The 46,261-nt window shown below is 65.2% G+C and carries 34 protein-coding genes and 8 pseudogenes; 17 read left to right on the forward strand and 25 right to left on the reverse strand.

Features of this window, described 5'->3' with window-relative positions; translation table 11 throughout:
* Positions 1-52: 52 nt before the first annotated feature.
* Positions 53-250 carry a transposase gene (locus AC07CM_RS43405; protein WP_478882074.1) on the reverse strand — a complete coding sequence of 66 codons (198 nt, stop codon included), beginning with the start codon at positions 248-250 and terminating at the stop codon, positions 53-55.
* Here AC07CM_RS43405 and AC07CM_RS43410 point away from each other — a divergent pair.
* From AC07CM_RS43410 to AC07CM_RS43465, 12 genes are all read left to right on the forward strand, one after another.
* The gene (locus tag AC07CM_RS43410) at positions 156-374 is read left to right on the forward strand and encodes a zinc ribbon domain-containing protein (protein WP_478882075.1); all 219 of its coding nucleotides are present in this window, start codon (positions 156-158) and stop codon (positions 372-374) included. The genes AC07CM_RS43405 and AC07CM_RS43410 overlap by 95 nt on opposite strands.
* A gap of 949 nt (positions 375-1,323) precedes the next feature.
* A complete protein-coding gene (locus AC07CM_RS43415) occupies positions 1,324-2,778 on the forward strand; it encodes an APC family permease (RefSeq protein WP_478882076.1) in 1,455 nt (484 codons plus the stop codon).
* Positions 2,779-3,518: 740 nt separating this feature from the next.
* Positions 3,519-4,796 (forward strand): GNAT family N-acetyltransferase, encoded by a 1,278-nt coding sequence (locus AC07CM_RS43420; RefSeq protein ID WP_478882077.1) that lies wholly within the window; start codon positions 3,519-3,521, stop codon positions 4,794-4,796.
* Positions 4,797-5,782: 986 nt separating this feature from the next.
* Positions 5,783-7,351, forward strand: coding sequence for an ABC transporter substrate-binding protein (locus tag AC07CM_RS43425; RefSeq protein ID WP_478882078.1), 1,569 nt, complete (start codon positions 5,783-5,785; stop codon positions 7,349-7,351).
* A complete protein-coding gene (locus AC07CM_RS43430; RefSeq protein ID WP_478882079.1) occupies positions 7,348-8,292 on the forward strand; it encodes an ABC transporter permease in 945 nt (314 codons plus the stop codon). The genes AC07CM_RS43425 and AC07CM_RS43430 overlap by 4 nt, the downstream gene beginning before the upstream one ends.
* Positions 8,289-9,212, forward strand: coding sequence for an ABC transporter permease (locus AC07CM_RS43435; protein ID WP_478882080.1), 924 nt, complete (start codon positions 8,289-8,291; stop codon positions 9,210-9,212). The genes AC07CM_RS43430 and AC07CM_RS43435 overlap by 4 nt, the downstream gene beginning before the upstream one ends.
* A gap of 8 nt (positions 9,213-9,220) precedes the next feature.
* Entirely contained in the window at positions 9,221-10,021 is an 801-nt protein-coding gene (locus tag AC07CM_RS43440) for an ABC transporter ATP-binding protein (RefSeq protein WP_478882081.1), read from the forward strand.
* Positions 10,022-10,082: 61 nt separating this feature from the next.
* Positions 10,083-10,883: an ATP-binding cassette domain-containing protein gene (locus tag AC07CM_RS43445; RefSeq protein ID WP_478882082.1), complete on the forward strand. Its 801-nt coding sequence runs from the start codon at positions 10,083-10,085 to the stop codon at positions 10,881-10,883.
* A 778-nt stretch (positions 10,884-11,661) separates the two neighbouring features.
* Positions 11,662-13,110 carry an MFS transporter gene (locus tag AC07CM_RS43450; protein WP_478882083.1) on the forward strand — a complete coding sequence of 483 codons (1,449 nt, stop codon included), beginning with the start codon at positions 11,662-11,664 and terminating at the stop codon, positions 13,108-13,110.
* 1,105 nt (positions 13,111-14,215) lie between these two features.
* Complete coding sequence (locus AC07CM_RS43455; RefSeq protein ID WP_478882084.1) at positions 14,216-15,424, forward strand: dipeptidase; 1,209 nt, start codon at positions 14,216-14,218, stop codon at positions 15,422-15,424.
* Between the two features lie 143 nt (positions 15,425-15,567).
* Positions 15,568-16,329, forward strand: a complete 762-nt coding sequence (locus AC07CM_RS43460; protein ID WP_478882085.1) for an AroM family protein — start codon at positions 15,568-15,570, stop codon at positions 16,327-16,329.
* Positions 16,330-16,803: 474 nt separating this feature from the next.
* Positions 16,804-18,090, forward strand: coding sequence for a CapA family protein (locus AC07CM_RS43465; protein ID WP_478882086.1), 1,287 nt, complete (start codon positions 16,804-16,806; stop codon positions 18,088-18,090).
* Between the two features lie 190 nt (positions 18,091-18,280).
* Here the strand turns inward: AC07CM_RS43465 and AC07CM_RS43470 are convergent, their stop codons facing one another.
* The 6 genes and pseudogenes from AC07CM_RS43470 to AC07CM_RS43495 form a co-directional block, all read right to left on the reverse strand.
* A complete protein-coding gene (locus AC07CM_RS43470; RefSeq protein ID WP_478882087.1) occupies positions 18,281-19,495 on the reverse strand; it encodes an ISAs1 family transposase in 1,215 nt (404 codons plus the stop codon).
* A 191-nt stretch (positions 19,496-19,686) separates the two neighbouring features.
* Positions 19,687-19,845 (reverse strand): annotated as a pseudogene (locus AC07CM_RS43475) (IS3-like element ISRhosp1 family transposase); the annotation flags it as partial.
* 2 nt (positions 19,846-19,847) lie between these two features.
* Positions 19,848-20,072 (reverse strand): annotated as a pseudogene (locus AC07CM_RS43480) (FAD-dependent oxidoreductase); the annotation flags it as partial.
* A 22-nt stretch (positions 20,073-20,094) separates the two neighbouring features.
* Positions 20,095-20,445 (reverse strand): annotated as a pseudogene (locus AC07CM_RS43485) (bifunctional 3-phenylpropionate/cinnamic acid dioxygenase ferredoxin subunit); the annotation flags it as partial.
* Positions 20,446-20,579: 134 nt separating this feature from the next.
* A pseudogene (locus tag AC07CM_RS43490) lies at positions 20,580-21,238 on the reverse strand (chorismate-binding protein); the annotation flags it as partial.
* A 557-nt stretch (positions 21,239-21,795) separates the two neighbouring features.
* Complete coding sequence (locus AC07CM_RS43495; RefSeq protein ID WP_478882088.1) at positions 21,796-22,998, reverse strand: dipeptidase; 1,203 nt, start codon at positions 22,996-22,998, stop codon at positions 21,796-21,798.
* Between the two features lie 468 nt (positions 22,999-23,466).
* Between AC07CM_RS43495 and AC07CM_RS43500 the strand changes: the two genes are divergently transcribed.
* Both AC07CM_RS43500 and AC07CM_RS43505 read left to right on the forward strand, forming a co-directional pair.
* Positions 23,467-25,020: an amidohydrolase gene (locus AC07CM_RS43500; RefSeq protein ID WP_478882089.1), complete on the forward strand. Its 1,554-nt coding sequence runs from the start codon at positions 23,467-23,469 to the stop codon at positions 25,018-25,020.
* Positions 25,021-25,513: 493 nt separating this feature from the next.
* Positions 25,514-26,203, forward strand: coding sequence for an SDR family oxidoreductase (locus AC07CM_RS43505; RefSeq protein ID WP_478882090.1), 690 nt, complete (start codon positions 25,514-25,516; stop codon positions 26,201-26,203).
* 18 nt (positions 26,204-26,221) lie between these two features.
* Here the strand turns inward: AC07CM_RS43505 and AC07CM_RS43510 are convergent.
* Positions 26,222-26,523, reverse strand: a pseudogene (locus AC07CM_RS43510) (IS630 family transposase); the annotation flags it as partial.
* 96 nt (positions 26,524-26,619) lie between these two features.
* Between AC07CM_RS43510 and AC07CM_RS43515 the strand changes: the two are divergent.
* Positions 26,620-26,976 (forward strand): DDE-type integrase/transposase/recombinase, encoded by a 357-nt coding sequence (locus AC07CM_RS43515; RefSeq protein WP_478882106.1) that lies wholly within the window; start codon positions 26,620-26,622, stop codon positions 26,974-26,976.
* Here the strand turns inward: AC07CM_RS43515 and AC07CM_RS43520 are convergent.
* From AC07CM_RS43520 to AC07CM_RS43530, 3 genes and pseudogenes are all read right to left on the reverse strand, one after another.
* Positions 26,873-27,832: pseudogene (locus tag AC07CM_RS43520) on the reverse strand (IS30 family transposase); the annotation flags it as partial. The gene AC07CM_RS43515 and the pseudogene AC07CM_RS43520 overlap by 104 nt on opposite strands.
* A gap of 4 nt (positions 27,833-27,836) precedes the next feature.
* Positions 27,837-28,918, reverse strand: a protein-coding gene (locus tag AC07CM_RS43525; protein WP_478882091.1) for an IS630 family transposase whose coding sequence is annotated in 2 segments (ribosomal slippage) — positions 27,837-28,426 and positions 28,426-28,918 — 1,083 coding nt in all. Because the reading frame shifts where the segments join, the coding sequence is not laid out codon by codon here.
* Between the two features lie 51 nt (positions 28,919-28,969).
* A pseudogene (locus tag AC07CM_RS43530) lies at positions 28,970-29,401 on the reverse strand (helix-turn-helix domain-containing protein); the annotation flags it as partial.
* 222 nt (positions 29,402-29,623) lie between these two features.
* Here AC07CM_RS43530 and AC07CM_RS43535 point away from each other — a divergent pair.
* Positions 29,624-29,746, forward strand: coding sequence for a hypothetical protein (locus AC07CM_RS43535; protein ID WP_478882092.1), 123 nt, complete (start codon positions 29,624-29,626; stop codon positions 29,744-29,746).
* Between the two features lie 371 nt (positions 29,747-30,117).
* On the opposite strand, the gene AC07CM_RS43540 is transcribed toward AC07CM_RS43535, so the two are convergent.
* The 14 genes from AC07CM_RS43540 to tnpA all read right to left on the reverse strand — a co-directional run bounded on the left by AC07CM_RS43540 (position 30,118) and on the right by tnpA (position 45,891).
* A complete protein-coding gene (locus AC07CM_RS43540) occupies positions 30,118-31,125 on the reverse strand; it encodes an IS110 family RNA-guided transposase (protein WP_478882093.1) in 1,008 nt (335 codons plus the stop codon).
* A 147-nt stretch (positions 31,126-31,272) separates the two neighbouring features.
* Positions 31,273-31,932, reverse strand: a complete 660-nt coding sequence (locus AC07CM_RS43545) for a LutC/YkgG family protein (RefSeq protein WP_478882094.1) — start codon at positions 31,930-31,932, stop codon at positions 31,273-31,275.
* Positions 31,929-33,407 carry a lactate utilization protein B gene (locus AC07CM_RS43550; protein ID WP_478882095.1) on the reverse strand — a complete coding sequence of 493 codons (1,479 nt, stop codon included), beginning with the start codon at positions 33,405-33,407 and terminating at the stop codon, positions 31,929-31,931. The genes AC07CM_RS43545 and AC07CM_RS43550 overlap by 4 nt, the downstream gene beginning before the upstream one ends.
* On the reverse strand, positions 33,404-34,159 hold the full coding sequence (locus AC07CM_RS43555) for a (Fe-S)-binding protein (protein WP_478882096.1): 756 nt from the start codon (positions 34,157-34,159) through the stop codon (positions 33,404-33,406). The genes AC07CM_RS43550 and AC07CM_RS43555 overlap by 4 nt, the downstream gene beginning before the upstream one ends.
* A 273-nt stretch (positions 34,160-34,432) precedes the next feature.
* On the reverse strand, positions 34,433-35,710 hold the full coding sequence (locus tag AC07CM_RS43560; RefSeq protein WP_478882097.1) for a metal-dependent hydrolase family protein: 1,278 nt from the start codon (positions 35,708-35,710) through the stop codon (positions 34,433-34,435).
* Positions 35,711-35,771: 61 nt separating this feature from the next.
* Entirely contained in the window at positions 35,772-37,199 is a 1,428-nt protein-coding gene (locus AC07CM_RS43565; RefSeq protein ID WP_478882098.1) for an MFS transporter, read from the reverse strand.
* 576 nt (positions 37,200-37,775) lie between these two features.
* Entirely contained in the window at positions 37,776-38,147 is a 372-nt protein-coding gene (locus AC07CM_RS43570) for a hypothetical protein (RefSeq protein WP_478882107.1), read from the reverse strand.
* Between the two features lie 58 nt (positions 38,148-38,205).
* Complete coding sequence (locus tag AC07CM_RS43575; RefSeq protein WP_478882099.1) at positions 38,206-38,544, reverse strand: helix-turn-helix domain-containing protein; 339 nt, start codon at positions 38,542-38,544, stop codon at positions 38,206-38,208.
* Positions 38,545-39,046: 502 nt separating this feature from the next.
* On the reverse strand, positions 39,047-40,141 hold the full coding sequence (gene ald, locus AC07CM_RS43580) for an alanine dehydrogenase (RefSeq protein ID WP_478882100.1): 1,095 nt from the start codon (positions 40,139-40,141) through the stop codon (positions 39,047-39,049).
* 25 nt (positions 40,142-40,166) lie between these two features.
* Entirely contained in the window at positions 40,167-41,666 is a 1,500-nt protein-coding gene (locus AC07CM_RS43585; RefSeq protein WP_478882101.1) for an NAD-dependent succinate-semialdehyde dehydrogenase, read from the reverse strand.
* Positions 41,663-42,937, reverse strand: a complete 1,275-nt coding sequence (locus AC07CM_RS43590; protein ID WP_478882102.1) for an aminotransferase family protein — start codon at positions 42,935-42,937, stop codon at positions 41,663-41,665. The genes AC07CM_RS43585 and AC07CM_RS43590 overlap by 4 nt, the downstream gene beginning before the upstream one ends.
* Positions 42,938-42,963: 26 nt before the next feature.
* Positions 42,964-43,722 (reverse strand): SDR family NAD(P)-dependent oxidoreductase, encoded by a 759-nt coding sequence (locus AC07CM_RS43595; RefSeq protein ID WP_478882103.1) that lies wholly within the window; start codon positions 43,720-43,722, stop codon positions 42,964-42,966.
* Positions 43,719-44,921, reverse strand: coding sequence for an aminotransferase-like domain-containing protein (locus AC07CM_RS43600; RefSeq protein WP_478882104.1), 1,203 nt, complete (start codon positions 44,919-44,921; stop codon positions 43,719-43,721). The genes AC07CM_RS43595 and AC07CM_RS43600 overlap by 4 nt, the downstream gene beginning before the upstream one ends.
* Positions 44,922-45,462: 541 nt before the next feature.
* The gene (gene tnpA / locus AC07CM_RS43605) at positions 45,463-45,891 is read right to left on the reverse strand and encodes an IS200/IS605 family transposase (protein WP_478882105.1); all 429 of its coding nucleotides are present in this window, start codon (positions 45,889-45,891) and stop codon (positions 45,463-45,465) included.
* A gap of 26 nt (positions 45,892-45,917) precedes the next feature.
* On the opposite strand from tnpA, the pseudogene AC07CM_RS43610 reads away from it, so the two are divergent.
* A pseudogene (locus AC07CM_RS43610) lies at positions 45,918-46,173 on the forward strand (RNA-guided endonuclease TnpB family protein); the annotation flags it as partial.
* Between the last annotated feature and the right edge of the window lie 88 nt (positions 46,174-46,261).

A 46,261-nucleotide genomic window follows, 5' to 3' on the forward strand; every position in this document is an offset into this window, starting at 1 on the left:
CACTGCACTGGGCATCGACTGACACAACCCCATCAGCCAGGCAACCCTGACATCACGCCGCAACGGAACCGATCACGAGAACGACGCGACCCTGGCCCCAGGACGCGGCGAAGTAGGACGGGGACCAGAAGTGGTCACCCCGCAGGTACGTGCGGATGTGGTCGGGGAACTCCTGGCGGAGTCTTCGGGCCGATAAGGAGTGCGCGGAATGCGGCCACGCGGACCGGCTCAACCGAACCTCCCAAGCCACGTTCGTATGCCGGTCGTGCGGCGTCGTTGCGCACGCCGACCGGAACGCTTCCCGTGTCCTGGCCCGCAGAGGCCAGGACACGTGGACTGCGGGGCGTGAGTCACGCGTCCCTGCCACCCCATAGGGGTGTCTGAACGGAGGAGCCCACCCAACAGCCAGGGCACTACCTCCAAACCCGGTCCCTCGGGACGGGGCAAGTTGAGCTATTGAGCAAGTCCCGGCCGTGCCGGAGTGCTGCCGGTGCACCCTTCTGGAGGCGGCGCCCTTCTTCGCGAGTCCCGTGTCATCGACGATCAACACACCGTCCGGCATGCGGAATTGTTCGGCCACGTAGGCCGCGGGGCGTCGCGCAGGCTGTCGGTGTCCCAGCGGCTGTGGGGGGTGCAGGTGCAGCAGGCCGTGGGGGCGTGACTGGCATACTCGGCGAGCTGCCAGCTGTTTCTCTAGCCCACCGGACCGAGCAGTTCGCGGACGCAGTCCCCGCCGGGCCGTGGATCACGACAACGGACTGCTCGCGGCAGTGTCATCACGTGCGGCGCGAGCACTCGTTGGTGTGACGGCCGGCCCTAAACCGTCCAGCCCGTGTCGAGCCCTCGATGCACTCCCCTCTACCAGGTCGTTGACCAGGAGGAATACGGAAGTTCGGCTGGAGTGCTAGGACCGAGCGTGATGGGGGCGGGCCGCCACGCGGGACATGGTCGCATCGCACTGCCCGATGAGAGCACGGTGCCGGTACTGAAATAAACAAGTCATGCTCGGCTCCTTGACGGCTCTTTGTAACTGTCATTTCATAACTGATCGCGGACCTCGCTTCGGCGTGGCCGTCCCGGTTGGCTGAGCCATGGCAAGCAGCCACAGCGACGGCCAGGCAGGCCTGGGAGGTATCCGGTACCAAACCAGCGTCGGCGAGACCACCGACCGAGGAGCGCCCTGGGGGCAAGGCACGGGCACCTGCACGAGGACATAGGGGCTGGCGATGCCATCTTGACGCGCACCCTGAGCCAGGCTTCCAGGAGACAAGGTGGATTAGCCCCGCTAAGAACCGCGAACCGCTGACAGAGCTGGAGACGCTAATGATTGACGAGCCGACCGAACCAGCACCGACGCTAACACCGGGCAAGGCGACGGCCCGGCCGCCGGCCCCGCCCGCCAAGTATGCGCAGGATCTGTCTCGTTCCCTCTCCTTGAAGGAGACCATCTTCATCACACTGTCGGGGGTGACCCCCGCGTCAAGCGTGTTCATCATCATGCCTGCGGCGATCGGGGCCGTCGGGGGTGCCTCCGCGCTAGCGTGTATCGTTGCCGCGGTCATCGGGCTCTTCGCGGCCTTCTGCTACGCGGAACTGTCCAGCGCCATCCCGTTGACCGGTGGCGAGTACGCCTTTGCGGCCCGCACGATCGGCAAGCCGACAGGTTTCGCACTGCTGTTGATGTCCCTGGTCTGCGGTCTGCTGGGCACCGCCGTGATCGGACTCGGGATCGGTGACTACCTCGGCGTCGTGTGGACGTCGGTGTCCGGCCCAGGAGTGGGCATCGTGGCGCTGCTGCTCGCCACGGGGGCTGCGGTCCTTAACATCCGTACCAGCGCCTGGGTGACGGGGGTCTTTCTCGCTTTGGAGATGCTCACTCTGCTCGTGCTCTCCGTTCTCGGACTCGTCCATGTCAGCCAGCCGGTGACCATGCTGTGGACAGCGCAGTCGGCTGGCCACAGTGGAGGGTTGAGCGCCGTCGGCGCGGGGACGGTGCTGGCGGCCATTCCAACGGTGCTGTTCGCCTACCAAGGGTACGGGGCAGCGGTGTACTTTGCCGAGGAGACCCGACAGGCGGCTTCGACCATCGGCCGTGCCGTCGTGATTTCGTTCGCCGCTACCGTGGTGGCGGAGTTCGTCCCGGTCGTGTCGGTCATCCTCGGAACCTCCGACATGCACCGGCTCCTCTCGTCGCCTGCACCGCTCAACGAATTCCTGACTAGCCGCGGTGGACCCACTATCAACGCCCTGGTCAGCTTTGGCATCGCTATCGCCGTCTTCAACGCGCTGATCGCGATCATCCTAGTGATCAGCCGTCTGCTGTACAGCTCAGCGCGTGATGGCTCCTGGCCGGACCTAGTCGGTCGGCCACTCGCCACTGTGCACCCAAAGTGGAAGTCGCCGGTGGCCGCGACGCTCGTGACCGGTTTGGTAACGGTGATCGTCGCCTGGCTGGTTCCCATGGACACGCTCATCCTGGCGACGGGCGCCGGCACCGCACTGCTATACGTCCTGGTAGCGCTCTCGGCGCTGGTCGGACGGCGGCGCGGCACGACCGCTCATGGCCTGTACCGCATGCCGTTGGGCCCGCTGTCGCCGATCGTGATACTCGTCGTCATGGCCTACGTGCTCTACCAGTCCGTCGAGGCCGACTGGGTCCCAGTCGGCCTGTCCGTGGCGATGCTCGCGGCCGGGTACCTGTACTACTACATCTACCTCTACCCTCGCCGCGCAGAGCGGTGGACGCTTCCCGCCCCCGCCGACGAGGAGATCGTCTAGCTCCAGTTCGTGGGCTGCGGTCCCCGCATCACCGTCCATCCCAACGGCATCCTTAGACCCGTACCTTCAAGAAGGGGCACGCATGCTGAACCTGCCAATGGTCCAGCTCATCGGCGGGGACCGCTGCATCCCCGCCGAACTCTGACGACGAATTGCTGGAGCTGGCTCTGGTGGGTGAGGACGGGACGTTTACACCGAATGGTGAACGCGGAAAGGCATTCATGTGATTCCCGTCGATGTCCTCGTCTTCGTCAGGATCGGTGCCATGCCTTGCCAGCCGTACATGTTTCCTGGTGCGCCCCTCACCCGTAGGTAGCGGAGACCGCGAGCGGCTTGCGTTTGTCGGATCCGTCCGACAAGGGCTGGTGCCGGCCGTCTGTTGCTAGGGACAAGCCGGAGAGGACTTCAAGACCGAGATCGCTTGCCCGGGTCGTCATCTCCCCGATGAGCATCTATGTCATCTCGACAGGGTGCTGTAGTGGTGGGCGAACCACTTCCGCCACGGAGTGACCCAAGAACGCATATTCCCAGATCGACTAGCACCCGTGGCGTCAGACCTGGATACGCCGCCAAAGCGGTTCCTGACGCGAGGCTGGCACCGGTGCTGCGACCAGCGTTGGCATTCGCCAACAACCGGGCCCCCAACGTCCCGGTCACCCGCTACCGCTACGGGTGTAGCCCGGATACCAGCGTCCTGAACCACCCCACCCGGCCAACCACCGGGTGAATGAACGTCACACTTGGAGAGCCAGATGCCTGGACATAACCAAGCCCTGGAGCTTGTCAATCCGGTACCCATCGACGAGGTACGTGACTGGACGGCCGCGCTGGCCACGACTCTGCTCCGCAGCCCGCACGACGATGACTTCGCCAGCCGCGTCGAATACTGGAAACATGCCTGGCTGGCCGATCGCACATGGGGCTACCGCGACCACGGCCGATGGGTCGCGACTTTGTTGACCCAGCCCCGTACGGTGACCGTGCCCGGCCCAGACGGCACGACGCGGGACGTCGAAGCCGACGCACTGACCAACGTCACGGTTGCCGCCACCCATCGGCGCCGCGGCTTGCTGACCAGCATGATCACCGAGTCGCTGCAGGCAGCGAAAGACCGCGGCGATGCTCTAAGCATGCTGATCGCCACAGAGTGGCCCATCTACGGCCGGTTCGGCTACGCACCAGCGGTGGTGAACGCCCGATTCAACTATCATCTCCGGCGTCCACGCGCGACGTTGCCACCCGTATCGACCGGATCCCTTCGCCAGGTTGAGGCAACCGAGCTTAGCGGAACCGCCGCCGCCATCTTCGACGCTGCACGTCGGCTCCGTCCTGGACAGGTCGACCGGCGCGCTCCATGGTGGGACGCGCGCCTCGGGTTGAACGGCCACGAGCCAGTTGGCAAGCGTCCGAACTGGATCTTGCACGAAGGGCCGGACGGCCCGGACGGCCTGATCGCCTGGAAGGTCACGCGCAACTTCCACTTGGCTGGGCGCCTCGGCGCGATCGAGGTGGATGAGTTCGTCGCGGCCAACGACACCGCCTACCGCGACCTCTGGAGCTACCTCGGCGCGATCGACGTGGTCGAGGAGGCACACCTCGGCATTCGCCCGATCGACGAGCCGATCCGATGGCTGCTGCAGGACGCACGCTCGCTCGAACCGGCCGGCAGCTACGACTTCCTCTGGATCCGACTGCTCGATGTCCCTGCCGCGCTGTCAGCCCGCAGCTACGCGGTTCCCGGGCGTGTCGTACTCGAGGTTGTGGATGACGGCCTCGGCGGCCACGGGGCGGGCCGTTTCGTCCTTGACACCGATGGGAACAACGCCGAGTGCAAGCCGACTACTAAGTCGGCTGATCTGCGCATCTCGCAGCGAGCCCTGGCTGCGTGCTACCTAGGCGGCCACCGGCTGCGGCAGTTGGCGCTCAGCGGGGTCGAAGTACTGACGCCCGGCACACTCGAGCGTGCCGACCTCATGCTCTCCGTCCCGCTCGCCCCCTGGAATCCGACCGTTTTCTGACCCGCTGCGGGAGGAGGGAGAGCTGCTGCGGTGATCGTCGCGCCCCGGAGCCGGGTGGGCTCACATTGACCCGGCGGCTCGGGGCGGGGCGCTCAGGAGTGCTGTGTGGTGGCCTGGGCTTCGGTACGCCAGGCGGCGGATCCGTGTGTCCTCTCCCTCCTGGGTCCGCAGCCAGTCCGTATCTCTCTGACGCGAAGGTCTTTCGCGTCTGGCTGATCGACACCGCGGGCAGGTTCGAGTCGTACTGCCCGCGGTGTCGATCGACGTTTCGCCCATAGCCGTTGTGAGGTGCTCCGAGTTTCATGGAGTCCGTGATCGTGTGATCAAGTGGTCTGCGGGGCTTCCTCCAGACTCGCCCAGTACGCCTGCGTCGGCGACGCTTGAACGCAGCCGACGCCGACACGCGGCTGGACCATGTACCGGCTCGATCGCTTCGCCATCGTCGTCTGCTGGCCACGCCGATCGCCGTGAGCGGTCCTGTTGGCCGCGGCGCTGGGCCTGATGACGAGACGGCCTCCTCAGCGCCGGCCATGCGTGAGGGAGACCCGCCGCATGCTCGCCCGAACCCGGTGCGTTGCGGCCGACCATGGACGCCTATCGGCGTCCTCGCCCATGCCGCGGTCTAGGTATGGGCATGCGTAATGGTCCGTCAGAACCAAGTATCAAAACGGCCCGTTGCAACAGCGATGTGGCTGACAAGACCGCTCAGGCACCCCCTTGACCGCCACCGCCGGGCAGCACTCCTCCTCTCACAGAGGATTGTCGACCAGACCTCGATCCCGGTCGTCGGTTGCTGAGCCGGCAGCCCGGGCTGGGGAGCATCCGGGGAGCCTGGCGGATGGACTCCAGAGGCCAACCGATCTGAGATTGAGCAGTCGCCTCTCTTCCGCCGCAACCCATCCCCTGTTACCGTCATGACACTTTTTCGGCGTAGTTGATGAATCCGTAACACATGATTCAAAGACAGGATTCCGAAGCGAGGTATCGTGCCTGCTCACGCCATAGACCGCCGCACCGTGCTGAAGGGTGTTGGCGCGACGATCGTCTCCGCTACTGTAGGGGGCGGCACACTTACCGCCTGCTCGGGAGGCGGCCCCAGCACCTCCCCGACGGGAGGAAACGCTTCCGTACGCGCCGCCGGGAGCGGATCAGCGAACCTCGCGATCCAGGACATCCCCGTCAATATGGACCCGGCGCAAGGCCAGCTCTACGCGTCGCTTCAGGTGTACCAGAACATCTTCAGCCAGCTCCTCACAGTCGACGCGGACTACAACTATCATCCGAATCTCGCGGCCAAATGGTTGCAGGAGGACCACAGGACCTGGCTTTTTGAAATCGTCGACAACGCCGTCTTCCAGAATGACGAGCCGGTCACGTCGAAAGACATCGCATACTCCCTCCAGCGGATCAAAACCCAGGCCCTGGGGCCAAGTTTCGAATTCTTCGGGAAGACCGAAATACTGGGCACCCACAGGTTCCGGCTTCACCTGAGCAGACCGTTTGGCCCGCTGGAGGCTACTCTCGCGTACGCCTTCGGTATCACGAACGAAAAGGCCATCACCTCTCACGACCCGACGACCACGCCGTTCGGCTGCGGCCCCTACCGGCTCAAGGAGTGGGTACCCAACAGCCATGTGACGCTGGAACGGTGGGACAAGTACTTCAAGCAGGACCGTCCTTACCTGGAGGAGGTCACATTCACCTCGGTGGGCAATGACACCGCCCGCCTGGTTGGGTTGCAGACCGGCCAGTTCGACTGGATCCAGGCCGTTCCTCCGCACCGAACCTCCAGCCTGCTGAGATCCAGCGCCATCAATCACACGCCTGCGCTGCCGGCCTTTCCGTACCTCCTGCTTCTGAACTGCTCCAAGCCGCCACTCGATGACGTGCGGATTCGCCAGGCCATTGCCTGGGCTATCGACCGGGAAGAGATCGTCAAGCTCGCGTTCTTCGGCACAGCGGAAGCATCGGCCGAGCCGGTGGCCAGACGGCACCCGTTCTACAGCGGTGTGAACCCGTATAGTCACGGTCCGGACCTTGACAAGGCCAAATCCTTGATGAGGCAGGCAGGTGTCCGGCACTTGCAGGTCTCGTGCCTCACCCAGGCAGAGGTTCCGCTCTACACATCGATTGCGCAGGTCCTGCAGGCACAGCTGTCGAAAATCGATATCGGCTTGCGCATCGAGACGCGTTCCTCGGCGGAGTGGTTCAGCCAGATATCCAAGCTGAATTATGACTTGAGCGTGATCTACTGGTCGGCTACGCTGGACCCGGCGCACATCTATTATCCTACCGTGCTCTCCACGTCGCCGTTTAATTGGACCGGATGTAAGAGTCGGGCAATTGACTCCGCACTGGCAAAGTTCACCTTCCAGTCAGACCAGGAGCTGCGCAAAAAGTACTATCCGGAGCTGGTGCGAGCGGTGGCAGAAGAGGCGCCCCAGATACCTCTCGCAATCCAGAATCAGCAGTACTGGACAATGCCGGCGGTGCACGGTTCCACGCCGCTTCCGTCGCTCGAAATCCGATGCGAGGACCTGCGGAGATCGGCATGATCAAACGTCGGCTTTTGATGGCCATCCCTCTGTTGTTCGGTACCTCGCTCGTCGTCTTCCTGGTTCTCCGGCTCATCCCCGGCGACCCAGCGAACGCCATTCTCGGCCCCACCGCCACTCCGGCACTGGAGCGGCAGGTCCGGGAGGACCTCGGTCTCAGCAAGCCGATCTACGTCCAGTACATAGCCTGGTTGTCGCAGATCGTTTTCCACGGTGACTTCGGCCATGACTACATCACCAGCCATTCCATCAGCTCCGAGATGATGAGCCGACTGCCCGTGACGCTCGAACTAGCGGCCTTGGCCTTCGCGCTCTCTGTCCTCTTCGCAATCCCCGCGGGCGTGATCGCGGCAGTCCGTCGTGGCGGCTGGACCGACCGGATCATCCAGCTGGTCAGCGTGGCGACCATCGCGATACCGGATTTCGTCTTCGGCATCCTTGGGACCCTTCTGTTTGCCCTGGAACTCAGGCTGGTGCCCCCGTCGGGTTACGTCCCGCTCAGTGTCTCGCCGCTTCAGAACCTGCAGTCCCTGGCCGTTCCAGCGTGGGCGCTCGCCCTCGGCTTCACCGGCGTACTGTCCCGTGTCACCAGGGCCGCGATGATCAAGGCACTGCAGGCGGACAACATTGTCTTCGCCCGGGCTCTGGGCATCAGACAGCGCGCGATTGTCTTCCGGCGCGCGCTGCGCAGCGCTGCGATGCCGATCGTGACCGTGGCTGGCATGCAGGCCGGCTACCTCCTGGGCGCGACCGTAGTCATCGAAACGATGTTCGTCATACCAGGGCTGGGACAAGGAGTTGTGCAGGCTGTGCTGACCCGGAACTACCCGGTCATGCAAGCCTCCGTACTGGTCTTCGCCACCGGGTTCATCTTGATGAACCTGTTGACCGACTTGATCTACCTGGCGCTGAACCCAAAGCTGAGGAGGCAGACCGGATGAGTAACCTGGTGGGCCCGAGCGGCGGGACGGCCTCGCCGCTCACAGAACAACTGCCCGGCGCGGGGCCCGGTGTCAAGGTGCACAGCAGGTGGCGGGGCATCCGACACAACGGCTCGCTGCTGACTGGACTCAGTCTGCTCCTGCTGATCATAGTGATCGCGGTCATCGTGCCGATCCTGTCACCCGGCGCCGAAACGGTGATGCACTCGGACCGCATGCTCACTGGCCCCGGAAGCGGGCACCTGATCGGCACCGATCAGTTCGGCCGTGACCTGCTCGCCCGAGTGGCCACTGGATACCGCATCTCTGTGACCGTGGCGCTGGGCGCCGTGGCCGTCGGCCTCGGCGTCGGGGTGCCGCTCGGTCTGATCGCCGCGACCAGCACACGCTTCATCGACGGGCTGATAATGCGAGTGATCGACGTCTTCATGTCTTTCCCGATCATCCTCTTGGCCGTTGTCGTCGTTGCAATTGTCGGGACAGGAGCGCTGGCGCTGCCACTCGCGATCGGCGTCGGGTACATCCCGGTCATCACCCGGGTAATGCGCGCCCAGGCCATGGAGACGAGCAAGGAAGGCTTCGTGGAGGCAGCCCGCGCCCGGGGTGCCTCCCACTGGCGCCTGCTCGTACGGCACATTGCACCCAACAGCATGGGCCCGGTCATCGTCCAGGCCGGGGTACTGATGGCGGTTTCCATCGTCCTCGAAGCCGGGCTGAGCTTCGTCGGGCTCGGAGCACAGCCACCGACCCCCTCGCTCGGCCTCCTGCTGTCCTCGGGCAGAGACTTCATGGACGCGTCATCCGTACAGGTCATCGCCCCTGGCATCGCGATTTTGGTGGCGGTGCTGGCGTTTACGCTCATCAGCGACGACCTGCAGGACTGGATGGACCCGAAGCGCGGAAGGGGGATGCACCGATGAGCTGCCTCTTGGAAGTCAGGGACCTCACCGTCAGCTACCACAGCGCCGGCCCCCCGTCCGTCGACTCCGCATCCTTCCAGCTCTCATCGGGCGATGTCCTGGGCATCGTCGGCGAATCCGGGTCGGGGAAGACCACAGTCGGGCTCGCGATTCTGGGGCTGCTACCGCCGTCCGCCGCGGTCACGGGAAGCATCGCATTCCAAGGACGTGAGTTGATCGGCCTGCAGGAAGATCAAGTGCGAACGCTCCGCGGCCCCCAGATTTCTATGATCATGCAGAACGCCACGACGGCGCTCGACCCCTACTTCACCATCGGCAGTCAGTTCGTGGAGCTGCTCCGACAGCACCGGCAACTGACGCGCGCGGAAGCCCGCGACGAGGCGGAGCACTGGCTTCAGGCCGTGGGCCTCCCAATCGAGCACCGCCTCCTGCGTTCCTATCCCCATGAGTTCAGCGGCGGCATGAACCAACGCGTGGTGATCGCGATGAACCTTGCCCTCCGGCCCGCGCTGATTGTCGCCGACGAGCCAACCTCGGCACTGGATGTCACCGTCCAAAACGAGATCCTCGGCCTGCTCAGCGGCCTGCGGGACGACTCCGACAGCACGTTGATCCTCATCACGCATGACATGGGCGTCGTCGCCCGATTGTGCACCCAGGTGATGGTCATGAGGAGAGGCCAAGCCGTCGAGTACAACAGCGCCACCGGACTGCTCGGCAACCCCCAGCACCACTACACCAGGCAGCTGCTCGACTCGTTGCCTGGCCGCCGGCACGCCCGTCCACCCGACGACGCCCACGGGCGCTAACCGTGGGTAGCCCCCGACACTTCGTCAGCTGCCTGACTGCCACGAGGACGGTGTTGTACCAGTGAGCAAGACGATAGGCGGGCATCTGCTGGAGGTGCGCTCGCTATGCAAGGAATACCCCGGACGCAGCGAGACCCTGACCGCAGTCCGGGACATCTCGCTGAACCTCGACGCAGGCGAAATCCTCGGGGTCGTCGGCGCATCGGGCTCAGGAAAGTCCACCCTGGGCCGCATCATCCTCGGCCTCGTCCCGCCGAGCAGCGGTTCGATCGTCTTCCACGGCAGGGATGTCACGCACCGCAGCTCACAGGAGCGGCGCGCCCTGACCCGCGACATCCAGGTAGTCCTGCAGGACCCCTACAGCTCGCTGAACCCGCGGCAGCGCGTCGAAGACATCATCAGGGAACCGCTGGATATCCATAAGGTAGGTACTCCGGCAGAGCGACGCGCGCGGGTCCGCGAGGTATTCCGCCAGGTCGCGCTCGACGACCGGTACGCCCGCGCGTACCCGCATGAGCTCAGCGGCGGATTGCGTCAACGCGTCGGCATCGCGGCGGCCCTGGTCCTGAAGCCGAAGCTCATCGTTGCCGACGAGCCAGTTTCGGCGCTGGACGTGTCGGTCCAGGCCCAGATCATCGACTTGCTCGCCGCGCTACGGCGAGACATGTCCACGGCGATGCTTTTCATCTCGCACGATCTTGAGGCGGTTCGTGAAATCAGCGACCGCCTAGTGGTCATGCATCGTGGCGAAGTTGTCGAGCACGGGGACGTGGAGCGGGTCTACGCCTCGCCGCAGCACCCATATACCAAGGCACTACTGGCGGCCATCCTGTCGGTCGATCCGCCTGCGTCGGCCGACTGAGCCGGCACAAGCTGCCGTCTCGATTCAGGGAAAGAAGTAGTGTGATGCCCGCCGCAGAGAGGAAGACTGACTGGCCGGACAGCGATGCTGGGGGTGAAGAATCGCCCCCGTCGCACGGCCTTGACTGCGGCGGCCACGACCAGCCCTTCTGAGCACCTTGGAATGTCTTCCGATCTGCCGGGGCGGTATCACGGTGCACGCCCACCGGCTCGCGCACTGTGTGCTTGCCGTATCGGAGTGCTGCGGCTGCACGAGGCGCTGCTGGCGGCAAGCTGACCGCTATTGGCTGGCGCCCATACCCGGTTCCCGGCCGACGCATCAGGGGTCCACACCTGACTGGCTACTGACGGTCATGACAGACCGCTGGCGGTTCTCCGCGGTAGTCACCCACAACGATGTGCTCGTGTTCCTTCTCGTTGGAGCCAAGCGTCCTGGTGACCATCTGGGTCGGCTGTCCCGGCCGCAGGCCATCGGCTGCGATTACGTTGGTTGGTAGGCACCGATCCACGTCACGGAGTCCGTGGCAGCGCCGCGGTGCGTCGGAAGCGCAGGCCGTCAGTGGTACTAAAACTGGTGCGCGACACCTTCCGTCGCGCGCCCTTCCCTGTTATAAACATGACGCGTCATCCGTGGTGGCGCGAAAGTTGTAACGCTCTTAACCTCTCCCCTCGGGCACAGCGAGTGACCCGTAGCGAGGATGGTCCTAAGACGAGAGCGCGTTGGGCAGATTGTCTTTCCAAACCCCTCGTTGTCAAAGATGTCAAACAAAGGAGCGGCGATGATGCTTCTTCGCCCGCAGCCGGCAGCTGACCCGCTAGCCGGTAGACCGCTGAGCCTGCGATCCGTCGTCGGTTTCTTGTTCTTCGTCGAGTTCGTCAGCGGCCTGGCCCAGGGCTTCTACCCGCCGCTCCTGGCCAGCATTGGCGAGGTCTTGCATGTGAGTGCCGGACCGTTGAACTGGTATGAAACCGCCGGGCTGCTGTCCGCGGCAGTGTCGGTGCCGATCTTTTCGGCGTTTGGTGACCGGTACGGTCACCGCCGCTTGCTGAGCATCGCGATTTGGACTGTCGCCGTAGGGGCGGCACTGCAGTGCGTGGCTCCCTCGTACCCGGTGTTCCTCATTGGCAGTGCCCTGTTCGGACCCGCCTCTGTTTGGATCGCCCTTGAGATTGCCCTCGTGCGGAACAAGGTCACCGGCTCGGACGCGAATCGTGCGATCGGGTTGCTGGTGGGAGCACTCAACGGGGGCTATCTACTCGGCACACTGATCAGTGGTCCCCTCGAGTCAGCTTTCGGCAGCGTGCGGCTTGCGCTGGCCGTTCCGGTAGTGTTGATCATCCTGTGCGGGATCGGGACTCCGTTCTTTGTCCCCGAGTCCACGATACGAACCACCCGGGCGATCGACTGGGTCGGGATCATCGGACTTTCCGTCGCGATGACGTCGGTGCTGATGGGGCTGATGCGAGCCCATCGTGACGGGTGGACCGCCAGCACAACCTGGGCGGGCCTGGTGATAGGCCTGCTGGTCCTGGTCGCTTGGGTCGCGTGGGAGCGACACGCGAATGAGCCGCTATTGGATATGCGTCTTCTCGCTACGCGGACCATGTGGCCGGCTCTGGTGGCGACACTCCTGTACGGCGTGTTGCTCTTCGGTACCAAGGTGCCAATGGTTACCTTCCTCGCAGCGAAACCGGAGACCGTTGGCTATGGCTTCGGGTTGTCCTCCTCCTCGATCTCCATGGTGGTAGCTGCCTACGTTCTGGCCTCGGTCGTCGGAGCGGTGCTCTTCGCGCCCCTTGCCACCAGGATCGAGACGCGTGGCTCCCTGCTGCTAGGGATGGGACTCAGCGTTGTCGGGTACGGGAGCATGGCCCTGTTCCATAGTGCGCTGTGGATGATCGTGGCGGCGTCGCTGCTGACCGGGTTCGGGGTCGGTCTGCTACTGGCTTGCCTTCCAGCTCACATCTCTGGCGCCGCGCCGCACGACCAGGTCGGCATCGCCTCTGGGACTTACAGTACGCTGAGGGTTCTGGGCGGTTCCATCTCGACGGCGGTTTTCGGCACGCTGTTGTCCAGCTTCACACTGGCCCGCACTGGGGCCCCATCGGTGACCGGATACGCCATTGTGTGGCTTTCCTGTGCCGGGTGTGCCCTGGTGGCCCTACTCGTCCTAGCTTTCGCCTGGTCCGTCCGGCAGCCGCGCTCCGGAGCCGACCACTCCCGGTAAGGAAATACTGTGCCGAGCTCGATGCCCTGAGGGCCGGCACATCTTGCCCAGGGCCAGCCAGGCCATCCAGCATCCGTGCCGATGGCCTGGCTGAGGCTCGACTCCAGCCAGGCCGGACTTGCGCCGCGGGCACTGCACGGAGCCCACCAGAAACGAGGAGGTGCGACGCCTGGTCTTCCCTCCGACCCTATGGTCCTGTTACAGTCGTAACAAGTTTACCGGTGAGTGCCGAGCTTTGTAACGACTGCTTCGGTAGGGCTTGAAGCGAGGTGCGATGTCTGCATTTCCGGCAATCAGGTCCATTCATCGTGTGTGTCGACATCCTGGAGTGCGTGGATGGATAGCCCCGCGCCTCACGTCAGAGCATTGCGGCGTGTTGCTGCCGGTTGATGAGCTCGCGGGTATCGGTTGCTTCAGCGCGACGGTTTCAACGCGTTCGCGGCACCCGGCGGAAGCCGCAGCAGGGCTGGCCGGCGCCAGGCGCATCGACTGTTACCCAAGCCTGCCTGCAGGGTCTCAACCGACGCCCCAAGGGCTGCTTTCGGCGCCAGGTCGATGGGTATGTGAAAGGACCCAATACAAGCGGCGGGGCATCGCCAGCCTGCCCGATTGCCGCCTCGGCGAGCGAAGTGCAAGCTTCAGGCAGGGGCCCGAACCCCGCGCCGGGCCTGGGCGAGGTGACGTCGGACTTCCTTGATCCGGTCGCCGTGAGAGCAGGTCAGATGAAAACGGGTCACCAAGCAGCCCACCACCGAACAGGACCCGCGGGTACACGGCACCGCTTGTACGTTGTTCGAACAACCGGCGGATCGCGTCGACCAGCCCAACGCGCGGATGCGGTCGGTGGCAGTGCGACAAGCCGGTAGGTCTGTTGCCGCTTCCGCCCTCGCGTCTGGAGCCAGCCGTGATGCGCAGGGTGTCCCTTCGTCGTTGATCGCGCCATGAGAGGGTTTGGCGCCGCCTTTCTCTCTGATGAACACATCGAATGAGATTACTTAGCTCAAGGCCCCACAGACTTGCTCAACCCGGCTCGTTCAACTTGCCGCGGTCGGCATCCCCTGATGCGGGCCGAGAATTTCTACCGAATGAATAAGGAGGCCAGTCAATGCTGGAGCACGCGAAGCGCTACACCGGTTACACCGCTTACGAATTCCTTGAGGCAGGGAAGGACTACAAAGACTTCCCGCGCGTGAAGCAGATCGGCAGGGTGCCGTCATACCAGGGGCTCGATCTGTCGGACGAGCAAGCCGCCCGCACTAGTCGGCTCCTTCGCGACGAGATCGTGATCTCACTCCACGATCACGTGCAGGTTTCTCTTAGTGACTTGTCCAACCTGGGGGAGTCCATCCGTCAGGGGCGCGAGCTGACTGCCTATGAGGGCCTGTCACGTTCCGGCCTTACCGCGGTGTTCGACAACGGCATGGACGGCGCCTGCCTCATAAGTAGCGACGCCGGCTGGAAGTATCAGGACGTCTTGCAAGATATCGGGGTCCGGATGGCCGATATGGCGCATCAGGACTTCGTCATCAAGGCCGAGTCGCTAAAGGACATTCACTACGCGCACGAGACCGGCAGGATTGCGCATATATTCGGTCTCGAAGCCGCGACGATGATCGAGAACGAACTGAACCGGCTGGACATTTTGTACGGTATCGGCGTCCGACAGATCGGCATCGCCTATTCCGAAACGAACATGCTCGGCAGCGGTCTGAACGAACGCGGCGACGGAGGTCTCACCTACTTCGGTGAGCAGGCAGTCGAGCGGATGAACAAGCTCGGCTTTGCAATCGATATCTCGCATTGTGGCGACCGCACGGCGATTGATGTCATCGAAGCCTCCTCGAAGCCGGTGTTCATCACGCACACCGGCTCGCGCGAAGTATGGCCGATCCCCGGATTGAAGCCAGACTCGGTGATCAAGTCATGTGCAGAACGCGGTGGGGTGATCGGGGTTTACGCCGCCCCGCACATGACCATGTCGAAGGCTCATCCCGTGCACACCATCGAGTCGGTCATGGATCACTTCACGCACATTGTGGATCTAGTCGGCATCGATCACGTGACTTTCGGTCCCGATACCCTCTTCGGTGACCACGTCGGAATCCATAAGGCATTCGCCCATAACCTGGCGATGAACACGCTCACCGAGGGGCCATCGTTCCAGCGTGTGGACTATGTCGACGGGCTGGAGAACCCGGCTGAATGCTTCTACAACATCATCGGCTGGCTGGTCAAGAACAACTACTCCGATGACGAGATCCGCAAGGTCGTCGGCGGCAACACCCTGAGGGCCCTGGAAGAGGTATGGGTTTAACCAGAACCCCAGTTCGTCACGAAAGAGAAGGCGAGGATGAGAATCAGCGAGCCCTTTTAAGGCCTACGTCAGCAGCCCCTTCATGGGTGTGCTGAACTCCGCAGCGACATTCCGGATTCACCCGCCTCGATGGCTTCGCATCAATGCCGATGATCGCTGTTTCTAACAGTCCTCAGAAAGAGGTGAACGCGATGGCAACACTTGGCATCGTGTACGTCGGCCAAGCGCCGCAGGAAGACTTCGTACAACAGATGACATCTGTGCTGCCCGAGTGCCGGATCGTCCAGTACGGCGCGCTCGATGGCCTACCTCCTAACGAGCTCGAACGGCTTGCCCCGCGCGACGGCGAGGAACCAACCCTTGTGCGTCTCGCGGACGGGAACGACGTTGTGGTCAGCCATGACCGACTCGTCCCTTTCCTGGCGCGTGCGGTCGCACGGGCCGAGGACGACCAGGTCGAAGTCACCCTCGTCGCCTGCAGCGGGTCCTTCCCGCAGTTCCCCCACAAGCGCCCCCTGATGTTCCCCGAGGCTCTCGCCCACCACGGCGTCGCCGCACTCGGCGCTGAAGCACGGGTCGGCATCATCCGGCCGCTGGCTGAGCAAGTCAACAGCGGCTGCCCGGCATGGGAACAGTCGCTTGGTCGGCCAGTCTCGGCATTCGGCGTGGCTCATCCGAGCAACGACGACTTTTCTTCCATCGAGGCCGCCGCTGCGGGAATCGCCGACCGCTGTGACATCATCGTGCTTGACTGCATGGGATACGACGAGCCCATGCGCGCCGCCGCGGCGGCCGCCGCGAGCCGGCCGGTGCTTCTGGTGAGCACCCTCGCCGCCCGCCTCGTAGCCGAACTGCTTGCTGCAAGCCCCGTTCATGTAGCGCCGGTAGAGGTCCTACGAGGCTGAACCCATGAGCGCAAGTTCGGGCTCGACCGCCACGCACGACCGTAGTTCGTGGCGGCGAGGCGCGCCGCTCGTTCACAACGCAGTGAATCTCGCCGAATGGTTGGGGAAGACATACCTCGCCCGGTCGCTGAGAGGGACGCGTGCGAGGATTACCAACGACAGCAGGTGCGTGCTGTGAGGTGGTGCCATCGGTACATGACGTAACCCGGAAGGCGTCGTTCCGCGCCTCGTTCCCGATCATGGGTGCATGCACCGAGTCCTGCCTCTAAGGCTAAGTATGCATTCCTGATAACAGCTACATGGCTGGAATGGATCGTCGGCTGACCGGCATCGCAGCGGAAATATGGGTACCGTCTCACTCAATTTGAGACCGGGTTAACGCTCGAGCCGATGACGTTAACCGGATGGTCAGCGTTGGTCATGAATTGTTGCGGTGCCTGTCAAAGTGGGCCAAGCACTAGAATGGAAAAGGGCATGACTTTCACTCTCGCGCTTTCGGGTGACAGTATTATCACCCGCGGCAGTGTCATCGGCGATGACGAAAATGCGCGCCAACTGCAGACGCTGATACAAGGCGCGGACGTTGCCTTCACGAACCTCGAGGTCGTTGCAAGCGACCTGCGGAGCTACCACACCTCAGGGACCCTCACTCCTACCGTTGCTGCCCCCGCCTCGGTTCTCGACGAACTAGTTACGCTTGGCATCGACGTCGCCGCAATGGCTAACAACCACATGCTCAACCTTGGGGTTGAAGGCATGCTGGACACCGTCAAGGGTCTCCGCGAGCGGCGTGTGAAGTACGCAGGTGTCGGCATGACCCTCGCCGAAGCCTCCATGCCCACCTATATTGACAAGCCCAATGGCAGCGTGTCGGTGATCGCATACTCGTCCACCTTCACTTCGGGTGACGAGGCGACGCGTCCCTCGGACTCCATGGCTGGGCGCCCCGGGCTCAACCCGCTGCGCCACCGGTTGCGGATGGGCGTCACTGAGCATCAACTGGCTGAGCTGTCCAAGATCCACCGGGATTTGGGGCTAGAGCAGTTGGTGGACTATGCGCGGGAACTGCGCTTTCTGCCGCCTGCCGACGGGGTCAACCACCTGATGTTCGACTCCTCATTCTTCGTTGCCGAGGAGCCGTACGTCGAGACCACGTGCCTGCCGTCCGACCTGGAAAGGCTCAGGTACTGGGTGAGCGAAGCGAAGGCTAGGTCGGACATCGCGATCGTAAGCGTGCACTCTCACGAGGTCGGGACAACTCTGACCGCCCCAGCCGAGTTCCTCGTCGAATTCGCGCGAGCCGCCATCGACGCCGGCGCTGATCTTGTCGTCGGCCACGGTCCGCACCGCATCCGCGGCGTCGAAATTTACAGGGGCAAGCCGATCTTTTACAGCCTGGGCAACTTTGTCGGCCAGTTCGAGCTTATGAGCACGCTGTCCTCGCATACGTATGACGTGCTTTCCGCAGACCCAGATCTACCGCCCTACAGGGTCCTCGGCGGATCCTCCCTCGGATTTGCCGACAACGCGGAGTACTGGCGCGCCTTCGTGCCCGTTCTGACATATGAAAATCACGAGCTGACTGCTGTCGATATCCATCCGATCGCGCTTGGATATGATCGCCCGGCGCCAGAACGCGGGCGCCCAATGCTGGCCAAGGCTGACGAAGCAGAGGCGGTGCTCAGTGACCTTGCCCGCTTGTCGAAACCGTTTGGCACCGAGATTCTCTCCGACGGAGGCAGTATCCGCGTAAAGCTGTAGCTGATTGACATACCGTGCACGTCCGGCGACGGCACCCCGGAGACTCACCCAGCTTGAGGAGTGAAGCCAGCCGGCGTTCTGGGACTCGATCGCCGTGCTCAAGTCGGTTCCAGCTCACTCGCTTGGTTGGGGCACCTCGGTGGCTCCGGAGCGTCTGGCTCCCGTGAGCCGGTCTCGGGCCAGGGCTTGATCAAGTTCCCTTGGTTCCTGGGTTGTTGGTGATGCCCAGGAGTGGGAGTGCTCGTTCGGGTTGGTCGCGGATTGCGCGGGTGGTTTTGGCGATGTTGTCGGCTCCCAGGGTTCTGAGTAGGCCGATGGCAAGGTTGCGGAGGGTGGCCATGGCCCGGGGTGCGGTGCCGGTGTGGACGGTGGAGGCGTCTTCGGCGAAGGTCACGTCTCTCACGTGGTGCAGGGCTTCCACGGTCCAGTGGCCGCGGATTGCGGCGGCGAGCTCGGCGGGGCCGGCCTGGTGGGCGTCGAGGCTGGTGACGGCGTAGACCGTCTCGCGGGTCTCGCGTCGGCCGGTCTGCCTGCGGCGGCGATGGACGCGGACGGCCAGACGGGCGTGGGGGAAGGCGATCCCGCCGAGTTCGTCCGCGATGCCGCAGGCCTTGACGGAGCGGGACTCGCGGCGGCCGTGTCCGGTGGAGGTCGTGGTGTGCTGGAGCGGGATGTCCCGCCAGGGCAGGGCCGCGAGCTGGCGGTGTGCGGTCGGCTGGTTGGCTTTGATCACCGCGATGTAGTGGGCGTTCTTGGTCTCGACCAGCCAGGTGACGTTCGCCTGGACCGAGTGCAGCGCGTCAAAGGTGATGAGAGCTCCTTGAAGGTCCAGCGGCTCGAGCAAGGGCCGGAAGTGCGTGGTCTCGTTCGTCTTCGCTCCCACCTCCGCCTGGGCGAGGGTCAAGGTCCGGTGGTGGGTGACCGCGGAGAGCAGGTGCCGGCGGGTGGCGGTCAGGTGGGCCGATCCCTTCAGTGCCTTGCCGTCGACGGCGATCACGCGACGCGGTCCGGCCCCGGCCCCGGCGGCGTCGTGCCGGCCGGTGAGGTAGGCGCCGACCGCCCGGTCCAGGGCGTCACCGTCGACGGCCTGGAGGACACGCCCGATCGTGGTCCGTGAGGGAGTCCGGCGCCACTGGAACGGATGACGGCGCACGCCGACGGCCGTCAGCAGGGCGTCCGAGGCCCGCTCCGCCCACTCGGCGAGTTCGTCGACGCTCCTCGCTCCCGAGACGGCCGCACAGGCACAGATGAGGAGGATGGCGGTCAGCGAGTACCAACGGCCCCGCCGCGCACGCGGGTCGGGCACCAGGTCCAGGTAGGGGCGCAGGTCAGCGACCCGGCCGCCGTCCAGCGGACCCAGCTTCACCAGCACGGCGGGGATAGGGGAGGATACAGCGGCAGGCACGGGCCACCTCATGATCGTTGAGCTTCGACACCCCAATGATCACGAAGCCCGTGCCTGCTCCGCTATGCGCCCCAACCGGTCACGGCCCGACCCAGCCGCACGACTCCGGAACTTGATCAAGCCCTGGTCTCGGGCTGGGCGGCGGGTCGGAGTGGCCCAGTGCCACGTCTGGCTGGGCGTCAGGCATCACACCCGCGCGACCGGAGCTCGTCATGCACGCGCGGGGCGTCGAAGGCGCCGCGGTGTTCTGCGCAGATCTCCGCAACCACCCTCTCCTCGGCGGCTTGGCGCACGGCGAGGGCCGGTGCCGTCGCCCGGTGTCGGCAGAAGCCGGAGCGGGACACTCCGAGGCGCCCAGCAGCCACTGCGCGCCCGGTTCCTCGCCGTCCGCCTCGAGCCGGAGCTCGGACTCCGCCATCCGGCCGGAGAGGAACTCCTTGGACAGCGGCGGCCGGTCGTAGGGGTGGTGCGGCTCGTCACCGACGATGACGAGCTGTCCGTCGTAGCCCTGGGCGCGCAGGGCACGCACGGCCGACAGTCCGGCGAACGAGGCGCCGACGACCGCCATGGTCTTCACACGTCGGCTCCGGCAACCGGACGCCGCCGAGCCGGGCGGCGACGCAGGACGGCGGGAGGTTCGGCGGCGTCTCGGAGAGCCTGACGTCGATCATGCCGTCCTCGACGACGACCTGATGGGTGGGCACGGGCAGCCAGGCCGGCGGAGCCTCCACGTTGCCGGTGCGCAGGTCGAACTTCGAAGCGCACAGGGGGCATTCGACCTCGCACCCCTCCAGCCAGCCGTCGAACAGCGAGGCGTCCTGGCGCGTGCAGGTGTCGTCGATCGTGTACACGTCGCCGTCCTCGGTGTGGAAGACGGCGACGGGCGGGTCGTTCTCCAGCCGGAACGCCTTGGCGCGGGGCAGTTCGGCGAGCGGGCACACGGGAATCATCGGGCCACCTCGGTGCGCATTGCGTAACATGATGGGTTTAGCGCAACGTCGGTCTGAGGTTGACCCCCATCGTTGTCGAGAAGTCGTCCGCACGTCCACGGGAGTTCGGCTCCCTCTGCCGCTACCACGAGCAGCCGGGTGGCCCAGAACGTGCCGATCCCGACGACCAGCTCGCCCGCTTCCCGGTCGGCGTCCACCCAGCCGATGCCCCCGCAGTACGGACCCCGCGGGACCGTCTCCAGGGCCTCGATGATCCGCAGCGCACTCGACTTCGGCACGCCTGTGACCGATCCGGGCGGGACGGCGGCGGCCAGCAGCTCCGGCCAGCCGGCCTCGCCGTGCAGCTCGCCCCGGACTGTAGAGACCAGGTGAACCAGCCCCGGATGCTTCTCCGCCGCGCGCACAGGTCGGGGACGCTCACGCTACCCGTGGCGCAAACACGCCCGATGTCGTTGCGGGCCAGGTCCGCGATCATTATGTTCTCGGCGTAGTCCTTCTTCAGCAGGTCCGCCTCGGTGCGTCCGGTGCCCTTGATCGGCCCCGACTCCACCGTCCGCCCGCGCTGGCGCATGAACAGCTCCGGCGAGGCGGTGGCGATCTCCGCGCCGTGTCCCGGCAGCCGGACCGTCCCGGCGTACGGCGCCGGGTTGCCGCGCGCCAGGAGCGCGGTCAGCGCGTCCACGTTCGCCTCCGGCCCGATGGGCGCGGACAGCACCCGGCACAGATTGGCCTGGTACACCTCACCGGCCGCGATGCACGCTTGTATCCGGCGGACGGCCGCCGTGTACGAGGAGGCCGGTGGAACAAGGCTTCCGCAGCGGGCCAGGGGGCGACGTCGCGCACGGCTGCGAGCCTTTCCCGTGCTCTTCCTTCAAGCAGACGGTCGGGCGGGTGTGGAACGGCGGTGCCGGGCCGACTGTCCGCGTCGGTCCGGCACCGCCGGGTCATCAGTGCCGCCCTGTCGGGCCGCTCAATCGGTATTCGACGGCCGCGTCCAGCAGCCAGTCCGCCAGGTAGCCGGCGAAGGAGGTCACCCGGCCGTCCTGTTCCTCCTCGACGCCCATGGCTCCCCAGCACAGGTCGTTCCGGGGCTTGCCGCTTTGCTGACCCCGTGTCGGCGTACGACCTACGTTCAGGAGTACGCCGACAGTTCTTTCAGTCAGCCGGTGAAGCCGCCGCCAGGACTTTGACCTCAGGGGGCAGCCGCTCCGGGAGGACCATGGATGTGTTCGCTCACGGTGGCCAGCTTCGTCAGGTGATGTCCCGGCGGCAGGCACAGCCTGCCGCCGACGATGCGTGCACGATCGCGAGTTCGTTCAGCGATGGGCACGCATGCCGCGGTTGCAGCGGTTACACCCAGGCCTCTTCCAGGACCCGCAGGGTGTTGCCGCCGACGACTTTGCGGATCTCGTCATCGGAGTAGTCGTGCTTGACTAGCCAGCCGATAATGTTGTGAAAGCACTCGGCCGGGTTCTCCAGCCCGTCGACGTATTCCACCCTCTGGAACGAGGGGCCCTCGGTCAGAGCCTTCATGGAGATCGCGGCAGCGAACGCCTTGTGCAACCCGACGTGGTCGCCAAAGTAGGTGTCGGGGCCGAATGTCACGTGATCGATGCCGACCAGGTCCACGATGTAAGTGAAATGATCCATGACCGACTCGATGGTGTGCACGGGATGAGCCTGAGACAGGTTCATGTGTGGGGCGGCGTACACGCCGATCACGCCGCCGCGCTCCGCGCATGCCTTGATCACCGAGTCTGGCTTCAGCCCGGGGACCGGCCAGACCGCGCGCGCGCCGGTGTGAGTGATGAAGACAGGCTTCGTCGAGGTCTTGATGACGTCGATAGACGTACGGTCGCCGCAGTGTGAGATATCGATTGCGAAGCCGAGCTTGTTCATGCGCTCGACTGCCTGCTCACCGAAGTAGGTGAGCCCGCCATCACATCGTTCCTTCAGGCCGCCGCCGAGCATGTCGGATTCCGAGTAGGTGAGGCCGATCTGTCGGACGCCGATTCCGTACAGTACGTCCAGCCGGGTCAGTTCATTCTCGATCATTGTCGCGGCTTCGAGACCGAATATGTGCGCGACCCTGCCGGTCTCCTGTGCGTAGCGGATATCCTTCAGTGACTCGGCCTTGATGACGAAGTCCTGATGGGCTATGTCCGCCATCCGGACGCCGAGCTCCTGGATGACGTCTTGGTACTTCCAGCCGACATCGCTACTGATGCAGTTGAATCCGCCGTTGTCGAAGACCGCAGACAAGCCCGAGCGTGACAGGCCTTCGTAGCCGGTCGCCGCGCGTCCCTGGCGGGCGTACTCGAGAACGTGGGAATAGTCTTCGGGGTAGACCTGTACGTGATCGTGGAGTGAGATCACGATCTCGTCGCGAAGCAGTCGACGAGTGCGGGCAGCTTGCTCGTCCGACAGGTCCAGCCCCTGGTAGGGAGGGACCCTGCCGATTTGCTTCGCGTACGCGAATTCTTTGAAGTCCTTTCCCGCCTCGAGGTACTCGTACGCGGTGTAACCGGTGTATCGCTTGGCTTGCTCAAGCACTTCCTGCTCCCCTCTCAGTCGGTGGCATACGGTCGCATTCTTGGGACCTGCCCGTCCGGCCGGGTGTATGATAGAAACGTAACATGTGTACGTGAAGCACGGTAGCCCTGAAACAAACGTTCCAGGCTGGGGTTGGTCTCGCGGGTGATCGGGCGCTGACTCGGCGAGGTCGCGGAGCTGGCCGATCGGTCCGGTGTCTTGACAATCCTCAAGTGGTCGGCACGTGAGTCGCCGCCCGGCCGGTGCTGAAGCCGGCAGACACGGGCGTGAGTCACGGGTGCAGACGGTGCAGCACCTGAACTGCGAGCCAGTTGATGGGTCTGTACCTCATGCGTAGAGGCTCAGCCTCGACCCCGACTGCCGCTCGAGGGCTGCACTCCAGAATTGTAACGCTATAGCGATCTATCTACCGTTTCTCTAGCTCTGTATTGTTCGTTCGTGGTTGGTTCGTAGCGAGGTTGTCCAGTGATGCGCGTGTTCCGTAATGCCAAGGTCTATACGGGTGACCCCAACAAGCCGCTGGTCGAAGCGCTGGCTGTCGACGGCGAGACGATCGTCGCGGCTGGCAGCGAGGTTGAAGTACGAGCGGTCACAGGTATGCACGCCGAGTTGGTGGATCTCGATGGTGCGGCCGTCCTGCCAGGATTCTGTGATGGCCACATTCACAGTGCCCTCTACGCGCGCGGGCTGAGCGAAGTGGATCTCCGGGATGTTCGTTCCCTGGACGAAGCTCTAAGCCAGATTGCGGAGGATGCCAAGCAACTTCAGCGAGGCACGTGGCTGTTTGGTAGTGGGTGGAACAGCAACACCTGGCGGCGGCCGGTACAGCCCGACCGACGCGCGCTTGACTCGGTTTGCCCAGATCGGCCCATTGCGCTGTCGAGCATCGACCGACACACCATATGGGCCAACTCAATGGCATTGCGACTGATCGGCGTCGACCGTGAGACCCCAGACCCGGTGGGCGGGCAGATCGTCAGGGACGGGCAGGGCGAGCCGACCGGGATCTTGCGTGAGTCGGCAACCCACCAGCTGAGCAAGCTGATGGCCAGCGGCGATCTGCGACCGCAGTTGCGTGCGGCTCAGGAGGAGCTTCTGGCGCTCGGGCTGACCAGCATCCACGACATCGATGGTGAGGACTGCCGTGCGACGTACCTCGAGATGTACGGAGCGGGGGAGCTGAAGCTAAGGGTGCATAAGGCCATTCCGGTCACGCACCTGGAGGAAGCGATCGCTGAGGGCCGATCTACTGGGCAGGGCGACGCCTGGTTCAGTGTCGGTCCGGTGAAGCTGTTCAGCGATGGAGCGCTGGGGTCGCACACGTGCCACATGCACGAGCCGTTTACCGGGGATCCGGAGAATACGGGCATCGCAGTGACCCCGTACGAGGATCTCGTGGAGCTCATCTCTACAGCCAACGCGGCTGGCATCGCGGTCGCGACGCACGCTATAGGCGATCGAGCGAACCGCCTCGTCATCAATGCCTACGAGGCTGCCGGCAGAAATGGCCATCTGCGCAACCGGATCGAACATGCGCAGTACCTACGGCGCCAGGACATCGATCGGATGGGAAGGCTCGGCATAGTCGCCTCGATGCAGCCGGTGCACTGCGTCAGTGACATTGACCTGGTCGAGTCACTGCTCCCGGAGCAGGACCTGTCCTTCTACGCCTGGCGTACCATGCTCGACGCGGGTGTTCCCCTGGCATTCGGGTCCGATGCTCCGGTGGAGCACCCGAACCCCTTCGCCGCGTTGCATGCCGCTGTAACTCGCACGAGACCGGACGGCACGCCGCCTGGCGGATGGCAGCCGGAACAGCGGCTTAGTATCGCTGAGGCTGTCACCGCACACACACTTGGTTCGGCCTACGCGGCAGGCGAAGAGCAGATCAAGGGAGTCCTCGCTCCCGGCCAACTTGCCGACTTCATCGCCGTCGACACCGATCCTTACGTCGAGGTACTTCCGACCACTAAGGTGCTCACAACCGTCGTTGGCGGCGAGGTCCGCTGGGAACGACGCTAGGAGGTAGGGCCCCGGCAAGGGGGCCTCCAGCGGGGCGTCCCACAGGAACGAAACACTGACAGACACTCAGCCTCGAGCCACAACCGCGCACTGGCGAGCGGCTGGGTGCGATGCCTCGACACTCAGCCGATTCCGGCACTGGGGTACGCCTGCGCCTTCGAATCCTGCGAGAGAGCTTCACCTCTGCCTCTCAGAGCGAGGCGGCTCATATTGGTCAGCAGGGTCCCACCATTGCTCGGGCTTACGCCAGGACACCACCGGGACACACCTCGACGATGGTGAGGCAATAGAAGAGGCAGCCCCAGTCAGTTACATCGTGCTGCACACCGATAAGCGCACGATAAATGGGAGGGCGCCGACAAGGGCATCGCCCGGGACAGGGCCCAGAGACGCGAGCCCCCTCGGCGGCCACACCTCCTCACTTGATGACCTGTATCAAGGGCCTGTCACGAGCACCTCCTTGACCACACATACACCAAGACAGGGAAAGAACATGGGCATTCACCTGATCACTGGAGCGGGCTCAGGGATCGGCGCCGCGGTTGCGGAGCGGCTGGCTCAGCGTGGCGATGAGCTATGGCTGATGGCGCGGGACACACGCCGCGCCGAAGAGCTGCGCGAACGCTTCCCCGACGCGCACACGTTGGTCGGCGACCTTGGCAGGACCAGCGAGCTGTCCGGGGCCGTTAGCCAACAGCCCAAACCGGGTCACCTAGACTCCCTACTACACGTAGCCGGGATGGTTGAGCTGGGACGTCTTGGCGACATGGATGCCAAGGTCTGGAACGACACTCTGGCCGTCAACCTCATCGCGCCAGCTGAGGTGACGCGACTGTTCCTGCCAGAACTGAGAGCTGGCTGCGGCCGCGTAGTGTTTGTGAATTCCAGCGCGGGGCTCCAGGCCTACGCTCAGTGGGGCGTTTACGCGGCCTCGAAGTTCGGTCTCCGTGCGCTGGCAGATTCACTCCGCCTGGAGGAGTACGGGGAGGGGGTCCGCGTGACAACGGTCTACCCAGGTCGGACTGCGACGCCGATGCAGGCCAAAGTCCGAGCTCAGGAGGGCCGCGATTTCGACTCCGATGCGTGGATCACGCCGGAGTCGGTGGCGACGGCTATCCTCACGGCACTCGATCTCCCTCGCGATGCCGATCTCACTGAGCTGTCAGTCCGGCCGGGGCTGTAGCTATCAAGGATGCCGGTGTCACTGACCTCCTCGGATTGTTGTCGGTTGGTGTGTGCGAGCGAGTCCCGTGCCGGCAAGACAGCCGTCGATGAGGTCGGGGTGTAACTGGATGCGACACAGGCCTCGGCGGAGGGTGCGTTCAAGATGGTCGTCGTCGGTGAAGGCGGTGTTGGCCAGTGGGCCGTGTCGCAACAACGACCAAACGCTTCTACCAGATACAGGTCCGGTGTATATGTGGCCAGTTGCACGATGGGCAGACAGTCGTGCGAGCCGGCGTAGTCGCGCCTTCCGGCATCCCGGTAGTTGTTGGGTCTGATCAACTGGGTATCACCGGGGCGGTCCGCGGCAAGAGGGTCATCACGACGATCCAGGACCAGGTGGCCGAGCGGGCACCGGACATTCTTGACCGCGACCTCGTGGCTGCGGCCCCGAACCGGTGCCGGGTGGTCGATTTCACGTACATCGCGGCCTGGGCCGGCACCGTCTATGTCGCCTTCGTCGTCGACACCTGCTCCCGCCGCATCGTCGGATGGTCCGCTGCCACCAGCAAGGAGACCCAACTGGTGCTGGACGCACTGGAGATGGGGCTGCGGCAACGCGACCGCGAGGGCCACCGCCATGTCGCCGGTGAGCTGATACATCACTCCGACGCCGGTTCGCAACCTGGACTCAACCGGTCGTCGCAACACCGGATTCTTGGACCGATAGTAGATGCTCGTTCAGGGCTTCGGCTGGTGTCTTCCAGCCGAGTGTTTTGCGGGTCCTGCTGTTGAGTGTCAGAGCAACGGCCTCGAGCTCGTCGGCTTCCCACCGCGACAGGTCCGTGCCCTTTGGAAAGTACTGGCGGAGGAGTCCGTTCGTGTTCTCGTTGGTGCCCCGTTGCCAGGGGCTGTGCGGGTCGGCGAAGTAGACCTGCAGGCCGGTGTCGATACGGAGTTGGACGTGCTGGGTCAGCTCCTTGCCGCGGTCCCAGATCAAGCGAGCGGCGCAGTTGCTCGGGCAGTGTGGTGATCGTGCCGATGATCGCGTCTTTCATGGCCTGGGCGCCGCGGCCGGCCAGTGCCGGGCCGTTCTTGACCCGTGGCTCGACACCGTAGCCGTCCATCCGCGGCAGGTGCAGCAGCATGGTGAACCGCGTCGTGCGCTCCACGAGGGTGCCGATCGCGGACCGGCGAGTTGCGGTGATGAGGTCGCCTTCCCAGTGGCTCGGGACCGCGCGGTCCTCCGCCTCGGCAGGCCGCTCGCTGATCATCACGTCGGATGTGACGTGACCGCTGGCATTCTGACGGGAGCGTGCCCGCGGAACACGCAGAGCGCGCCCGGTGCGAGGCAGGTGGCCAGCTCGCGCTCGAGCGCTCCGCGGCTTTGGATGAACAGGCCCTGGTAGATCCCCTCGTGCGAGATGCGCATGGACTCATCATCGGGGACGTTGGACTTCAGCCGGTTCGAGATCTGCTCCGGGCGCCATGCCGTGGCCCGCCTGTGGTCTTGGTGTCGCGGCTTGTTACGGCCCTTCCAGGGTGCGGCGTCAGGGCCCGGCAGCGGTGTCCTGTTGGGCGGGCGGACCTTGCCGGAGAGCCGCTCTTGGACGTACTCGCGGAGCCGTTCGTTGACGGCAACTGAGGTTGTCGGGTCAGGGTGAGGGTCGGGGGTTGATGGTCAGGCCGGTCTCGGCGATGAAGCCGTCGAGGAGGCCGGGTCGGTACTGCATCTTCTTCAGGCGGGTGCGGGCGAGCGCGGCGAGTTGGTCGGTGGTGCAGGCGGCGAGGTTGGCCAGGGACTTCTTCAAGTGCGCCCAGGCGCCCTCGGCGGGGTTGAGGTCGGGCGCATACGGTGGCAGGCGGAACACGGTCAGCCAGCTGCTGCGTGCCTGGAGCAGCTCGCGCATGAGGGTGTCCTTGTGCTGGGTGGCGTTGTCCCAGACGAGCACGATGCTTGAGCCGAGCTGCTGGTGGGCGGCGTCCAGCAGGGCGGCGAAGTCGTGTTCCTTGAAGCCCTTCTTCTCGCCCTTGCGGTTGTGGTGGACCAGCATCCGGTAGATCAGCCGGGTGCGGTGATGGGGCCGGGTGCGGACCAGGCCGGCGAGGCTGACCCGGCCGGATCCCTTGCCTGAGACGGCGACGACCGGGGTGGTGCCGCGGCGGGACCAGGTACGCGCCTTCGGCGGGCGCAGCGCCTGGCCGGCCTCGTCCTCGAAGCACAACCATGCGTCCTGGTCCCTCACTGTTCTTCCACGACCGGCCACACCTCCCGCACCCAGGTGACCACCGCGTCCTGGTCGCGTTCGGCGGCCCGGTGCTGCGGGACCTGCACGCTGAACCCCATCTGGTGCAGGATCCGCGAGACCTGCTTGATGCTGAATCGCACGTGGAACCGGCGCGCGATCAGCGTCGCGACCCGCGCCAGGGTCCAGCGCTGGTCCTCCACCCAGCCATGCGCAGCCGGCCCCTCCACCAAGGCCGTGGCCAGCCACTCGCGCCAGGCCGGCTTCATCCGCGAGGGCGGACCGCTGTGTCCCTTCGACCGCAGCGCCTCCGCCCCGCCCTCGCGCCACACCGCGTGCCACGCATACGCGCTCTTACGCGAAACCCGCAACCGCACCGCCACCACCGGCGGCGCCACCCCTTGCTCGAACAATCCAGCAGCCTCGAACCGCACCCGCTCCCGGGCATCGCGCTCAACCGCGGTCAGGCCACCACCGTCGGCGTACCTCATATCCAGGGCATAGCACCGAACTGACTAGCCGTCACCCCTACACGACAACCTCAGAAGCTTCGCGGTCTTGGGGCGTCGCGTCATACGCTTCGCCTTCCATTGCGCTACCGAAGCCCGGTACTCGAGCTTCCCGGCCCAGAGTGGCCGCGTTGCGTCGCAACTCCCGCGAGATGGTCGCCGCGTCGCGACCGAGCCGGCGGGCGATCTCCCGAACTCCAGCTCCCTGCGTCTGCATCAAGGCGATCTCTTCTCGTTCCTCAAACGACGGATAGCGGCCCGCGAGCGGGGCGAGCATGAAGGTCGGCATGCCGCCACGCTCGCGGAACCAGCGACTGCCGGCCGCCTGCGACGCGCCGCCTGCGATCGCGGCTTCTCGCTCGTGAGCCCTTTGGCGATCTCCCGCCAGAACAACCGTTCCATAGCGCGGCGAAACGACGGTTTCCTCGGCGACTTCATCGGCGCCCTGCCCGTCAACGCCTTCATCCGCCCCGCTGGCCTGGCCATCAACACCTCCAAGTTCAAGGTGTTGCGACGACCGGTTGAATCCACCCAATACACGTTTATCAAGCTCGCCGAGCGCCTGGGTGCGGCGGACATCGCAGCATCCATCGGTTCGGTCGGCGATGCCTACAATGCCTTGATGGAATCGACGATCGGCTTGTTCAAAACTGAGCTGATCAAGCCCCAGCGGCCCTGGAGGTCGAGTTGGCCACCGCCGAATGGGTCGACTGGTTCAACCACCGCCGCCTGCACGGTGAGATCGGCCACGCCCCGCCCGTAGAGTACGAAGTCGCCTACTACCAGCGGAACGCAAATCCCCACCCATGAGGGCCGGGCCTGTCAAGCGTAGAAGTGGCCCCGACCTGCGGCCTTTTGTTCTTCGCCGAGGCGCTTTCCTTGTGGGTCTTCCTCGTGCTCGTCTGGCAGGGTTGACGTGCAGAGCCCTGAATCGGGAGCGAGGAAGCGTCACCGATGTTCAGGGATTAGGTCGTTGACGTCCCCGATGTTCTGATGGCCTGGCGGAGTGGGCTCACATCCACCCATTCGGCGTCTGGCCGGGCGGGCCGGCGCCATGACCGTGGTTCGGGGATCCGGGCTGCTCAGTCAGGTCATCGAGCACGGGCGACAGCCCGTCTCATGGGGTTTTGCGAGCTCACCCGGGGTCTGCGACCGCCCCTGGCGGTTGTCGTCGGCTGCTGTCATCGAGTCCCCTGCCGGTCGGGTGGGGCCTGGACCGCGCGCAGCAGATGGTAGGCGCGGGCCAGCAGGCGGCGGGCGATCGCGGTGGTGGCGATCTTCTTGCCCCGGCGCCGGGCGAGGCACTGGTAGGAGGCGGCGAACTCCGGAGACCGCTTCGCGGTCTGGGCGGCCTCACACAAGATCCACCGCAGCCAGTCCGAACCCTGCTTGGAGATGTGTCCGTGCCGGACGGTCATGTCCGAGCTGCGCACCGTCGGGGTGAGCCCCGCCCACGCGGTGAGCTTGCGGGCGGAGGGGAAGCGGCTGATGTCACCGATCTCGGCCACGATCACCAGGGCGGTGAGCGTGCCCACCCCCGGCAGCCGGGTGAGGGTCTTGACCCGCGGATCACCACGGGCGTGCGCGACCAGCTGCTGGTCCAGGGCGTCGATCGGCTCTTTGAGCGCGTCCATCAGGACCAGGAGATCGTCGACGACGCGACGCGAGGCGTCCGGCAGGTCCAGGCCGTCGAGCCAGGCCCGGCCCGGAGCGGTGAAGTAGCCGCCGGGACGGTCACAGCCGTGGTCCGCCAGGACGGCATGGACACGGTTGCGCAGCAGCGTGCGCAGACGCACCAGCTGGCAGCGGTGGCGCAGCAGAGCCCGTTGCTGGCGCACCTGAAGCGGGGCGATCCACGCTTCCGGCAGCAGATCCGCACGCAGTAGCTGGGCGAGGGTCGCCGCGTCGACCTTGTCGTTCTTCAGCCGGGCGGAGGCGATGGCCTTGCACCGCAGCGGGTGCACCAGGTGCGGCTCGAAACCGTAGTCCTCCAGCAGTTCCACCAGCCAGCCCCAGCCGTAGGCGGCCTCGAAGGCCACCGGGGCTCCGATCGGAAGATCCCCGATCACCGAGAGCACCGTCCCGACCCCGTTGGGCACGTTCCGATTCACCTGCACCGCACCGCCGTGATCAACGACCGCGATCTGCGAGCGCTTGCGGTGCACGTCAATGCCGACGTAGACCGACATTGAGGGCCTCCTCTCCGAGCACGTACGGGACCCGGAACCAGAATCCACCGGGCTGTGCAGGGAAGGGGGCCCGGCCCTCATAGAGTCAGGTCACAGTCACAGCCTAGAGTCTCGATCAAACCCGGAACGGTTCATAGTCCTTTGACGTCAGGGTTTGTCGCTGGGATCGCTGAGGAGTACCACGTCGAGGGAGCGCGGTCCGTGAACGCCCTCGACGCGGTTCAGTTCGATGTCACTGGTAGCGGACGGCCCGGAGATCCATGTCAGCGGGTGCGTAGGGTCCAGACGTTGGAGGGCCTGCGGAACGGAGGCCACGACCTGCTCCGGAACGCGCACGATGCAAACGTGGTGATCGGGAATGAGAGTGATACGGCGGTGTCCTTGGCTGGCGCCGCCGTCCAGGACGATGGTGCCCGTCTCGGCGATGGCGAGTGCACAGCCGGTGACGACACTGTCGACTTTGTCCAGCTCCTGACTGGTGCTGGTGCCCTGGTCGTGGATTTGTATGAAGTTGGCGGCTGGCATCCAGGCGGGTGGGATGTCTGGCGGCAAGATGACCTGCCGTGCACCCCGCCTGGCGAGCAGGTGTCGGATGGTCGCCGGTAGCTCGCTGGTACTCGAGCGATGCACGGCTGCCTGGTAGTGGTTGAGGTTCTCTGCCAGCAGTTCCGTCGTCTGTTCGGTGGTGCGGTTGCCGTGCTCACCTAGGTAGTTGCGTGCGATGGCCTGTTCGTAAGCGATGCCATCAGCGGCGACGTCCGCGAGGGCCTGGCGGACGCGTCCGAGGACCAAATCTCGGCTGCTCACTTGCCGTCGTCCTTTCGTGCTTGGGTGCGTCGCCACCATGCCCGGAATGGCTCCGTGGGGATGTCTGGCACATCGCGGCTGTCGGTCCAGGCATGGCCAGGACCGGGCAGCCGGCTGGGGTGGAGGCGCCGGGTGCGGGAGACGATGTGCTGGGCGGCGGACAGGACGCCTGGGTGGGTAAGGGCCCGCCGCGCTATGCGCATCGCGGCCCGTTCGGCGGCATGTCCCCGGGCGGGCTTGATCACCGTTCTGACGCCCTGCTTTGTAACCTGCCCGCCCTGGGACACGCGTTCGCGCAGGTGCACCAGGACTTCAGGGATGTCGATGGCCACCGGGCATACCTCCAGGCATGCGCCGCACAATGAGGAGGCGTAGGGGAGCGAGGCGTCGATCTCACTTGTAGTGCCGCGCAGTTGGGGACTAAGGATGGCGCCGATGGGGCCGGGGTACACCGAGCCGTAGGCGTGCCCGCCGGCCCGCTCGTAGACCGGGCAGACGTTGAGGCATGCCGAGCAGCGGATGCAGCGCAATGCCTGGCGGCCGACGGTATCGGCAAGGGTGTCGGTGCGGCCGTTGTCAAGGAGGACGAGATGGAAGTGCTGGGGTCCGTCCTGGTCAGTGATGCCGGCCCACATCGAGGTATACGGGTTCATCCGCTCCGCGGTGGAGGAGCGGGGCAGTGTCTGCAGGAAGACTTCAAGGTCTTTCCAGGTGGGCACCACCTTCTCAATGCCGGCTACACAGATCAGCGTCTCGGGCAGGGTCAGGCACATCCGCCCGTTGCCCTCGGACTCGACGACGACTATGGTGCCGCTCTCGGCGACCATGAAGTTGGCGCCGCAGATGCCTACTTTCGCCTCCAAGAACTTCTCTCGTAGGTGTAGGCGGGCGGCCTCGGCAAGGTCGGCCGGCTCGTCGGTGAGACCGGATGGTGCTGGGCGGCCCCACGAGTCCATCCGTGACAGGAAGATGTCACGAATTTCGCCCCGGTTGCGGTGGATCGCTGGGACGAGGATGTGTGAGGGCCGGTCCTCACCGAGTTGCACGATGAGTTCGGCGAGGTCCGTCTCGAATGCGCAGATGCCTTCGGCCTCAAGGGCTTCGTTGAGGGCTATCTCTTGGGTGGCCATCGACTTGACCTTGACGACATCTCGTTCACCGGTCGCCTTGACCAGCTCGGTAACGATCTGGTTCGCCTCGGCTGCGTCCACAGCCCAGTGCACGGTGCCCCCGGCCTCTGTGACCCGCTCTTCCAACTGAACCAGGTAGCGGTCCAGATGCCGCAGGGTGTACTCCTTGATCTGCTTGCCAGCCTCGCGTAGCTCTGCCCAATCGGAAAGCTCCGCTACCGCCTTGGCACGCTTATCGCGGATGGCGTGCGTGGCATATCGCAGGTTGCCGCGCAACCGCTCGTCACGCAAGGCGTCTCGCGCTGCGTCCGGAAACGCGGGCATCCCCAGAAACGTACCGCTCATGCCGAGGCCTCCTCTTCTGTGCTCGCCAAGATCTCGGCGATATGGACCGGCCGCAGGTCCACCTTGAGGCGGGACATCATCCCGCCGAGGTGCATCAGGCACGAGTTGTCTGCGGCGCACAGGACCTTGGCCCTCGTCGAGGAAGCAGCGTGGATCTTGTCGGCGCCCATCGACGCCGAGACATCCGAGTTCTTCACGGCGAACGTCCCGCCGAATCCGCAGCACTCTTGCTCGCCAGGCAACTCCGTCAGCTCCAAACTCTTTACCGCCTTGAGAAGCCGGTACGGGCGGTCCCCCAGACTTAGGCCGCGCAATCCGTGGCAGGTCGGATGGTATGTGACCGTGTGCGGGTAATACGCACCCACGTCCGTCACGCCGAGTACATCCACCAGGAATTCGGTGAGTTCATAGGTTTTGGGCACTACTAGTCCGAGCTTGTCGGCGAGGGTGTTGCCGCGTCCCTCGGCCTGGGCGCGTTCGCCCATACGTGGATACAGTTCCCGTACCATCGCGCCGCATGACCCGGACGGTGTCACGATCGCGTCGTAGTCGGCGAAGACTTCAGCGAAGTGGCGGGCGAGCGGCTCGGCCTGATGTCGATAGCCAGTGTTGTAGTGCGCCTGCCCGCAGCAGGTTTGGCCCATCGGAAAGTCGACTTTCACACCTAGTCTGGCCAGTAGTTTCACCACCGCTTTCCCGGTGCCGGGATAGAACGTGTCGTTAACACAAGTCAAGAACAAGGCGACCCGCATTGCGGCTCCTTCGTATCGGTGAACAGGCGCCTGGATGAGCAGCGCGTGAGACGCGACGGGATAATTGTCCGATGGGTCCGAGCACATCTGCTCGGACTCGCCAGTCTCGACGACGCGCTTCCGTCGCTGGCTAGGGATCTCACGCGCTAAGTCCCCGGATTGTGACGGCGGTCATGGGTACCAGAGTGAGTAAGCGTCGTGATGTAGATGACGTCCATGGCATAGCAGCGCTAATTCGAGTTAGCGGTCAGGGATGGTCTAAGGGGGAGGGTTTCAAGCGGTCTGGCTGGGCACAGTGATGACGTTTTTGGCAGCACTGATGAGGTCCTTGACGATGGCGCCGTCCTTGATGACGAGTTCGATGGCGTCGGAGTCGCCGATGGCGGCTATGTTGGTCAGTGGGTCGGCCGATACGGCTACTAGGTCGGCGATCTTGCCGGCTTCGAGGGTGCCTAGTTCGTCGGCGAGTCCCAGAAGTCGGGCAGCGTTGGCTGTGCCGGCGATGATGGCGTCGGCGGGTGACATCCCCAGTTCAACCATGTGTGACAGTTCGAGCAGGTTTTGTCCGTGCGGGCAGACTGCGGAGTCAGTGCCCAGCGCGATCTTGACCCCGGCCTGGATGGCATTTGAGATGTTCTTCTTGGCGGTTTCCATCAACCGCACGATCTTGTCGTAATGGTGCGGAGGGACGGCCGCCGGATCCGGGATCTGGGCTGAGCTGAGGGTCGGGACCAGGTAGGTGCCCTTTTCGATCATTAGTCCGATGCCTTCGTCGTCTATGAAGGCTCCGTGTTCGACGCTGTCGACGCCGCCCCGAACCGCAGCCAGGATCCCGGCAGCGCCCTGCGCGTGTGCGGCGATTTGGCGTGGCCGGGAATGGCGCTCGAGCTCGGCGCGGATCAATGCGATCTGATGCTCGGGCACCCCCTGATCGTCTGGGTGGTCAGTGGGGCTGCACACTCCACCGGTGGTGGCGACCTTGATGACGTCGGCACCAGAGCGGATAAGAGTACGCACGAGGATGAGCATCTCGTCGTCGGTGTCGGCCACCGCGAAGCTCGGAACATTCACCAGCGGCATCAGCTGCCCGTTGGGAAGTGTGTAGTCGGCGTGTCCCCCTGTCGGCGAGATGTGGTGGACAGCGATACGGGCCCGGGGGCCGATGATCAGCCCGTCGTCGAGGGCCCGCTTCATGCCGTGGTCGAGTCCACCGAGGTCGCGAATGGTGGTGACGCCCGCGTCGAGTGTCTGGCGTAGTCGCCGGGCCGTTTTGAGGGTCGCATAGCTTCCGGTGTCGGAGATGACGTCCATCGGGCTGTCCTCTACTTCGACAGTGACGTGCACGTGTGCGTCGAAGAAGCCGGGCATGACGGTGCGTCCGCCCGCGTCGATCGTCCGGACCGGTGGGATTCCAGTGGTGTCCTCGCGGAGGGGGCCGACGTAGGTCAGCCGCCCGTTCTCGGCTACGATCTCGCCGTTGTCCACCGGGGCGCCGCCCCTGCCGTCGATGATCCTCGCGTTGATCAACCGAATGGGTCCGTCGGTGCTCACGTTTCCTGACTTTCTCGTGACTCGATGGGGAATAGGGTCTGAAATGGGGTCGTCTCAGCGGTCAATTTGCAGAGCGGGGGCGCCGTATGTAGCGGGCCAGTGCCAGGGCCAGGAGTCCGGCCAGTGCGCTCCCGCCGCAGGCGAACCAAACGGTGGAATAACCTGTTACTGACGGGGCCGCGGTGCGGGCCTGGGTGAAGCTGGATAGCAGGGCGCCAAAGGCGGCCGTCGAGATGGAACCGCCCAGCACTTTCACCGTGCTGTAGGTTCCGGAGGCGATGCCGACCCGGTCGTGCGGTGCCGCTCCCGAAATATAGGCGGGCAGGCCGGCGAGCAGCAGTCCCACACCGAGCCCAGTCAGCGCCAACGCGCCCACGATCATCCCTAGCGCGTCGTGCCACAGCGCCATGCTTCCGAATCCAGCAGCCTCAAGGCTCATTCCGATCAGGAGTACGCCAGGCATCCCGGTCTTGCTGGCAACGTGCGCGTAGAGGAGTGATCCGACCACCTGTGCAAGGACGTTGACGGCCACCACGAAGGAAATCGAAGAAGCGGACAACCCGAACCCATAACCGACCGCCTGCGGTTTGGCCGTGAGGAAGGTGACCATTGGTACCTGGCTGCCGAAGAGGACCAGGCCGAACAGTAGTGAGGTCGCCATCGCTGGCCACATCGTCCTACTGGTGAGAAGGCGAATATCCACCAGCGGTCCAATGGCCCGCCGCTCCCACACGACCCAGGCCGCGAGCACCACGAGCCCGATCGCCAGGGTGCCCCAGGTGGTGAAGTTGGTCCAACCAGCGCGTGCCTGAAACAGGCCCAGCAGCACGGAGGTCAGCGCGATGGATAGTCCGATGGCGCCGACCCAGTCGATCGTGCTAGTGGTTCGTGTCGTGGACTCCGGGACGAGAAACTTCGTCCCTAGGCCGCAGAGAATGGTCAGCGCTGCCGGGACGATCATCGCCAGCCGCACTTCGTCGAGTGCAGATTCGATCGGCCCACTGACCAGGCTGCCGACAAGGTAACCGCCGGTGAGTGCGCTGACCAGCAGGCCGATTGCGCGGTTTGCGTGTGAGCCCGTGGCTCTGTTTCGCACCAGGGCGATCTCCAGGGCTATCCACGCCGCAATCGGTCCCTGCACGGCGCGGCCGAGCAGAAACACCGGGTACGAGGGGGCCAAGCACACCAGTACCGTGCCCGTGGCGACACTCCAGACCGCTATGCTCAGCAGTCGGCGATGCCCGTACCGATCCCCTAGCGCGGAGAAGATCGGCACTGACACCGCCGCAGTCAGCAGTTCGACGCTGTTGACCCAGTTCAACGGGCCCGCACCGACATGCAATGTGGCGCCCACGCTGGCGACAAGCGGTGGGTAGTAGCCCTGGACCACGCCGCTGATGAGCTCAACGAAGACCAGGAAACCGACGACGGAACGCAGGCTCACCGGCTGGTCGGCCACCCGTCGGGGAGCGAGGCCCAGGGGCATCATCGCCGCTCCCTTGGTTGACAGCTGATATTGCTGGCGTCGGAAGAGAAAGCTCTGCTCATCCCGTTCACTCCCGCACATAGGGGACGACTCATCCGCGCGGCCTGCTCAGCGAGAACGTGCGTAACGTCTATTACGAATCTGGCAGTAATCGATGTAAGATGTAGTAGTTATAACAGTCCAGGAGGGTTGAGGGAAGAGAAGCAGAGCACCCACTTCAGTCCGTAACCGCTGATCGGTGACCGGGGGGAGCACCTGATACAAACAGTGCCCGTCGAGCAGCCGCCCTTGGTCCAGACGACACCCTCTGCTCCCTCAGGTGCAGGACAGCGACAACCGGCGCCGGGCCCCATGGCCGCGACGAGTCGCAGCAGACAAGTCAGCGCTGCGAGGGTGAGCGTCGAGTCCGCAGGCGTGCATCACCCCGATGCACGCCTGCCATCCCGCATATTGGCCCGCACGAGCAAGCTCCATGGAACGCCAGAGCCCTTCTAACCCTACGTGGCAGAGGGAAGGCGGTGTCCTCGAGCCGCCTTGCCGGGCCGGGCGGTGGGCAGAGCGGCGAGAGGACCCGGCTGGTCATTCCCGGCCCAGTCGACTTCGGTTGTGCAGGCGGGCGATGCCGAGCATGGCGTGGTGAACGCCGTCGCCTTTCAGCCGGCAGTCTCGAAGAATCTTCCAGCCCTTCATCTGGGCGAAGAGGTGCTCAACGCGGGGCACGGACTTTGCGGTGGGAGGCGTTGTGTCCCTCCTTCCAGGCCGGGAGTTCGGCCTGGCTCTTCTCGCGACGGTGCGGGATGACCAGGCCGATGCCCTGTAGCCGCCATGTGCGATGACCGTGGTCTTGCCGACGGCGTCTTTCGCGCCGGACAGCTCCCACGCCTCGCAGGCGTTGCGGTCGCCGGCGACTGGTCGGCCGACCGCGACGAGGAGCCGGGTGTCGGCGTCGATGACGACCTGGTGGTTGGTGGTGTACCTGTAGTTCTTGGACTACTCGGCGATGGTGTGGTCACGGGTGGGGACCAGGGTGCCGTCCATGATCAGCGCGGTGTCCATGCGGAACCGCTTGCGCTGCTGGAGCGCGAGCGCGGGCCCGAGGTGGTCGATGACGCGGGTCGGCGGACGACCTCGACGCCCGGAACAGGGGTGCCAGTTGGCGCAGGGTCGGATTCGTACGCCAGTACACGGCGATCAGGAGCACGCGGTCCCCCAGCGGCAGGCTCCAGGGCCGGCCCTTGCGCACCGGATCCACTCCTTCACGCCGCGAAGCGGTGATCAGCTTGCCGAACTGGCGCGGGCTCAGCCCGGTGAACGGGGCTAACCAGGAGGACTCCGACGCCGTGATCACACCAGCACAGCAAGATCATCTCACCCGTGACCAGCAGGTTCCGGAACAGACCTTAGTTTGCCACGCGCGGTAGACGACTGTGCGGGCCAGATCGGCTGCGCGTGTCCGCTCGGTCTGATGGGTTACGAGGTCGATGTCGGTCGACATGCGCGGCCGCCCACTTCGCCGATGAAGGCGTTGCATGGTCGGCCGCTGTCAGCGTACAGACGCAACAGGGTGGCCAGTTGCAGCCCCCGTTCTGCCGCTTCGTTGGGGATCTACTCCTCGACAAGGGTGCCCAGGACGGCGCGCCCCGCCGCGGTGCAGACGTGGCTGTGGTGGTCGGTACGGGGCTGGGAAAGGCATGACCGCTACAGCCGCGTCCGGCTCGGCGCGGCTGTCGACGTACACCCCAGAAACGCCCATGGCCACGCAGATGCCGCCGTGATGGCCGTAGTCAAAGGCGACGATGCGGGACCGGCCGGTAGCGTTTTGAACCGCTCGACGGTGCGACCCGCAGGTGCTACAGGGCGTGCGGCAGGTCGGGGAAGGCTTCGGCGACACCGGGGTGGGTGATTGCTCCGGCGCGGGTGTTGACGCCGAGGGCGAGGACGGCGTCCTGTCCGATGGCCTGCTCCGGACCAAGGCTGGCGAGACGGCGCAGGTAGGGGAAGGTCGCGTTGGTCAGTGCGCGGGTGGAGGTTTGCGGTACTCCGCCGGGCATGTTGGCGACGCAGTAGTGGCGTATGCCGTCGACTTCGTAGATCGGGTCGGCGTAGGTGGTGGGCCGGGACGTTTCGAAGGCGCCGCCTTGGTCGATGGCGACGTCGATGAGGAGGGCGCCGGCGGGCAGTTGGGCGAGCAGATCGCGGCGGACGACCTTGGGGGCGGCCTTGCCGGGGACGAGCACGGCGCCGATGACCACGTCGGCGGTGGCGAGTTCGCGGGCCAGGGTTGCGGGATCGCTCATGACGACCCGGGCACGGCCACCGAAGAGGGTGTCGAGCTCGCGGATGCGGGTGGCGGAGGTGTCCAGGACGGTGACCTCGGCTTGCATGCCGAGCGCGAGGAGTGCGGCCTGGGTGCCGACGACGCCGCCGCCGATGACCACGACGCGGCACGGTGCGACGCCGGGGGAGCCGCCCAGGAGCCGGCCGGGCCCGCCCTCGGCGGCGGTGAGGTAGGTGGCGGCGGCGTGTGCTGCGAGGCGGCCGGCTATCTCGCTCATCGGGGTGAGCAGCGGCAGTCCGGTGTTGTTCTGCACGGTCTCGTAGGCGATGCCGAGCGTCTTCGCCTCGAGCAGGGCCTCGGTGAGGGGGCGGTCCGCGGCCAGGTGCAGGTAGGTGAACAGGGTGAGATCGTCGCGCAGGTACTGGTACTCGGTGGCGATGGGCTCCTTGACCTTGACCAGCAGCTCGGCGTTGGCCCACGCCTCGGCCTGGTCGACGAGCTTGGCGCCGGCCAGCTCGTACTCTTCGTCGGTGAAGCCGGCGACGGTGCCCGCGTCACGCTCGACGAAGACGGTGTGGCCGTCCTGGACCAGCACGGCGACGCCGGCGGGGGTGATGCCGACCCGGGCTTCCTTGGTCTTGATTTCCTTGACGGTTGAGATACGCATAATAGCTGTCCCTTTAGGTGGTGAGTCAGTGGGTGCTGCGGCGGGCGACGTTGTAGAAGCGGATCTCCTGGTATTCCTCGAGTCCTTCGGCGCTGCCTTCGCGGCCGAGGCCGGACTGCTTGAGTCCGCCGAAGGGTGCGGCGGCGTTGGAGGGGACGCCCTGGTTGATTCCGACGAGGCCGGTCTCGAGGGCGTCGGCGACGTTGAGGGCGCGGTCGAGGTTCTCGGTGAACACGTAGCCGGCGAGCCCGAATTCGGTCGCGTTCGCCCGTTGCAGCGCCTCGGTCTGGGTGCTGAAGCGCTGGATGGCCGCGATCGGACCGAAGATCTCGCTGCTGGCGATCTCGGCCTTCGCGGGGACGTGGTCGAGCACGGTCGCCTGGAAGAAGTGACCGCCACTGGCGATGGCCTGTCCGCCGGTGCGCACGGTGGCGCCCAGGGCGGTGGCGTCGTCGACGAGTTGCTGCATGCTGGCCACGGCACGGTCGTCGATGAGCGGGCCGAGGGCGACGTCGTCGCCGAGGCCGTCACCCGTGACGGCCGCGGCTAGCTTCTCGGTGAGTCCTTCGACGAAGGCGTCGGCGATGCCGTCTTGCACGTAGATGCGGTTGGCGGCGATGCACGACTGCCCGCCGTTGCGCATCTTCGCGGCGTAGGCGCCGTTGACGGCCCGCTCGAGGTCGGCGTCGTCGAACACGATCAGGGGTGCGTTCCCGCCGAGCTCCATGGACGAGCGCAGCACATTCCCCGCGGCCAGGCGCAGCAGCACCTTGCCGACACCGGTGGAGCCGGTGAAGGAGACCTTGCGCACGCGCTCATCCGTGAGGACTGCTTGGCTGAAGGCGGAGGCGTTGGTGGTGCTGACGACCTGGATGAGATCGTCGGGCACGCCGGCCTGCCGCGCCAGGTTGACGGCGTAGTAGGTGGTCAGCGGGGTGAGGGTGGCAGGCTTGATCACGACGGGGCATCCGGCGGCCAGGGCGGGGGCGATCTTACGGGTCGCCATGGCCAGCGGGAAGTTCCACGGCGTGATCAGCACCGCAAGACCCACCGGGGCCCGCCGGGTGAGGAGCGTTGCGCCGCCGGCGGGGACGTCGCGGAGGTTGCCGCCGGGGCGGACGGCCTCTTCGGCGTACCAGCGGACGAAGTCGCTGCCGTAGGTGACTTCGGCACGCGCTTCGGCCAGCGGCTTGCCCATCTCGAGGGTGATGAGCAGGGCGATGTCCTCGGCATGCTCGATGAGCAGGTCGTACCAGTGGCGCAGAATGTCGGCACGCTGACGCGGAGTGCGGGCTGCCCAGTCGCGGCCGGCGGCGTCCGCCAACGACACAGCGTTAAGGGCATCGGCCGGGTCGGCGTCGGGCAGGGCGGCGACGACCTCTCCAGTGGCGGGATTGAGAACGTCCAACTGGCGGGAGCCGCTGGGCAGCTGCAGATTCCGCACGACCGCGTCGGCGGCGGCCGCGCGCTCGGGGTTGGCCTCGGCGAGCGGGGCGCGGGTCTCGGCCCTCTGGTCAGTGGTCACTTGGCTTCCTCCTCGGACAGGACGTGGTCGATGGCGTCGACGAACTGGGTGAGCTCGTCGTCGGTGGTGATGAAGGGAGGGCTGATCTGCAGGGTGTTGCCGCGCAGCGGGCGGGAGATGAAGCCCAGTTCGATGAGGGCGTCGGCGGCGACCTCGGCCTTGATGGCGTCGGTGAGGGTGACACCGCCGAGGAAGCCCTTGACCCGGACGTCGGTGACGGAGGGTCGGCGTGTGGCGAGCTGCTTGAGCTGGCTGTCCAGCAGCTCCTCGAGCTCGGCGACGCGGGGCAGGAGGTTGTCGTTCTGAAGGACGTCGAGGTTGGCCATGGCCACGGCGCAGGCGGTGGCGTGGCCGGCGTAGGTCGCGCCGTGCCGGAAGATCGGGGTGGCGGGGTCGTCGACGTAGAACGGCTGCCAAATCCTGGGCGAGACCAGCACGCCGCCGAGGGGCGCGTAGCCGGAGGTGACGCCCTTGGCGAAGGTGATCAGATCGGGCTCGAGGCCAAAGCGTTCGGTGGCGAACATGGTGCCGGTGCGGCCGAAGCCGGTGATGACCTCGTCGACGATGAACAGGATGTCGTGCTCGCGGCACAACTGCTGGATCGTTTCCAGGTAACCCGGGGCGGGCGGGTTGACCCCACCAGTGCCCTGGATCGGCTCGGTGACAATGGCGGCGATGTTCTCCGCGCCCACCTCGGCGATGGTGCGCGCGATGGCGTCGGCGTCGTGCAGGGGGAAGCGTGCGGTCTCGGGCACGAGCGAGTCGGTGCCGTAGCCTTCGCGGTTGAAGTCGAGGCCGGCGATGCTGGTGCCGTAGGCGTGCAGGCCGTGATAGGCGTGCTCGCGGCTGAGGATGAAGGTCTTGGTGGCCCGGCCTTCACGCTGCCAGTGGCGGCGGGCGAGCTTACAGGCAACGTCGATGGCATCGGAGCCACCGGAGTTGAGAATGACCTTGGGATCGTCAATGGGCGACAGGCCTGCGAGACGCTCGGCCAGGGTGAGGGCCTGGTTGTTGGCGAACCTGGCGAAGATGTGGTGGGTCTCCAGCTTGAGCATCTGGGCGTGCGCGGCCTCGGCCAGTGCGGGATGGGCGTGGCCGATGTTGGCGTGCCACAGGCCCGCGGTGCCGTCGAACAGGCGGCGGCCGTCGGTGGTGTGAAGGTAGGAGCCCTCGCCGCGCTCGATGACGATCTGCCGTCCCAGGACGGAGGGCATGTGGGCCTGGGCGGACCACAGGGCGGGTCCGTCAAGGACAGTGGGGTGGGCAGACATGGCTGCGTCCTTTCGTAGCGTGTGGGTCAGCGGGCGGTGTAGCCGCCGTCGATCGGGAGGCAGACGCCCGTGATGTAGGCCGCCTCCTCCGAAGCGAGGAAACTGACCGCCGCGGCGACGTCAGCAGGCGCGGCCAGGCGCCCGAGGGGGATGTCGGCGACGACGTCGCGTGCGGTCTGCTCGGGGTCGGCCTGGTCGTTGACCCAGGCGTCATACAACGGGGTACGCGTCATCCCGGGTGCCACGGCGTTGACGCGGATGTTGCGGTCGGCGAGCTCGACAGCTGCGGCGGTGGTGATCGCATTGATCGCGCCCTTGGTGGCGCTGTAGATACTCATCGTGGGAACGCCGATGGAGGCCAGGCGCGAGCTGATGTTGATGATGGCACCGCCCTGGTCCATACGCTTGGCGCCCTCCTGCAGGACAGCAATGGCGGCAAGGGTGTTGACCTCGAAGACCTGCCGGATGTCCTTCAGGGGGACATCCAGCAGGTCACCGGTGTGGTCCTGGGCGGCATTGTTGACGACCACGTCGAGCCGCCCGAAGGCCTCCACGGCCGCGTCTGCCAGGGCGGCAGGCGCTCCCTCGGCGGTCAGATCGAGCGGGACGAAACTGACGCCACCGCAACGCCGCCCAGGACCCCCGAGCTCTGCACACACCTTCTGGCCGCGTTGTTCGTCGCGGCCGGTGATGACAACGTTGAAGCCGTCGGCGTGCAGGCGGCGGGCGATGTCATGGCCGATACCGGAGGTGGAACCGGTGACGATGGCAGTGCGACGGGTCATCGTGCGTTTCCTATCGTGTCGACGGCGCGCTTGAGCCGGGCGACGCCCTCGTCGATGCGCTCGGGCGTGGAAGTGGCAAAGCACAGACGCAGTGCGTCGTAGAAGTTGCCGGCGGTGGAGAAGGCCGGACCGGGGATATAGGCGACGCCTTCGGCCAGCGCAATCTCGAACAGCTCCTGCGTGTCGACCTGCCGGTCAGCAAAGGTGACCCACAGGAAGAACCCGCCGTCGGGATCGGTGGCACGAACCGTGTCACCGAAATGCCGCTGCAGGGCAGCGCGCATCGCGTCCTTGCGCTCGCGGTAGATGCCCCGCACCCGGTCGAGATGCGGCTGCAGGTGGTCGCCGGCAAGAAAGTCAGTAACGGTCCGCTGGGCGGGAACACTCGTGCAGGTGTCCATGGCCTGCTTGGCATTGATCAGCAAAGACTGCAGGCCGGGATCGGCATCGACCCAGCCGATACGCAGACCGGGCGCAAGAATCTTGGAGAACGTCCGCACCGAGAAGACCAGCCGATTACCAGGATCGAGCTCGCTCAGCGACGGGATCGAGCCGTTTTCGAAACGCAGCAAACCGTACGGGTCATCATCGATGATGACCGAACCCCACTGGGTGGCGAGGTCGAGGAGCAGCTCCCGGCGTCGCTGCGAGAGGGTGACACCGGAAGGATTCTGGAAGTTCGGGATCGTATAGATCGCCTTGGGAGCCCGGCCCGCCTGAGCGACAAGGTCGGGCAGCGCCTCCACGACGAGACCGTCATCGTCCAGGGGAGCCTCGAGCAGATTGGCACCGTAGGACAGAGCGGTGGCATTGCCGTTCGTGTAGGTGGGACCTTCGACGAGGACCAGGTCACCAGGGTCGACGAAGAGCTTGCAGGCCAGATCGAGGCCCTGCATACCACCGGTGGTCACCGTGATCCGCTCGGCGGTGGTGGTGATGCCCTGCTCGGCCTGCAGCTTGATGATCTGCTCGACCAGGTCCGGCTCGCCTTCGGACGCGCCATAGCTGTACTTGCTGGGCACCGCATGCGCGGAGTAGCGGTCAAGGAGCTCCACGGGCATGAGGTCGTCGCTGGGAGCGCCCATAGCGAAACGGACGATGTCATGGGTCTGGCGGGCGAGCAGAGACGTCGAAGAGTCGATGATCGACCCGATCAGGTCGGATGCCCGATGGGCAAGGGGGAGCTGGGCCTGCGCCATGGCGTCCTCCGTTCAGTGTCGTTGCGCTCACGGTAAGTTCCCCCCAGGCGTCAGGAAAAGCGACAATTTCTGACCTTCATATGTAAGAATTGGCGACAGTTCTGGTGATGGCGCCGCAGGAATAGCTGGCGATCGAGATGGCGACGAGGTCGTGCCCGACGCCGGAGTGGGCAGGGATACGACGTCGTGCTGATGCCGCTCACCGGTACGGCCAGGGCGCGTGGGCACACCCATAAAGCTCCGAGAGTGGGCGATTGCTCGTCCTGCCAGGTGAAGCCGTCGGCCTGTCCGGCCATAGAACTCGCAGCGCAGCCGATCGCTCGAGTTCTGGCTGCCGAATCGGTCGCCGGTGCCTACTACGTGTTGTCACCGACAGCCCTTGCAGCTCCTGCGGCGAAAGCTACGGCGTCTGCCCGACTTGGCCGCTTCCTCTGCCTCTGATCTTGGCCGGTGCTCCGCCCTTCGGGGCGGGGGTGAGGGCCGTCTCACAACAGCTCTGACTCGCACTGAAGCACGGGTCAGAGCTGTTTTGGTCAGCCATCTACGCGGGTCGCTGCTGGTTTTCGATGTACTGCTTGACGGCGGTCAGTGGTGCCCCGCCGCATGATCCGGCGAAGTAGGAGCCGGACCAGAAGTGTCCGCCCCATAGGTACCGACGGACGTGGGCGTCGTACTCCTTGCGCAGCAGTCGGGCGGAGACTCCCTTGAGGCTGTTGACCAGTTTGGAGAGCTGGACTTTCGGCGGGTAGTGCACCAGGAGGTGCACGTGGTCCTGCTCGCCGTTGAACTGCTTGAGATCGGCTTCGAAGTCTGCGCACACCTCCCGCATGATCTCCTCGCAGCGCGTCAGCATCTCGTCGGTGAACGCCTCACTCCGGTACTTGGTTACGAACACCAAGTGGACGTGCAGGTTGTGGACGACGTGGCGGCCGGTTCTGACATCAGGGTTCGGGTTCCAGCGAGGTGACATAAACCAACTGTAGTATCGTGATCGTCATGAATGAACTCGGGTTGGAGAAGCGGCAGTTCGGGCATCGCGCCCGTCTGGCACTGTCCCTGGCCGAGAACCAGCTCACCGATGACCAGGCGCACGCCGCCCGCACCATGTGGAACTGCCTGCACGCGTGGTGGCTGATGATGCCGAAGGACAAGCGGACCCTGGCGAACGCGGACGCCGCGATACGTCAGGCCCGATAAGGACATCGACTTCCTCGCCGTGCTGCCCGCTCAGGCCGCGCAAGCCGTTCTCAGAGTGCGGGATGTGGCGTTCCGTCGGTCTTGTCATCGCTGGATGGTGTGACGTTGGGGCATCGCTGCCGGTCAGGAGTTCGGGGTTCGCT

Source organism: Streptomyces sp. NPDC044061, assembly GCF_056434305.1.

Bases quoted from the DNA above. Each gene is read 5' to 3' on its own strand.
- AC07CM_RS43410 (WP_478882075.1), top strand. From the start codon at position 156: ATGTGGTCGGGGAACTCCTGGCGGAGTCTTCGGGCCGATAAGGAGTGC.
- AC07CM_RS43415 (WP_478882076.1), top strand. From the start codon at position 1,324: ATGATTGACGAGCCGACCGAACCAGCACCGACGCTAACACCGGGCAAG.
- AC07CM_RS43430 (WP_478882079.1), top strand. From the start codon at position 7,348: ATGATCAAACGTCGGCTTTTGATGGCCATCCCTCTGTTGTTCGGTACC.
- AC07CM_RS43435 (WP_478882080.1), top strand. From the start codon at position 8,289: ATGAGTAACCTGGTGGGCCCGAGCGGCGGGACGGCCTCGCCGCTCACA.
- AC07CM_RS43450 (WP_478882083.1), top strand. From the start codon at position 11,662: ATGATGCTTCTTCGCCCGCAGCCGGCAGCTGACCCGCTAGCCGGTAGA.
- AC07CM_RS43455 (WP_478882084.1), top strand. From the start codon at position 14,216: ATGCTGGAGCACGCGAAGCGCTACACCGGTTACACCGCTTACGAATTC.
- AC07CM_RS43460 (WP_478882085.1), top strand. From the start codon at position 15,568: ATGCCGATGATCGCTGTTTCTAACAGTCCTCAGAAAGAGGTGAACGCG.
- AC07CM_RS43465 (WP_478882086.1), top strand. From the start codon at position 16,804: ATGACTTTCACTCTCGCGCTTTCGGGTGACAGTATTATCACCCGCGGC.
- AC07CM_RS43500 (WP_478882089.1), top strand. From the start codon at position 23,467: ATGCGCGTGTTCCGTAATGCCAAGGTCTATACGGGTGACCCCAACAAG.
- AC07CM_RS43505 (WP_478882090.1), top strand. From the start codon at position 25,514: ATGGGCATTCACCTGATCACTGGAGCGGGCTCAGGGATCGGCGCCGCG.
- AC07CM_RS43540 (WP_478882093.1), bottom strand. From the start codon at position 31,125: ATGTCGGTCTACGTCGGCATTGACGTGCACCGCAAGCGCTCGCAGATC.
- AC07CM_RS43550 (WP_478882095.1), bottom strand. From the start codon at position 33,407: ATGAGCGGTACGTTTCTGGGGATGCCCGCGTTTCCGGACGCAGCGCGA.
- AC07CM_RS43555 (WP_478882096.1), bottom strand. From the start codon at position 34,159: ATGCGGGTCGCCTTGTTCTTGACTTGTGTTAACGACACGTTCTATCCC.
- AC07CM_RS43565 (WP_478882098.1), bottom strand. From the start codon at position 37,199: ATGATGCCCCTGGGCCTCGCTCCCCGACGGGTGGCCGACCAGCCGGTG.
- ald (WP_478882100.1), bottom strand. From the start codon at position 40,141: ATGCGTATCTCAACCGTCAAGGAAATCAAGACCAAGGAAGCCCGGGTC.
- AC07CM_RS43590 (WP_478882102.1), bottom strand. From the start codon at position 42,937: ATGTCTGCCCACCCCACTGTCCTTGACGGACCCGCCCTGTGGTCCGCC.
- AC07CM_RS43595 (WP_478882103.1), bottom strand. From the start codon at position 43,722: ATGACCCGTCGCACTGCCATCGTCACCGGTTCCACCTCCGGTATCGGC.
- AC07CM_RS43600 (WP_478882104.1), bottom strand. From the start codon at position 44,921: ATGGCGCAGGCCCAGCTCCCCCTTGCCCATCGGGCATCCGACCTGATC.
- tnpA (WP_478882105.1), bottom strand. From the start codon at position 45,891: ATGTCACCTCGCTGGAACCCGAACCCTGATGTCAGAACCGGCCGCCAC.